At 46.2% G+C, this 57671-nt stretch carries 50 protein-coding genes, 1 other RNA gene and 1 pseudogene (1 of these 52 running past the window's edge); 31 read left to right on the forward strand and 21 right to left on the reverse strand.

What is annotated here, in order from left to right; translation table 11 throughout:
• The first annotated feature begins 1097 nt into the window (after positions 1 to 1097).
• The 7 genes from AAKU61_RS10895 to fabI all read left to right on the forward strand — a co-directional run bounded on the left by AAKU61_RS10895 (position 1098) and on the right by fabI (position 10105).
• Positions 1098 to 1745, forward strand: a complete 648-nt coding sequence (locus tag AAKU61_RS10895; protein ID WP_354332127.1) for an ABC transporter substrate-binding protein — start codon at positions 1098 to 1100, stop codon at positions 1743 to 1745.
• A complete protein-coding gene (locus tag AAKU61_RS10900) occupies positions 1742 to 2899 on the forward strand; it encodes an ABC transporter substrate-binding protein (RefSeq protein ID WP_354332129.1) in 1158 nt (385 codons plus the stop codon). The genes AAKU61_RS10895 and AAKU61_RS10900 overlap by 4 nt, the downstream gene beginning before the upstream one ends.
• Before the next feature lie 165 nt (positions 2900 to 3064).
• Positions 3065 to 4906 (forward strand): ABC transporter substrate-binding protein, encoded by a 1842-nt coding sequence (locus AAKU61_RS10905; RefSeq protein ID WP_354332131.1) that lies wholly within the window; start codon positions 3065 to 3067, stop codon positions 4904 to 4906.
• Positions 4907 to 4938: 32 nt separating this feature from the next.
• Entirely contained in the window at positions 4939 to 5877 is a 939-nt protein-coding gene (locus tag AAKU61_RS10910; RefSeq protein ID WP_354332133.1) for an ABC transporter permease, read from the forward strand.
• Positions 5878 to 5916: 39 nt separating this feature from the next.
• Positions 5917 to 7026, forward strand: coding sequence for an ABC transporter permease (locus tag AAKU61_RS10915; protein WP_354332135.1), 1110 nt, complete (start codon positions 5917 to 5919; stop codon positions 7024 to 7026).
• Positions 7027 to 7035: 9 nt separating this feature from the next.
• Positions 7036 to 8736 carry an ABC transporter ATP-binding protein gene (locus tag AAKU61_RS10920; RefSeq protein WP_354332137.1) on the forward strand — a complete coding sequence of 567 codons (1701 nt, stop codon included), beginning with the start codon at positions 7036 to 7038 and terminating at the stop codon, positions 8734 to 8736.
• A gap of 586 nt (positions 8737 to 9322) precedes the next feature.
• Positions 9323 to 10105, forward strand: a complete 783-nt coding sequence (fabI, locus tag AAKU61_RS10925) for an enoyl-ACP reductase FabI (protein WP_354332138.1) — start codon at positions 9323 to 9325, stop codon at positions 10103 to 10105.
• Between the two features lie 56 nt (positions 10106 to 10161).
• On the opposite strand, the gene AAKU61_RS10930 is transcribed toward fabI, so the two are convergent.
• The 4 genes from AAKU61_RS10930 to modA are packed head-to-tail and all read right to left on the reverse strand — an operon-like array spanning position 10162 to position 12885.
• Positions 10162 to 11028, reverse strand: a complete 867-nt coding sequence (locus tag AAKU61_RS10930; protein WP_354332140.1) for an ABC transporter ATP-binding protein — start codon at positions 11026 to 11028, stop codon at positions 10162 to 10164.
• Positions 11028 to 11714 carry a molybdate ABC transporter permease subunit gene (gene modB, locus AAKU61_RS10935; protein WP_354332142.1) on the reverse strand — a complete coding sequence of 229 codons (687 nt, stop codon included), beginning with the start codon at positions 11712 to 11714 and terminating at the stop codon, positions 11028 to 11030. Before modB ends, AAKU61_RS10930 begins: the two co-directional genes overlap by 1 nt.
• Positions 11711 to 12121, reverse strand: coding sequence for a TOBE domain-containing protein (locus tag AAKU61_RS10940; protein WP_354332144.1), 411 nt, complete (start codon positions 12119 to 12121; stop codon positions 11711 to 11713). Before AAKU61_RS10940 ends, modB begins: the two co-directional genes overlap by 4 nt.
• Positions 12118 to 12885: a molybdate ABC transporter substrate-binding protein gene (gene modA, locus AAKU61_RS10945; protein ID WP_354332146.1), complete on the reverse strand. Its 768-nt coding sequence runs from the start codon at positions 12883 to 12885 to the stop codon at positions 12118 to 12120. Before modA ends, AAKU61_RS10940 begins: the two co-directional genes overlap by 4 nt.
• A gap of 225 nt (positions 12886 to 13110) precedes the next feature.
• On the opposite strand from modA, the gene bcsZ reads away from it, so the two are divergent.
• The 5 genes from bcsZ to AAKU61_RS10970 all read left to right on the forward strand — a co-directional run bounded on the left by bcsZ (position 13111) and on the right by AAKU61_RS10970 (position 19765).
• Complete coding sequence (bcsZ, locus tag AAKU61_RS10950) at positions 13111 to 14382, forward strand: cellulose synthase complex periplasmic endoglucanase BcsZ (protein WP_354332148.1); 1272 nt, start codon at positions 13111 to 13113, stop codon at positions 14380 to 14382.
• Between the two features lie 356 nt (positions 14383 to 14738).
• A complete protein-coding gene (locus tag AAKU61_RS10955) occupies positions 14739 to 16247 on the forward strand; it encodes a DEAD/DEAH box helicase (RefSeq protein ID WP_354332150.1) in 1509 nt (502 codons plus the stop codon).
• A 583-nt stretch (positions 16248 to 16830) separates the two neighbouring features.
• The gene (selD, locus tag AAKU61_RS10960; RefSeq protein ID WP_354332152.1) at positions 16831 to 17913 is read left to right on the forward strand and encodes a selenide, water dikinase SelD; all 1083 of its coding nucleotides are present in this window, start codon (positions 16831 to 16833) and stop codon (positions 17911 to 17913) included.
• 164 nt (positions 17914 to 18077) lie between these two features.
• Positions 18078 to 19013: a transaldolase gene (tal, locus tag AAKU61_RS10965; RefSeq protein WP_354332233.1), complete on the forward strand. Its 936-nt coding sequence runs from the start codon at positions 18078 to 18080 to the stop codon at positions 19011 to 19013.
• A 116-nt stretch (positions 19014 to 19129) separates the two neighbouring features.
• Complete coding sequence (locus AAKU61_RS10970) at positions 19130 to 19765, forward strand: CatA-like O-acetyltransferase (protein WP_354332154.1); 636 nt, start codon at positions 19130 to 19132, stop codon at positions 19763 to 19765.
• Between the two features lie 306 nt (positions 19766 to 20071).
• On the opposite strand, the gene AAKU61_RS10975 is transcribed toward AAKU61_RS10970, so the two are convergent.
• From AAKU61_RS10975 to AAKU61_RS10985, 3 genes are all read right to left on the reverse strand, one after another.
• Positions 20072 to 20668, reverse strand: coding sequence for a HupE/UreJ family protein (locus AAKU61_RS10975; RefSeq protein WP_354332156.1), 597 nt, complete (start codon positions 20666 to 20668; stop codon positions 20072 to 20074).
• Positions 20669 to 20818: 150 nt separating this feature from the next.
• Entirely contained in the window at positions 20819 to 21253 is a 435-nt protein-coding gene (rnhA, locus tag AAKU61_RS10980; RefSeq protein ID WP_354332158.1) for a ribonuclease HI, read from the reverse strand.
• Entirely contained in the window at positions 21246 to 22055 is an 810-nt protein-coding gene (locus AAKU61_RS10985) for a class I SAM-dependent methyltransferase (RefSeq protein ID WP_354332160.1), read from the reverse strand. Before AAKU61_RS10985 ends, rnhA begins: the two co-directional genes overlap by 8 nt.
• 85 nt (positions 22056 to 22140) lie before the next feature.
• Between AAKU61_RS10985 and gloB the strand changes: the two genes are divergently transcribed.
• From gloB to AAKU61_RS11000, 3 genes are all read left to right on the forward strand, one after another.
• On the forward strand, positions 22141 to 22905 hold the full coding sequence (gene gloB / locus AAKU61_RS10990) for a hydroxyacylglutathione hydrolase (protein ID WP_354332162.1): 765 nt from the start codon (positions 22141 to 22143) through the stop codon (positions 22903 to 22905).
• A gap of 97 nt (positions 22906 to 23002) precedes the next feature.
• Complete coding sequence (gene earP, locus AAKU61_RS10995; protein WP_354332164.1) at positions 23003 to 24280, forward strand: elongation factor P maturation arginine rhamnosyltransferase EarP; 1278 nt, start codon at positions 23003 to 23005, stop codon at positions 24278 to 24280.
• Positions 24281 to 24464: 184 nt separating this feature from the next.
• Positions 24465 to 25040 carry an elongation factor P gene (locus AAKU61_RS11000; RefSeq protein WP_322118025.1) on the forward strand — a complete coding sequence of 192 codons (576 nt, stop codon included), beginning with the start codon at positions 24465 to 24467 and terminating at the stop codon, positions 25038 to 25040.
• 352 nt (positions 25041 to 25392) lie between these two features.
• On the opposite strand, the gene AAKU61_RS11005 is transcribed toward AAKU61_RS11000, so the two are convergent.
• A complete protein-coding gene (locus AAKU61_RS11005) occupies positions 25393 to 25941 on the reverse strand; it encodes a hypothetical protein (RefSeq protein ID WP_354332166.1) in 549 nt (182 codons plus the stop codon).
• Positions 25942 to 26458: 517 nt separating this feature from the next.
• Here AAKU61_RS11005 and AAKU61_RS11010 point away from each other — a divergent pair.
• Positions 26459 to 28087: an ABC transporter substrate-binding protein gene (locus AAKU61_RS11010; protein ID WP_354332168.1), complete on the forward strand. Its 1629-nt coding sequence runs from the start codon at positions 26459 to 26461 to the stop codon at positions 28085 to 28087.
• 129 nt (positions 28088 to 28216) lie between these two features.
• Positions 28217 to 29053 (forward strand): class II glutamine amidotransferase, encoded by an 837-nt coding sequence (locus AAKU61_RS11015; RefSeq protein ID WP_354332170.1) that lies wholly within the window; start codon positions 28217 to 28219, stop codon positions 29051 to 29053.
• A gap of 137 nt (positions 29054 to 29190) precedes the next feature.
• Here AAKU61_RS11015 and AAKU61_RS11020 read toward each other — a convergent pair whose 3' ends face one another.
• Positions 29191 to 29700, reverse strand: coding sequence for an Lrp/AsnC family transcriptional regulator (locus AAKU61_RS11020; protein WP_354332172.1), 510 nt, complete (start codon positions 29698 to 29700; stop codon positions 29191 to 29193).
• Between the two features lie 147 nt (positions 29701 to 29847).
• Between AAKU61_RS11020 and AAKU61_RS11025 the strand changes: the two genes are divergently transcribed.
• On the forward strand, positions 29848 to 30993 hold the full coding sequence (locus tag AAKU61_RS11025; protein ID WP_354332174.1) for a branched-chain amino acid ABC transporter substrate-binding protein: 1146 nt from the start codon (positions 29848 to 29850) through the stop codon (positions 30991 to 30993).
• A 199-nt stretch (positions 30994 to 31192) separates the two neighbouring features.
• On the opposite strand, the gene AAKU61_RS11030 is transcribed toward AAKU61_RS11025, so the two are convergent.
• Positions 31193 to 31504 carry a c-type cytochrome gene (locus AAKU61_RS11030; protein WP_354332176.1) on the reverse strand — a complete coding sequence of 104 codons (312 nt, stop codon included), beginning with the start codon at positions 31502 to 31504 and terminating at the stop codon, positions 31193 to 31195.
• Between the two features lie 145 nt (positions 31505 to 31649).
• Between AAKU61_RS11030 and AAKU61_RS11035 the strand changes: the two genes are divergently transcribed.
• The 3 genes from AAKU61_RS11035 to lgt all read left to right on the forward strand — a co-directional run bounded on the left by AAKU61_RS11035 (position 31650) and on the right by lgt (position 34130).
• Positions 31650 to 31874, forward strand: coding sequence for a TIGR04438 family Trp-rich protein (locus AAKU61_RS11035; protein ID WP_354332178.1), 225 nt, complete (start codon positions 31650 to 31652; stop codon positions 31872 to 31874).
• A gap of 378 nt (positions 31875 to 32252) precedes the next feature.
• Positions 32253 to 33137: a LysR family transcriptional regulator gene (locus AAKU61_RS11040; RefSeq protein WP_322121524.1), complete on the forward strand. Its 885-nt coding sequence runs from the start codon at positions 32253 to 32255 to the stop codon at positions 33135 to 33137.
• Between the two features lie 195 nt (positions 33138 to 33332).
• Positions 33333 to 34130, forward strand: coding sequence for a prolipoprotein diacylglyceryl transferase (lgt, locus tag AAKU61_RS11045; RefSeq protein ID WP_354332180.1), 798 nt, complete (start codon positions 33333 to 33335; stop codon positions 34128 to 34130).
• Between the two features lie 65 nt (positions 34131 to 34195).
• On the opposite strand, the gene AAKU61_RS11050 is transcribed toward lgt, so the two are convergent.
• The 6 genes from AAKU61_RS11050 to AAKU61_RS11075 all read right to left on the reverse strand — a co-directional run bounded on the left by AAKU61_RS11050 (position 34196) and on the right by AAKU61_RS11075 (position 42092).
• Entirely contained in the window at positions 34196 to 34648 is a 453-nt protein-coding gene (locus tag AAKU61_RS11050) for an EVE domain-containing protein (RefSeq protein WP_354332182.1), read from the reverse strand.
• Between the two features lie 409 nt (positions 34649 to 35057).
• A non-coding RNA gene (gene ssrS, locus AAKU61_RS11055) (6S RNA) lies at positions 35058 to 35236 on the reverse strand.
• A gap of 76 nt (positions 35237 to 35312) precedes the next feature.
• On the reverse strand, positions 35313 to 35624 hold the full coding sequence (locus AAKU61_RS11060; protein WP_322121523.1) for a cell division protein ZapA: 312 nt from the start codon (positions 35622 to 35624) through the stop codon (positions 35313 to 35315).
• Positions 35625 to 35632: 8 nt separating this feature from the next.
• On the reverse strand, positions 35633 to 35851 hold the full coding sequence (locus AAKU61_RS11065; RefSeq protein WP_354332183.1) for a DUF904 domain-containing protein: 219 nt from the start codon (positions 35849 to 35851) through the stop codon (positions 35633 to 35635).
• Between the two features lie 89 nt (positions 35852 to 35940).
• Complete coding sequence (locus AAKU61_RS11070) at positions 35941 to 39339, reverse strand: UvrD-helicase domain-containing protein (protein ID WP_354332185.1); 3399 nt, start codon at positions 39337 to 39339, stop codon at positions 35941 to 35943.
• Positions 39336 to 42092, reverse strand: coding sequence for a PD-(D/E)XK nuclease family protein (locus AAKU61_RS11075; protein ID WP_354332187.1), 2757 nt, complete (start codon positions 42090 to 42092; stop codon positions 39336 to 39338). The genes AAKU61_RS11070 and AAKU61_RS11075 overlap by 4 nt, the downstream gene beginning before the upstream one ends.
• A gap of 327 nt (positions 42093 to 42419) precedes the next feature.
• On the opposite strand from AAKU61_RS11075, the gene trxA reads away from it, so the two are divergent.
• From trxA to AAKU61_RS11115, 8 genes are all read left to right on the forward strand, one after another.
• Positions 42420 to 42746, forward strand: a complete 327-nt coding sequence (gene trxA, locus AAKU61_RS11080; protein ID WP_322118059.1) for a thioredoxin TrxA — start codon at positions 42420 to 42422, stop codon at positions 42744 to 42746.
• Between the two features lie 281 nt (positions 42747 to 43027).
• A complete protein-coding gene (gene rho, locus AAKU61_RS11085) occupies positions 43028 to 44290 on the forward strand; it encodes a transcription termination factor Rho (RefSeq protein ID WP_354332189.1) in 1263 nt (420 codons plus the stop codon).
• A gap of 874 nt (positions 44291 to 45164) precedes the next feature.
• Complete coding sequence (locus AAKU61_RS11090) at positions 45165 to 45710, forward strand: GspH/FimT family pseudopilin (RefSeq protein WP_354332191.1); 546 nt, start codon at positions 45165 to 45167, stop codon at positions 45708 to 45710.
• Positions 45707 to 46255 (forward strand): type IV pilus modification protein PilV, encoded by a 549-nt coding sequence (gene pilV, locus AAKU61_RS11095; protein ID WP_354332193.1) that lies wholly within the window; start codon positions 45707 to 45709, stop codon positions 46253 to 46255. Before AAKU61_RS11090 ends, pilV begins: the two co-directional genes overlap by 4 nt.
• An 8-nt stretch (positions 46256 to 46263) precedes the next feature.
• Positions 46264 to 47349 carry a PilW family protein gene (locus AAKU61_RS11100; protein WP_354332195.1) on the forward strand — a complete coding sequence of 362 codons (1086 nt, stop codon included), beginning with the start codon at positions 46264 to 46266 and terminating at the stop codon, positions 47347 to 47349.
• On the forward strand, positions 47346 to 47864 hold the full coding sequence (locus AAKU61_RS11105) for a pilus assembly PilX family protein (protein ID WP_354332196.1): 519 nt from the start codon (positions 47346 to 47348) through the stop codon (positions 47862 to 47864). The genes AAKU61_RS11100 and AAKU61_RS11105 overlap by 4 nt, the downstream gene beginning before the upstream one ends.
• 32 nt (positions 47865 to 47896) lie before the next feature.
• Positions 47897 to 51463: a pilus assembly protein gene (locus AAKU61_RS11110; protein ID WP_354332198.1), complete on the forward strand. Its 3567-nt coding sequence runs from the start codon at positions 47897 to 47899 to the stop codon at positions 51461 to 51463.
• Positions 51464 to 51525: 62 nt separating this feature from the next.
• A complete protein-coding gene (locus tag AAKU61_RS11115) occupies positions 51526 to 51918 on the forward strand; it encodes a type IV pilin protein (RefSeq protein ID WP_503012601.1) in 393 nt (130 codons plus the stop codon).
• 495 nt (positions 51919 to 52413) lie between these two features.
• Here the strand turns inward: AAKU61_RS11115 and AAKU61_RS11120 are convergent, their stop codons facing one another.
• The 4 genes from AAKU61_RS11120 to AAKU61_RS11135 form a co-directional block, all read right to left on the reverse strand.
• Complete coding sequence (locus AAKU61_RS11120; protein ID WP_354332202.1) at positions 52414 to 52632, reverse strand: hypothetical protein; 219 nt, start codon at positions 52630 to 52632, stop codon at positions 52414 to 52416.
• Complete coding sequence (locus AAKU61_RS11125; RefSeq protein WP_354332204.1) at positions 52629 to 52919, reverse strand: hypothetical protein; 291 nt, start codon at positions 52917 to 52919, stop codon at positions 52629 to 52631. Before AAKU61_RS11125 ends, AAKU61_RS11120 begins: the two co-directional genes overlap by 4 nt.
• Before the next feature lie 182 nt (positions 52920 to 53101).
• A complete protein-coding gene (locus AAKU61_RS11130) occupies positions 53102 to 53488 on the reverse strand; it encodes an OsmC family protein (RefSeq protein WP_354332206.1) in 387 nt (128 codons plus the stop codon).
• A 368-nt stretch (positions 53489 to 53856) separates the two neighbouring features.
• A complete protein-coding gene (locus AAKU61_RS11135; RefSeq protein WP_354332208.1) occupies positions 53857 to 54210 on the reverse strand; it encodes a TolC family protein in 354 nt (117 codons plus the stop codon).
• Positions 54211 to 54677: 467 nt separating this feature from the next.
• Here AAKU61_RS11135 and AAKU61_RS11145 point away from each other — a divergent pair, with 467 nt between their 5' ends.
• Both AAKU61_RS11145 and AAKU61_RS11150 read left to right on the forward strand, forming a co-directional pair.
• Positions 54678 to 55835, forward strand: a complete 1158-nt coding sequence (locus AAKU61_RS11145) for a serine hydrolase domain-containing protein (protein ID WP_354332210.1) — start codon at positions 54678 to 54680, stop codon at positions 55833 to 55835.
• 74 nt (positions 55836 to 55909) lie between these two features.
• Positions 55910 to 56616 (forward strand): annotated as a pseudogene (locus AAKU61_RS11150) (IS6 family transposase).
• 282 nt (positions 56617 to 56898) lie between these two features.
• Here the strand turns inward: AAKU61_RS11150 and AAKU61_RS11155 are convergent.
• Positions 56899 to 57671, reverse strand: the 3' portion of a protein-coding gene (locus AAKU61_RS11155; RefSeq protein ID WP_354332211.1) for an efflux transporter outer membrane subunit. It continues 724 nt past the right edge of the window; 773 of the gene's 1497 nt are visible here — the last part of the coding sequence; the start codon falls outside the window, past its right edge; it ends in the stop codon at positions 56899 to 56901.

The following is a 57671-nucleotide window of genomic DNA, read 5'->3' on the forward strand; positions in this document are numbered from 1 at the left end:
GGCATACACGAGCAATATGTGAAATGCGATTACCAGCCCTATCCCGAACACCTTCTTGCCCGGCTCTTGCTGGTGATTTGAAAAATCCATACCTAACATCCTCCGAATACCGCAACATATTATTTGTTGCTAATCGACCCAAGTAGATGAATAAACATCAATCTAAAAGAACCATAAAAAAATACAATTTACGCAGTCCTGACAGAACAATATTACTTAATTTTATGCAGCATATTTTTACTAAAAAAATGCATTATATGATCAAGCAACCGTTTGCGTACCCTTTCTTTCATCTTATTTTAAGCAAATAGAACAAAACAAACCTCCAGGAAATTGTTACGCTTTTCCTTTATTTAGATTTAAATGCTTAGCAAAATACGCGCCATATCAAATCTAATCAGCTATTGATTCATAAGAAAGCATTTACGGCTTATCAATATGTAAAAAAAGCTGTGTTTTTACCTAAAAAGTGAAAATGAAAGAATCAAAAAATTTCTGATGGCGCATGGAACCACTTCTAAGCTTGGCCTGTCAATACTCGATTTTTTTGATTTCCCTAAAAAACAACAGGCCACTTTTCATAGCTAAATCTCGACTTTAGCTATGCATTTAATTTGTGCTGTGCAGCAAAAATTTGGTGCGTAGATAGTAGAATTTTAATAGAAGTCGTTTTTATTTTGCTGTGCACAAACAATCAGAATAAAATTTTTTTTCTCGCTTAAAACACTCGATAATCAGTTGTATATTGCGCGCGCTCAAATATTCATTTTGGTGCAGAACAACATCAAAACTTAGTCAACGGCTCTCTAATGTGATGTGTTTTTAATATTTCTGTTTAAATCGCGCTTTTTTAGTGCGGAAAAATAAGATAAATATTTTTACAGCATGTGTCACATCGCCGTGACTTACGCTATGGTTACGGCTTTTTTAGGTTCTAAGTATTGATGCTCCTCCATCACGTCTATTACATAACACCTCAAAATAGCGTACGAAGTATCAGGATCGCAGCATCAAAGCCGGCATATTAGAGCCATGTTCATAATAAATGCCCGTTGCAGTAAAAGAGCCACAACCAATTAATCAAGAGGTGTTGCAAGATGCTGTATCAATTCAAATCAAAACTGCATGTACTTGGCCTCATCGGATTAATTTCTTTGAGCTACGCAACCGGGGTTACACCAGCATCAGCGAGCAACCCAGCAGATCCCAATAAAATTGTGCGGCAAGCTTTCGAGGGTGCAGATGATGGTTTTGATATGGCAAAAACACAAAATCATTATTCTGGTTGGGTAGCTGATGCGATTTTTGAACCACTACTTGGTTATGACTATTTGGCACGTCCAGCTAAGTTAGTACCGAAGACGGTTGAGGCAATGCCGGAGGTAAGTGATGAGGGTAAGGTATTTATCTTCAAAATCATTCCTGGTATTTGCTTCTCACCGGATGAGGCGTTCAAAGGTAAAAAGCATGAGTTAATTGCGCAAGACTATGTCTACAGCTTTAAACGCATACTTGATCCAGCTAATCGGTCGCCTCACGCCAGTTTCATTGATGGCAAAATTGTGGGCATGGATGAAGTTCAGGCGAGAGCGAAGAAAACTAACAAATTTGACTACGACATGCCAGTTGCCGGACTAAGGGCAATTGATAAATACACGTTGCGCATTGAACTGAAAAAAACTGACTATAACTTCTTATATGTAGTCGCCTACTCGGGCCTTGGTGCGGTGTGGCAAGGGAAGTGATTGAAAGTTATGGCAATCAAACTGGCATGCATCCAGTCGGTACCGGTCCTTATATGCTGGAGAAATATCTGCCGCGTAGCAAAATATTTCTGAGCGCAAACCCTGAATACCGCGGTTATGTCTGGGACTTCAAATCCTCTGGTTCAGACTGGGACGATCAAATAGTCAAAGTCATGAAGGGTAAGAAGATGCCGCAAGTCGGCAAAGTGGAAATCAGCATCATCGAAGAAGAACAATCGCGCTGGCTAGCATTCCAGGATAAGCAAATCGATGTCGACAAAATGCCGCAAATCGCTGCACCGGTTGTACTGGATGGCGATAAATTAAAAGCGTCTTTTATCGAAGAAGGCGTGAAGATGGAGCGCGTCGCTGACGCAGGCACGACATTCAGTTTCTTCAACATGCGTGATCCCATAGTTGGTGGTTATACCAAAGAAAAAATTGCCCTTCGGCGTGCGATTGCGATGGCATATAGCAACACAGACGAGATTGCGCAAATGCGTTTGGGACAGGCGATCAAAGCTGAAAGCCTGATTCCACCCGATGTCGTGGGCTTTGATCCCAAATACCGCAGCAGCCTGACTTACGATATTCCCTTAGCAAATAAACTATTAGACCATTTCGGCTATAAACGCGGTGCTGACGGCTTCCGCACGATGCCCGATGGCTCACCATTAGTCATTAAAAAAACGATGGAGCCAGCTAATATTTATAAAGTACAGGCCGAGATATTTAAACGCGGGATGGATCAACTCGGCATTCACATGGATTTTTCGGTCAGCAATTTTGCAGACAATTTAAAAGCAGCTAGTGCTTGCAAACTCGTGATGTGGAGCGGCGCGTGGCTCGCTGACTATCCTGATGGCGAAAACTTCCTTCAATTACTGTACGGACCAAAATCTGGTCAAGGCAATCACGCTTGCTATGAGTCACCGGCCTACGATGCACTCTATACAAAAGCGATCTCATTACCGCCGAGTGAAGAACGCAATAAATTGTATTCACAAATGAGTCGTCAAATGGAGGCTGACACGCCGTGGATTATGCATTCCATCAGGGTGCGGAGCTATTTAATTAGACCTTGGATACAAGGATTTAAAAAACATCCTATCGTCCATTCAGATTGGATGTACCTTGACGTTGCACCACATTAAGTACGAATTGTTAATCAAGTTAAACACAATCATAGTTAATATGCTGGCAGGCAAAAAGATATATGCCGCCCATATATGAAACCTATATATGAAACCTATATTTATGTCAGAAAACTGTTGTATCAAATGTCCTAATCGGTCACTTAAGCAGGAGACCCAGTAATAATGAAATCCCAGTCAGTTATGCACACTTTCTTTAAAAAGTATCAACGCCATCTCAGAAAAATAGCGCTCGCTGCCAGCCTCATTTCCATCGGCTCATCACAACTAGCCGTCGCCGCTACTAATCCTGCAGATCCTGACAAAGTGTTGAAATGGGTATTCAATGTAGCTGAAACTGGCTTCGACCCTGGCGCGGCAAAAGACTTGTACTCAAACGGTGTCAACTACGTCATCTTTGAAACTCTGTACTCCTATGACTACCTGGCAAGCCCGGTCAAACTGATCCCCCGCGCAGCGGAGAGCATGCCAGAGGTTTCTGCCGACGCAAAAACCTACACCATCAAATTAAAAAAAGGGATTTACTTTACGCCTGATGATGCCTTCAATGGCAAAAGACGTGAATTGACCATGGCGGATTACATCTACACGCTAAAGCGATTGATGGACCCCAAATTATCTTCACCTCACTCCTGGTTATTATCGGGGAAAATTGTTGGATTAGATGAATTGGCCGAGCAAGCCAAAAAAACCAACAAGTTTAATTACGATACAAAAATCGCTGGTCTGGAATTGGTAGACAAATACACTCTACGCATTCACCTTACCCGCCCGGACTTCAATCTTGGTTTGATCTTGGCACACAACCCGACCGGGGCGGTCGCGCGGGAAGTAATAGAAAAATATCAGGACTTACAAGGTCAAGTTATGGGCCACCCCGTTGGCACCGGCCCCTATATGGTGGCATTGGATGAATGGGTACGTGGCTCCAAAATCATTTTGTTAGCCAATCCAGATTATCGTGGCGATGTTTGGGACTTCAAAGGCGGAGCTAGTCCTGAGGATCAAAAAATCATGGCGGCGATGAAGGGCAAGCGCATGCCGCAGATTGGACGCATAGAAATTAATGTCATGATAGAAGATCAGTCGCGCTGGTTAGCTTTCCAAGGCGGTGAAATCGACATCTTTGAACTCGAGGGTCCTCTGGCACCTCAGGCACTAGACAACGGCAAATTAAAACCTGCATTAGTCAAAAAGGGCGTCCAGTTATCACGCATCCCAGATCCGGAAACCAGTATTTATTACTGGAATATGCAAGACCCGGTTTGGGGCGGATTAAGTAAAGAAAAAATTGCCTTACGCCGCTCGGTAGCACTTGCACATAATATTCAGGAAGAAATCGACATCGTTTACAACGGCAATGCGGTCAAGCTTGATTACCCGATTCCACCTGGCGTTGTTGGATATGATGCCAACTATAAAAATAGCATTCAATATAACGTCGCCGCAGCCAATGCTTTACTAGATAAATTTGGCTACAAAAAAGGTCCGGATGGATTCCGTACCCTGCCCGACGGTAAGCCACTAGAAATCCGCTACACAGCCCGCTCCGGAGCAGTCGGCAAATTACAAACCGAGGTCTGGAAAAAAACCTACGACTCGATTGGCATCAAAATGAAAGAGGACTTAGTCCAGTTCTCTGAGATGCTAAAAGCGGAAAAAACCTGCCAGCTTCAAACTCGCAACTCGCCATGGATTGCTGACTACCCCGACGGTGATAATTTCATGCAACTGTATTACGGCCCGAATATTGGTAGCACCAATAATGGCTGCGTCAAACTGCCTGAATACGATAAATTATATGAAGAATCTCAGAAACTCCCTCCCGGAGAGGAACGCGATGCACTTTATCACAAGATGGCACGCATCATGGAAGTCAATACCGCACAAATGATGGGTTTCGCACGCTATAGAAATATGCTGGCACAAGCACGCGTTATCGGCTACAAAAAGCATCCCATCATTTATGGCGAGTGGATGTTTTTCGATGTCGAAAAAAGTAAATAAATAAGCTCCCTTAGATCGTTAGAAAGTATTCCATGACAGCCTATATCCTGCGTCGCTTATGGCAAATGGCTCCCACTATGCTGGGAGTGATTTTGCTGGTGTTTTTCTTATTCAATTGGGTGGGCGGCGATCCCGCCTACATCCTCGCAGGCAAAATGTCGAACGCCGCACAGATCGCCAACATCCGTACTCAGCTTGGGATAGACCAGCCCTACTACGTACAACTGGGTATTTTCATTAAGCAAATTGTGACCTTTAATTTTGGTACCAGTTGGAGTACCGGTGAAGCGATCTCATCCATCATTACTACGCGCCTAGGACCATCGCTGACGGTATTAGTACCATTAACTATTCTCGAAACGCTGTTTGCGATTGCGCTGGCACTGGGCATTGCATTCAAACGCGGCAGTCTCACAGACCGCAGTGTGATGGTGGCATGTACCGTTGGCATGTCGATCAGTATTCTGGTCTACATCATTGTTGGTCAATACTTTTTTGCTTATAAGCTAGGACTGTTTCCTGTGCAGGGTTGGGGCAATAGCTTTGCAGAAAATCTCTTCAAGTATTCCGCACTTCCAATCTTGATAGGACTGGCAGTCAGCGTCGCGCCAAGCTTGCGTCTATTCCGCACTTTTGTGCTGGACGAAGTTAACCAGGACTATGTGCGCACAGCACGCGCCAAAGGTGTATCCGAGAGCCGGATTAAATGGGTGCATGTGTTACGCAACGCCTCTATTCCCATCATTACTCATGTGATGTCAAATTTGCCTGCCCTACTTGTCGGCTCATTTTTGATTGAACGCTTTTTCTCCATCCCCGGCATAGGCCGCGAGGTGATTGCTGCCGTAGATAGTAGCGACTTCCCGCTAATCAAAGCAGTAACGGTGTACGTCGCCGCAGCCACGATGTTATTTAATTTGTTAGCCGATCTGTTGTATCAAGCGGTTGATCCACGAGTTCAGTTGAAATAAGGCCAAAAGAGAATGTCGACGTCAATATCAACAAATTCAATGAATTCAAAAAACTCAACTGATCAAACAGTTTCTCCAGGTTTGTGGGCCTTAGCATGGCGTCGCTTACGAGCAGACAAAATCGCCATGATTGCCATGTCCGTTGTGGCAGCTTTTTTAGTCGTGCTGGTGCTCTCCGCCAGTGGCTTAATCGCCTCTGACTGGGAGCAAGAAATCGCGATGAGCTATGCACCGCCCGGTTTTATCGGCGCTGATGCCGTGAAAACTGAAGCAGCAAAAGCCGAAGCACCACCACCAGAAAACCCGCTTGATCCGTTAGCGGATGTTTTGCGCGAACTGCGTAAAACGCCGGGCAATCAACAACCGCCTAGCGTCAATGAATACGGTGTTCCCGATCCTCTGGCAACAGAGATGAAAGAAATTTATACCGAGCTGGCGAAAAAAGGCAAAGCGGTCGTCGCAGAACGGGTACCAACCCTCCCCTTTGGTGCAGATAAATGGGGTCATGACATCATTAAGAAAACGATTAAGGGAGCAGAAACTTCGATTGTGGTGGGTCTGGTAGCGGCTTTTCTGGCGACTTTGCTAGGGACCTTATTCGGTGCTATCTCCGGTTATTTTGGTGGTCGTGTGGACGATCTGTTTAACTGGTTCTATAGCATCTTTACCTCTATCCCTTACTTGCTATTGATCTTGTCGGTCGCCGCCGTGTTGCAACAAAAAGGTGTGACGACCATCATTTTGATTCTGGCATTTACCGGCTGGACTGGACCTTTCCGTCTGATCCGGGCTGAATACATGAAGCATAAAAATCGTGAATACGTCTGGGCAGCAGACGCGATTGGCGCATCACATTTCCGTAAAATGTTTATTCATATCTTCCCGAATGTCAGTCATGTGGCTCTGGTGCAAGTATCTATTCTGGTAGTCGGATTTATTAAGTCTGAAGTGATTTTGAGTTTCCTCGGTTTTGGTGTCCCGGTCGGTGTGGTGTCATGGGGCAGTATGCTCAATGAAGCACAAAACGAACTAATCTTGGGTAAATGGTGGCAGCTAGTGGCTGCGACCGCAGCCATGGCGGTGCTGGTAACAGCCTTCTCGCTGTTCACCGATGCCTTGCGCGATGCGCTCGACCCTAAGCTGAAATAAGGACAGACCATGAGCCAAGAATCATTATTAAAAGTTGAAAATCTGCGCGTCTCTTTCCGTATCAATAAAAAAGAAAGCGTAGAAACTGTCAAAGGGATTTCTTTCGATATTCCGCGCAACTCTACCGTCGCTCTGGTCGGTGAGTCTGGTAGCGGCAAATCCGTCAGCTCACTGGCAATCATGGGGTTGCTACCACCCGATACCTCCAGTATTGCGAAAGAGAGCAAGATCACATTTGAAGGCCGCAGCCTGCTTGATTTAAGCCTCGCAGAACGTCGCCAATTATGTGGCAAAGACATCTCCATGATTTTTCAGGAGCCCATGACCTCGTTGAATCCAGTGTTTACGGTCGGCTTCCAGATCGGCGAAGTCTTGCAACTACATATGGGGATGAACGCCAAGCAAGCGCGAGCAAGATCCATCGCCTTATTGGAAGAAGTCGGCATCCCCGACCCTGCTAATAAAATTGACGCTTACCCTAGCCAGATGTCCGGCGGGCAGCAACAGCGCGTGATGATCGCGATGGCAATTGCCTGCGAACCTAAATTGCTGATCGCGGACGAGCCGACAACCGCGCTCGACGTCACGATACAAAAACAAATCATCGATCTGATCGAGGCATTACGGGTAAAGCACAATATGTCCGTGCTGTTTATTACCCATGATCTGGCATTGGTTGGCGAGATTGCCGATAAAGTGATCGTCATGCGCAGCGGCGAAATCCGCGAAGCTGGCGATGTCAAACAGATATTCCAAGCACCAAAGGATACCTATACCCAGGCGCTGCTGCATTGCCGCCCATCCCTAGATTCGCGTCCATGGCGCTTACCGGTGATTGCAGATTTTATGAGCAATATCGAGAAAACGGGCAGCATCGTTATAGAACATAAAGAGCGGCCGCGTGGATTAAACGGCGACGAAGATATCGTGCTCGATGTACGCGGTTTGGGTAAAAGTTTTTACACCCGAGAAGGCTTCTTCGGCAAAAAAGAATTTCGGGCAGTAGAAGATGTTTCCTTCAAACTGGCGCGCGGAAAAACTCTGGGTGTCGTCGGCGAATCCGGTTCTGGCAAGACAACGGTGGGCCTCACGTTGATGCGCTTGCACCAGGCAACGGCTGGTCAGGCAATCTTTGAAGGCAAGGATATTTTATCCATGTCTAACAAAGATTTTATGCAGTACAAGCGCCGTATCCAGATCATTTTCCAAAACCCTTATGCGTCGCTCAATCCACGCTTCACGGTTGGACAAATTTTGATGGAGCCCATGCAAATCCATAGCATAGGTGCCAATGATAGTGAACGCGCAAAAATGGCCTATACCTTGCTGGAAAAAGTCGGCCTGCCAGCAATCGCCTTCCATCGCTATCCACACGAGTTTTCCGGCGGACAACGCCAGCGTATTGCCATCGCGCGCTGCCTGACGATGAAGCCAGAAATACTCATCTGCGACGAATCGGTATCCGCTCTAGATGTCTCAGTGCAGGCACAAGTACTGAACCTGCTGCAAGATTTGCAGGAAGAATTTGGCCTGTCATATATCTTTATCTCCCATGATCTGGCCGTCGTGAAGTACATTGCAGATCAGGTAATGGTAATGAATAAGGGCAAAGTCGTGGAGCTGGCAAATTCAGATGAGCTATATCGCAATCCGACGCAGGCTTATACCAAGACCTTGCTGAATGCGATCCCGCGCGGCTTACACGCTTAGTTTGCAGACTTGTGTACAAACTAAATTGAGCGCTTCGGCAATCTGCTTGCATCGGACTTAGGGGGAAAGTAGGAACTTGCGTAAAACGGACAATTGTTTTTAGCACCTCATTTGTTTTGCACAAGTTTTATTGAAGAAATTAAAGATACTCCCCCTATTTTTTATAAAATATGCCCTATTGTCCAATAATTCTATGGATAATTAAATATACTAATAGGGAGTATCAATATTTACCTGTATATAAGCTGATGAATACCACCTCAGATTCACTGCTGTGGGAGCTAACGCCAATTTTGGGCAGATACAGGAGTGAAAAAATTTGCCGACTAGACGACTACCATCTACAATTCCGTCCTGTTGAGGAGTTACTCTAATTTGTTCGCAGTTGCATGCGAGTAAAACGAAGGCAATCTCAACGCTGAACACCCAAGGAGTTTTTTAAAACCTATTGATCGAGATCGATTACTAACTGATACTCGATATGGATTTTAGAAGTTCCCATAACCTTAGTCCAATAAATATGCGCCTCCACAATCCATTTTGGCCTGTAAGCCGCAGAAACAATGGACTACCCCATGGAGTTAATATGGCATTTCTGCAAGGCAAAAAAATCCTGATCACTGGTTTGCTCTCAAACCGCTCTATTGCTTATGGCATCGCCAAAGCTTGTCATCGTGAAGGCGCAGAGCTGGCTTTTACTTATCAAGGTGAGCGTTTCAAAGACAGGATTACCGAATTTGCGAAAGAGTTTGATAGCGCGCTGGTATTTGATTGCGACGTTGGCAGCGACGAGCAAATCAATGCAGTATTTTCAGATTTAAGCAAATCATGGGATGGTCTAGATGGTCTGGTGCACGCAATTGGCTTTGCCCCGCGCGAAGCAATTGCAGGTGATTTTTTAGATGGTTTGTCGCGTGAGTCATTCAAAATCGCCCACGATATTTCCGCCTACAGTTTTCCTGCACTAGCCAAAGCCGCATTACCGATGCTGCGTAAAGATGCTGCCCTGCTGACCTTGTCTTACCTTGGTGCGATCAAAGCGATTCCTAACTACAACACCATGGGTTTAGCTAAAGCATCGTTGGAAGCATCGGTACGTTATCTGGCGGAATCGATGGGCAAGCGCGGCGTCCGCGTGAATGGTATCTCTGCCGGTCCGATCAAAACTTTAGCCGCCAGCGGTATTAAAGATTTCAGTAAATTATTAGGATTTGTGGCGGAACATTCACCCCTGCGCCGTAATGTGACCATCGACGACGTGGGCAATACCGCAGCCTTCTTGCTATCCGATCTGTCGGCTGGCATTACTGGCGAAATTACGTATGTTGACGGTGGCTTTTCGCATGTAATGGGCATCACCACTGAATAAGCATTCCAGCTAAAAACAAGGGAGCAAAGGCACAGTCAATGCGCCTGCTCCCTTTTTTATTTGAAAATGAGTGGACTGAATGCCTTGGTCGAAATAAAGATCGTATCACCGGTCTTCAAACCATCTACCTCATCTTGTGAGGCAATGATTTCGACAATGTCCTGACCAACCAGCAGCGACAAAACAAACACTACTTCTTCTTTGCGTATCGCCAATACCTGAGCGCGCAAATTCAATTGTCCCGGCACCCGCTGCTGTAAAAATACTTGCGCTGGCGAGCCTGATTGCTTTACCGTCCCCTGCTCTATCACGTGTACTTGTTGTGCCAATTTAAATACTTCGCCCATGTCATGGCTGACCAAAATGGTCGTCAAGCCCGACTGATGATGCAGGGTCGCAAGCTCATCCTGCAATTGAGCGCGCATATCAACATCTAAGGCGGATAAAGGCTCATCTAGTAATAATAGTTTGGGCTTTCTCGCTAAGGCACGCGCCAGGGCAACGCGTTGCTTCTGGCCGCCAGACAAAATACCAGGTAATCTATCCTGTAATTCTGTCAAACCGGTCATCGCTAATAACTGATCAACCCAGGCTGCTTGCTGCGTCGTTACAGCATAAGCAACATTAGCACGCACACTCAGATTGGGAAATAAAGCATAGTCCTGGAAAACAAAACCAATCTCCCGCTGCTGCGGTAGCAGACATATTTTTTTACTCGAGTCAAACCAAGTTACGCCGTCCACAATCAGGCTACCGCTATCGGGCACAGTCAGTCCCGCCAGCATCCGCAATAAGGTAGTTTTGCCCGCCCCGGATACGCCGAACAGACTGACTAAATCACCGCGCTTGATGTCGATATTTACATCCAGCTGCATGTGACCATTAGCGCTGTGCAACTGCTTTTGTAGGTTGATGTTAATCATCACAGCATCTTCAACATTCTTTTGTTATTGACATAGACGAGTAACAAAATCGCAAAGCTAATGACGAATAAAATCATCGCGTAGAAATGTGCCGCTGCATAATTTAAGCTTTCAACCTCATCATAAATAGCGATGGAGGCAACCTTGGTCAAACCAGGAATATTCCCGCCTATCATTAAGACCACACCAAACTCACCTACGGTATGAGCAAAGCTTAAAACGATGCCGGACAGCAGCGCTGAACGACAATTCGGTAACAAAACACGAAACAGACTATACAGATCAGACTTACCCAAAGTACGCGATGCTTCGATCAGCGATATAGGTAAGTTTTGTAAGCCAGACTGCAAAGGATGCACCATAAATGGCAAGCTAAAAATCACCGAACCAACAACTAAGCCAGCGAAACTAAATACCAGTTTCCACCCTAGCGCGATTTCCAGCCAATGACCAAATGCATTCTGCGGACTAAACGCCAGCAACAAATAAAATCCCAATACCGAGGGCGGCAAGACCAAGGGCATACTAACCAAGGTTTCTAATACGGGTTTAAAACGGTTAGGGGTGTACGCCAACCAAAACGCTAGCGGAATGCCGATTACCAGCAAAATACAAGTCGTCAATCCTGCCAGTCGAAAAGTCAACCAGAGCGGTTGCAAATCTGGCATAGATTCAAACCAATTCATAAAACATCCCCGACGAATAAACTCATCTCGTTTGATTTAACCAGACCCTCGACCTGATCACCGACTGCGAATGCCAAACTGCGCGCCGATCTTGTTGTGATCACTGAGCTTAGCTCAAAGCCATCCATATTTATCAAGACACGCGTCAACAACTGGCCATACTCGATAGCGGTAATGGTAGAGGCCATACGGTTACGCAAACTGATCTGGCCTGATAAATTTTTCGCTAAAGCGACTTCGGTTTCTTTAAATAGCAAGCTCACAACTTGCCCGGTTTTCCATGCCTCAAGGTGATCTGTAGCACCCAATAAGGTCGCAGTAAACTGATGTGCGCCAACCTGCACATCGACTATCGCAACGCTGCCATATGCTTCAATAGCGATGATCTGCCCGGGAAGTTTATTCATGGAAGCAAATAACCATAACGTTCAAAAATGGCGCGTGCTTTGGCGGAATAGATAAAATCAAAAAATTGTTGCGATACTTTTGCATGATTGTCTTTGCCGTATTTAAGAATTACCGCACCTTGCGCGATCGGCTGATAACTTGCGCTGGGCACGTCTATCCATTTGCCCTGGCCTTTCATTTCTGGCGACAGCACTACCGACTTGGCCGTAAATCCAATGTCAGCGGCACGCGACTGTATATATTGGTTGGTCTGCGAAATACTCTCGCCAAATACCAACTTGGGCTGCAAAGACGTAGTCAGTTTGTAATATTGCAGCGTATTCATCGTCTCACGACCATAGGGTGCAGTCTTAGGATTGGCCACCGCAATTTTATCAATCGCTTTACTGCTTAACAGCGCTTGCCAATCACCCAGATCGACATCCTTCATCGTCCATAAGACTAAGGCTCCGTTGGCATACACTTTAGGTGGCACAACGCTAAAACCTGCTTTATATAATTTCTCAGGAAACTCCATATCGGCAGATAAAAACACATCAAACGGCGCACCATTCATGATCTGCGTGACGAACTTACCGGAAGAATTAAAAGTGCCCTGAACATCGTGTCCTGTTTCTTTTTTAAATTCAGATTTCAAATCATCAAAGACGTACTGCACATTGGCAGCAACTGCAACTGTAATCGTATCGGCGTTAGCGACCTGTGCGACCGAGCTGGTGAGGGTAAAAAATATCGCCGTAAAAAAGCTAGGGAAGATTTTCATTTTCAGACTCTTTCAATATAAACTAGGTATAACTTACGAAAAAATATCCCAACAAGACTTAGCAGCGAAGACAGTACTTTAGTTCGGCTAGACTTTGCATTGCAGCTGGGAAAATTTTGCGTAAGCCGATTTGCGTAAGTCGTTTTACGTAAGTTCGACTAGAGGTTAAATGCCAACAAATGCATACGCATGCTACCAGACCAAGCAATTTCCTGAAACAAGACTATGACTGCCGTACCAGCCCCTCAATTTGGCACGAAGAGCGCCAAGCCCAATCAAGCATTGGTCGTACCACACAACACTTGTGAAAAAATTTTTGCTCGCTTGCTACGATTGCTATTCGCTATTAGCAGTTTTAGTTTATTGGTTTTATTCATTTCATTCTTGCCAAAGACAGCAATCGCCGCCAGTAATTGTGAAAAAAACTCGACTGAGTTTAGAAATTGGCCAGCTTGGGAGACGTTCAAGAAGAATTTTATTAATGAAGGCGGACGGGTCGTTGATGCCAGCACACCGCGCTTTCATAGTTCCTCCGAAGGGCAAGCTTATGGACTATTTTTTGCCCTGGTCGCTAATGATAAGAAGAGCTTTGATTTCTTATTAAGATGGACAGAAGCAAACCTGGCCGGCGGCGATCTTACCGCGCGTTTACCGGCCTGGTATTGGGGTAAAAAAGACGATGGTAGTTGGGGTGTAATTGATCAGAATTCTGCATCAGATGCCGATCTCTGGCTCGCCTATACCTTGGGTCAAGCAGGCACTCTCTGGAATGACAAACGATACACGGCATTATCAACATTAATCGGTAAACGTATTCTGCGAGAAGAAACCGCAGACCTGCCAAAGCTAGGACTGAGTCTATTGCCAGCACCATCGGGGTTTACGCCGACAACAAGCAGCTGGAAGCTCAACCCTAGCTACACACCAATCCAAGTCATGCGCTGGTTTGCCAATAATGGTCAGGATGAACGCTGGGAAAAGTTATTGCATTCCTCGGCGCAAATCATTATCGGTGCGTCACCCAAAGGTTATAGCCCGGACTGGATTATTTATGACAGCGCGAAAGGATATGTTATCGATAGCCAAGGTCAGGAAAAAGGTAACGGCGGCTACAATGCGATCCGTGTCTATTTATGGGCAGGTATGTTGCCAGAGAAGGAATCATATAAAAAAGCGCTTCTTACAGCGCTCAAACCTATGGCAAGCCTGGTGGAGAACAAAGCGTTTCCGCCAGAATTTATTAACGTGAGCACCGGAGAAATCAACAAACCCGGCTCCACCGGATTCTCGGCTGCGATGCTACCGTTTTTAAAAACTATCGGTTATAAAAAAGCATGGGAAGAACAAAACCTGAGGATTTCTGCTTTACTCATAAAGCCAGACGCCTATTACGACCAAGTGCTTGCGATGTATGCACTTGGCTGGCAAGAGCAGCGTTATCAATTTCACGCAAATGGCAATTTAATGCCGCAATGGAAATCCAGCTGCGGAAAATAATACGGTTAATCTGACAAATTGGATTTATTCATTGCCTTCAATCACAAATCCGTGCTTTTTCTACAGAAATACTGTATTATCGCGTTTTTGCACTGCAGCACAAGTTTCAGTGTACTAAATATTAATTTGCAGCACCGCAAACCCTGCACATTTGTGACATCACAAATGATGCGATGTAAAAGCCCTCCCGCCCTGCATGTCCAGTACGACCTTTTGGACATCATCCCGGCGCAAAGCTTTTTGTGCCGAAATTTCATCGTTTCCTTCTTGGTATTCTTTGTTCATTTCGTTTGGTTAGCGTTGCTTTTTTACGCGCATTGTATTTGCACTGCGCTGATTTTTAACGAAAGATTAGAATGACTTTTGAAGCATTAGGCCTACACACGTCCGTTATCCGCGCCCTGACTGACGCTGGTTATACAAAACCTACAAGCGTTCAGGAACAAGCTGTTCCTGCTGCGATTAGTGGTCGTGATTTGTTGGTATCTTCACAAACTGGTTCAGGCAAAACTGCCGCCTTCATGTTGCCAGCCTTGCACAAGTTTGCAAGTGCAGCAGAAACCGACTTAGAAGCGGCCGGCAAAACGCCAAACCAAGCGCAACAATCAGCACGTGCACGCGGTGATCGCCCGCGCTTTGTTGCTGCAAAACCAAAAATGTTGGTACTGACACCGACACGTGAATTGGCTCTGCAAGTAACGACAGCAACTGACAAATACTGCGCCTATATGAAGCGCGTTAAAGCAGTGTCGATTTTGGGTGGCATGCCTTATCCAAAGCAGATGCAATTATTATCCCGCAACCCAGAAATTCTGGTCGCTACTCCAGGTCGTCTGATCGACCATATGGAATCCGGCAAAATTGATTTCTCCGAATTAGAAATTTTGGTATTAGACGAAGCCGATCGCATGTTGGATATGGGCTTTATTGACGACATCGAAAAAATCGTTGCAGCAACACCAGCAACACGTCAAACCATGTTGTTCTCTGCAACATTGGATGGCGTAGTCGGTAACATGGCACGCCGTATCACTAAAGATCCTATGGTCATTCAGATCGCTGGCTCTGCAAGTAAGCATGAGAACATCAAGCAAAAAGTCCACTTTGTTGATGACATGTCTCACAAAAATCGTTTGCTCGACCATTTGTTGCGTGACGAAACGGTTGATCAGGCTGTTATCTTTACTGCGACTAAACGTGATGCAGATACCATTGCTGATCGTTTAAACATCGCCGGTTTTGCTGCTGCCGCTTTGCATGGCGACATGCATCAAGGTGCACGTAACCGCACATTAGATTCTCTGCGTCGTGGACAAGTCCGCGTATTGGTGGCAACTGACGTTGCTGCTCGCGGTATTGACGTTCCAGCGATTACACATGTATTCAACTACGACTTGCCTAAGTTCCCGGAAGATTACGTCCATCGTATTGGCCGTACTGGCCGCGCTGGTCGCAATGGTGTTGCAATTTCTCTGGTAAATCATGCTGAAGGTATCAACGTTAAGCGTATCGAACGTTTCACTAAGCAATTGATTCCTGTCGAAATTATCGAAGGCTTTGAGCCTAAGAAAACAGCATCTACATCGCATAGTGCTGCACGCAAGCCAAGCGGCTGGCGTCCAGGCGACAGCCGTGGCAACAGCAGTGGTGGTGGCTATCGCGGCAATAACGCTGGCTCTGGCAACAGCAGCAGCGCGAACGGCAATCGTAGCGAAGGTAGTGGTTATGGCGCGAACAAACCAGCACAACGCACATTCAGCAAACCAGCTGGCAGCACCAGCGGCGCGCCACGCAGCGAAGGTGGTTACAAAGGTAATCGTACTGGCGATACTGGCAATGCACGTCGCTCATTTGGCGATCGTTAATACTGGTAAATGTATCGGCAAATATTTGTCGGCAGCGAACAAAAGCGACCCTTGTGGTCGCTTTTTTTATGGACATCAAAAGTAAACGTAAAAAAGTAATCTCGCCCGTCTCAGAGTATCCGCTGAGACTCAAAAATAATATACTCCCCTACCAAAATCCATAAATACTGCCTACTGTCCAATTACTATATGGACGATTAAAATATACATCCCCATAGTATATTTAATACCAAAAATAATTGCGGCATATCGACTGACGCACACCTCATCAAAAAAAACTCATAAACTGCTCCTACTACAAGCTTGATAACATCAATACACTATAAGATTTACGCAAAGTTATCCCGGCAAAGGCGCAGCGACGAAGGCAGTAGTTTAATGTATAGCTAGGTGCCGCAACACAGCTAGGACGTTTTTGCGTAGTCCTACCTTGCCAGGTGCTTCAACGATGCTCTGCAAGCACTTATAGTGAGTATCACTGTACAGCTTTGGACAGAGGCTGTGCATCTCGTTTAGTATGGTGCCTGTAATTCAACTTTGTCATCACTGATAAAACCTACGCGATTCTCATTACTCAATTTATATGACATCAACAGTATTATCCGAGGCACCAGCATCCCCGATACGGCTTACCTCTTTTTCACATGGTGGCGGTTGCGGCTGCAAAATCGCGCCAGGCGTCTTGTCTGAGATTTTAAAAAAATCGACTGGCTTCCCCGTGCCGGCTGCCCTGATGGTGGGCATAGAAACCGCCGATGACGCTGCCGTGTATAAACTCAATGACGAGCAAGCACTCATAGCCACCACGGATTTTTTCATGCCGATCGTGGACGATCCATATGACTTTGGTCGCATCGCTGCCACCAACGCTATCTCCGACGTGTATGCGATGGGCGGCACTCCGATTATGGCGCTGGCGCTGGTTGGCATGCCTATCAATCAATTGCCAATTGAGGTCATCGGCAAAATCATTGCGGGTGGAGAATCCATTTGTGCTGAGGCAGGTATCCCGATTGCGGGCGGTCACACGATTGATTCAGTCGAACCGATTTATGGTTTAGTCGTACTCGGTTTAGTGCATCCCTCCAAAGTCAAACGTAATGCCGATGCCAAAGTCGGCGACAAACTCATTCTCGGCAAACCGCTGGGTGTGGGCATTTTGTCAGCAGCGCTCAAAAAGCAAGCACTAGACGAGGCAGGTTATGCCAGCATGATTGCCAATACCACCAAGCTCAACCGGCCTGGCATGGCATTAGCAAATATGAGTGCAGTACACGCAGTCACCGATGTCACAGGTTTTGGTTTGCTTGGACACCTGTTAGAAGTCTGTCGTGGCGCGAATGTGTCCGCCCAATTGACGATGTCGCACATACCGCTTCTACCAGATGTGCAGCAATTGGCAGAGGCCGGATTTATCACGGGTGCCTCCGCTCGCAACTGGGATGCTTACGGACATGATGTTGTGTTGGCGGAGGGTATCAGCCCAGTTCAACAGGCGCTGCTCAGCGATCCGCAAACCTCGGGAGGCTTATTAGTTTCCTGCTCGGCCGATGCGGTGGAGGATGTATTGGCTTTATTTAAAGCAGACAATTTTTTTGATGCTGCCGTCATCGGTGATATCGTTGCAAAATCTGGTGATGCAGCAAATGTCCTGGTTGGCTTATAGGAAGTATCTCGGTTTTTTATTAATCTTAGGACTTACGCAAAACCACCCCAGCTGCGTTATAGCTCCTAGCTGTACCAAAGTACTATCTTCGTCGCTACGCCTTGCTGGGACAATTTTGCGTAAGTCCTAAATCTTAATTTTTCAGAGCTTTAAAATAAATCATGATGAATCAGCTAGAACAACTTAAAAAGTACACAACTGTAGTTGCCGACACAGGCGATTTTCAGTCCATGAAAGCCTATGCGCCACAAGATGCGACGACCAATCCGTCGCTGATACTAAAAGCCGTCCAGAAAGCAGAATATCGTCCCTTGTTAGAAAAAATTGTCAGTGCACATACTGGCAAAGCAAGCGATGACATCATCGATCATTTGCTCGTCGCTTTCGGTTTAGAAATTTTGAACATCGTCCCGGGCCGAGTCTCTACTGAAACAGACGCACGCTTATCTTTTGATACAGAAGCCACGGTTGCCAAAGGGCGCAAACTCATTGGTTTATACGAAGCAGCAGGCATTACCCGCGAACGTATTTTGATCAAAATTGCCTCCACATGGGAAGGCATACGTGCAGCAGAGATTCTGGAAAAAGAAGGTATCCGCTGCAACATGACTTTGCTATTCTGCTTGCCGCAAGCAGTTGCATGTGCCGAGGCTGGTGCGCAATTGATCTCCCCGTTTGTGGGGCGCATCTACGACTGGTATAAAAAGCAAACAGGACAAGAAATTTTCGGCGCCGATGATCCTGGCGTCCTGTCAGTAAAAAAGATTTATACCTACTATCGCAAGTTTGGCTATGACACAGAAATTATGGGCGCCAGCTTCCGGAATACATCGCAAATACTGGAGTTAGCCGGTTGTGATTTACTGACGATCAGTCCAGATCTGCTGCAAAAATTAGCCGATACGACCAGCACGATCAGCGCAAAATTAAACAAAGAAACGGCATTAGCTTCTGATCTGCAAAAAATCAGTCTGAATGAAAAAACTTTCCGTTTCCAGTTAAATGAAGATGCGATGGCAACCGAAAAATTATCCGAAGGTATACGCGCCTTCTGCGCAGACACAGTAAAGCTGGAACAGATCATTGCTGAAATAGCTTGAAAAAACAGCTTAAAAATATGACTGTTTAAAGTAAATGGGGCAAACACTGCCCTATTTTTTCGTCTCAGTTTTTGACTATTTTCTGACTAAATTAAATGTAGTGAACGGAAGAAGGCATGAATAAAATCATAGAATTATCCACCTGGAACAGGCGAGAACACTTTGAGTTTTTTTCAAAACTAGATGAGCCTTTTCATGGGTTGGTAGCAAACATCGATTGTTCTCTCGCCTATCAACATTGCAAAGAGCAACAGCAATCTTTTTTTCTTTTCTACCTGCACAGCATATTACAAGCAGTTAACCAAACCGAGGCAATGCGCTACAGGATTGAGTCGGGCAAGGTGATTGATTATTCGATCATCCACGCCAATGCTACGATTGATCGTGCGGATCACACTTTTGGTTTTTGTCAGATCAATTTTGATACCGACTTCAGCAAGTTTACGCTTGGTGCAAAAGAGTCTATGCAAAAAATTAAAGAGACGAGTGGCTTGTGTTTGAGTGAAGATACCAACCGTAACGACGTGATACATTTTTCAGCCATGCCGTGGATCAGTTTTACAGGGTTGACACATGCCCGCCATCTGGATGGTAAGGACAGCGTCCCCAAAATTTCAGTTGGAAAGTGCTTTCAACAAGATGGCAAACTCATGATGCCTGTTGCGACTTTTGTGCATCATGGCCTGGTCGATGGCTATCATGTGCATCAGTTTTTACAAGGGCTGGAGCATTTGTTTAATACTGAGTATTAAACCGAATTTGCGCTAAGTTTGAAATAAACTGAGATTTTCTATTAGGATTTGAGTTGATGACGGATGTATTTTTCGAGGCAGTTTTGGTCTGAGTTTATTGTAAATAAGACGCTCATGGCTAGCCATGAGCAGCAACAAAGAGCATCGGAAATAACCGAAAATGCGCCGTCAGCACTCAAATAGCACCTTTGGTACGCCTAATGGGAAATCTCGGTTAACTACCAGTGACGACAAAATGAAAAAGGACTATGAATTTTCATAGTCCTTTTTACCGATGTGAACCCACAGTCAATCATCTCCGGCGAATTAAACCGCCAGCATATAAGCTCCCGTCAATGCAATACCGCAGCCACCAAGCTGGATCAGTGACTTCATCCGCGCACTGTTGGCAAATAAGCCGATACTCAATCCAGTAATATGCAGTAACAAAGTCGCTAGTACAAAACCTGCACCAGCCATCGCAATCGAAGCATTGGGCGACATTTCAGCACCATGTGCATAGCCGTGTAATGCGCCAAAGACAGACACCATCGTTGCAGCCAGCCAGACCGGCATCTTGACTGCAAATGCAATCAGCAAACCTAGTATGGCAAGTGAACTCGCGATCCCCGTTTCTACCATCGGTACAGCGACACCGGATCGCGCGAGCAGCGCACCTGCGATCATCATTAACGGAAAACTCAATGGTAAAACCCAAAGCGCCGATTGCCGGTTTTGTGCAGCCCATAAGCCAATCGCTACCATTGCCAGCAAATGATCAAGACCAGAAAAGGGATGCATAAACCCTTCTACAAAGCCCATGGTGTCATGATGCACACCATCATGCGCAAATGCAGAGACGCTAATCAGGCACAATAGGCCGACAACGATCCCTCGGACTGAACTAGTTTGTGTCTTACTCACTTAGATCTCATCAATAAAAATGCACCGGGTCGGCGCAAACGAATGTGATTTTGCAGAATGCAACTATCTTACGCAAAAAACGTGCCGCTGATTTCTTGCAAATTTTTCGCTGGCCTCTCGCTAGCTTCTCGCTGATTGCGCATTGCCACTTCATCTCACAGTTTCTACGCCACGATTCGCCAGTTGATCCGCACGCTCATTACCCGGATGCCCGGCATGTCCTTTGACCCATTTCCATTCGATCTGATGAACACTGCGGGCAGCATCCAGTTGCTGCCATAAATCGACATTTTTTACAGGTGCCTTAGAAGCGGTTTTCCAGCCTTTCGCCTTCCAGCCTTGTATCCATTCCGTGATGCCTTTTAACACGTACTGACTATCTGAATGCAGCACAATCTGGCATGGTCTTTTCAGCACAGCCAAAGCTTGGATCACAGCCATCAGCTCCATCCGATTATTGGTGGTATTCCGCTCACCGCCAAATAATTCTTTCTCTTTTTCGCCTGCGATTAGTAACGCTCCCCAACCACCAAGACCAGGATTACCTTTGCAGGCACCATCTGTAAAAATTTCTATCTTATCCATTTTTTTTGCTGCGATTGGCCACCGGCACGGCATTGCCTAAGGCTGCTCGTTTGTGCTTCCATGCAGGGCCAATCAAATGCATTCCTTTAATTCGTTTAATTGCTTGTATTGCGTATACCGCGCCGAAATACGGCCACCAGCGCTGACCAGCATTCTCTATCAATCTGGCACGGTTGAGCCATTTTTCTGTGCGAAATGGAGGCGCATAACATCCGAAATCGGCATGATTGACTTCCATATTAAGTAATTTTAGCCAATCCTTCATACGCGGCACACTAATAAAATCGCCTTCTTCCGGTAAAAAATAACTTTTACCGATGCGTCCCGCTGCCTGCCTTGCACCCCATAAACTTGCGCGATTAAAGCCACAAATAATGACGCGCCCCTCTGGTATCAAAATCCGCTCTACTTCGCGCAAGACCTGATGGGGCTCGGCCACAAATTCCAGTACATGAGGTAACACCACTAAATCGATACTTTGCGAATGAAATGGTAATTCGCAAAAATCATGTGTTACAACAATAGGCGAACGGCTATTTTTCTGTTCCGCTTGAGTATTGCCTGTGATGACAACAGTATTCTCTTGGAGTGGAATTAAGACGTTATTGGTACGCCATTTATTCGGCATACGGCTGGCGCTTAGAGCATCGATTTGTGGCAAACCAATCTGCAAAGCATTGAAGCCAAAAATATCCACCGTCAAACGATCCAGCAAAGCTTGCTCCCACTGCATGATGTAAGCACCGGACGGCTGTGCTAGCCAGGTGCCTAGGTCTATAATGGAATTTTTATCTGTATTCATTGTGGAATTTATGCTTAGTGCAACTAGTACAAATGGGGCAATTGTGTCCGCCAGCGAGCTTACAAAAAACCGAGCCCTTAGTATATTGACTGTCCCGGCATTTGACGACAACTATCTATGGCTAATACACAATGGTACCTATGCAGTAGCGGTTGATCCTGGTGACGCAACGCCTATCTTGGCCGCACTGGATGAGCATAATTTACGCTTGTCAGCAATTGTGCTAACTCATCATCATCAAGATCATATCGGCGGCGTCCCGGCCTTGCTCAGACATCTATCCGTACCCGTATTCGGCCCCGCAAATGACAATATACAAGCGGTAACTCAGCACTTAAATCAAGGTAACGAAATTACGCTGCCCGGCATCAATTTAAAACTACAAGTGTTAGAGGTACCTGGACATACTTTGGGTCATATTGCTTACTTCGCCAAAGAGCAGCACTGGCTGTTTTGTGGAGATACTTTGTTTGCTGGCGGCTGCGGCCGTTTATTTGAAGGTACACCAGCACAAATGTTGACATCACTCGATCAATTAGCATCCTTACCAGATGACACTGCTGTGTATTGCGCGCACGAATATACGATGTCTAATCTACGTTTCGCCAAAGAAGTCGAGCCTGAGAATCTCGCTCTAGTTGAACGCATCCAGCGCGAGCAAGATAAGCGCGATCATGGTATTCCGACCGTCCCTAGTCAGATCGGATTAGAAAAACAAACTAATCCTTTTATGCGCATCAGAGAGGCATCTATTCAAGCGCGCCTGATCGCCGCTGGAAAAATTACTGCCGGCCAAGACGATGCCAGCAATTTTGGTGCTTTACGTGAATGGAAAAATCATTACCGATGAGAGTATTTGAAATAGTATTCAAAACAGTATTTCAAATAGCGCTTGAGAGATCGGCAAAGTAATCAAAGTTAAGCATCAAAAATCCAACCATCAAAAAATGTCTTTAGAAATCCCCTCAAAAAAACATCCTACACCAACTCTCGCATTGTTTTGTAAAGTCGTAGATAACTATGGAGACATAGGGATTTGCTGGCGCTTTGCCAAACAATTAGAACAAGAGCATGGCATCCAAGTCACTTTATGGGTCGACGATCTACGGAGTTTTCAGCGGATTTGCCCTGAGGTTGCCATTGACCTCGACCGACAAAAAATTGCGAACGTGACAGTACAACATTGGCGCGATCAAGACGGTGTATTTGTCGCCGATGAGATATCAGATATTGTGATTGAATTTTTTGCCTGTGACATACCGCCAGCGTATATTGCGGCGATGGCAGAATGCAATCCGCGTCCGGTATGGCTCAATCTGGAGGGTCTTACCGCTGAAGAATGGGTGGAAGGTTGCCATACTCTGCCGTCCCCGCATCCAAGACTGCCGCTGACCAAATATTTTTTCTTCCCGGGATTTACGAACAAAACTGGCGGTTTGCTACTAGAATCAAACTTGGAGCAACAACGTCAAGAATTTCAATCTGATCAAACTGGCATGGCAGCTTTTCTTGGCCAATTTGGCGTTACAGAGAGCGAGATGAGCTCGCTGAAAGTGTCCCTGTTTTGCTATCCGCAAGCGCCAGTGTCTGCATTGCTTAATACTTGGCAACAAAGTGACGTGGCAATGACTTGTCTGGTACCAGATGGTGTTGCTGCCGATGCGATTGCTGCGTTTATAGGACAAGAGCCAAAGGCTGGCGTATCCGCAACGCGAGGCGCATTAACTGTGCGTGTGTTGCCATTTATCCCCCAAGCTGATTACGATAAATTGCTGTGGGCATGTGATCTGAATTTTGTTCGCGGAGAAGACTCTTTCGTCCGCGCACAATGGGCGGGCAAACCTTTTATCTGGCACATCTATCCGCAAGACGAAAACTTACATCACGTTAAATTGAACGCGTTTTTGCAACGCTATGTAGGTACAGCAGCAGGTGCAGGTGCAGGTGCAGGTGCAGGTGCAGGTGCAGGTGCAGGTGCAGAAACTAATGCGGAAACTACAGCAAAAAGTTTGATTGAGTTCTTTCTAGCCTGGAATGGCGCTGCAAAAATGGAAGATAGTCACTTGTTGGCCAATAGCTGCGGAAATATCTGGCCACGATTCCGGGCTGACATACCAAAAATTGCTGAAATATCTAATCATTGGCGACAGCAATTATTAGAAAATGGGGATTTAAGCACCAATTTGCTCAAGTTTACTAAGGCGATTCAGCAAGCGGCAGTTTAGCTGTGGCTAAAATAGGTTAAAATACGCGGTTAATTTTCGACGTATTTTAAAACGACTTATCTAATTCAGTCAGATGTAGGCTTGCAAGGCTCATTATCTATCGTAGCCAATCAGTGACGACAGTAACTGACACCAGCAAGTGACAGATGATTTTTATGCAACCACCTTTTTACGTATATTCACTATGAAACCTGCAAAAGAAATTCGTGTTGGCAACATTATTATGGTCGACAGCAAGCCGATGATCGTTCTGCGTTCTGATGTCAATGGCTCCAGCCGCACGGGCTTCACCTACAAGTGGAAGATGAAGAATCTGCTGACCAACAGCCCTCAGGAAAACGTATTCCGCGGCGACGACAAATTTGACGTTGTTGTACTGGATAAAAAGCCTGTCACATATTCTTACTTCGCTGATCCTTTGTATGTATTTATGGACGCTGACTACGAGCAGTTTGAGATCGAAGAAGAAAATTTGGGCGATGCCCTGCATTACCTCAAAGATGGCATGGAATGCGAAGCAATTTTTTATGATGGCAAAGCGATTTCGGTCGAACTGCCAACAACGATCGTTCGCCAAGTTGTGTATTCAGAGCCAGCAGTTAAAGGCAACACATCAGGCAACGTATTGAAAGAAGCCAAGATTGAAAATGCGATTGAAGCGCATAGCCACAGCGTTCAAGTACCGTTGTTTGTTAGCCAGGACGATATGATTGAAATCGATACCCGGACTAACGAATACAAGCGCGTGATTCGTAACTAAGACGTAGTTAAGACATAACCAAGCTGTACTTAAGCTGCAATTAAAATATAGCAAAAAGGCGATTCATTTCGCCGCAAATAAAAAATGCCACCGGTCGTAATAGCTAGACCGGTGGCATTTTTTTCGTCTTTTTTTACCAGAAAAAAATTGATCGCTAATTAGTGAAAAAATCGTAAAAAAACATCAATAAGAATAGCTAAATAATAGATACTCCCCCTCGATTTTTATAAATATAGTCAATTGTCCAGACTTTGATTGGACGATAAAATATACTATATGAGAGTATATTCATTATCACTTTACAGCTTCATAAAAATCCGTACTGAAAATCTGAATTAAAACCGCAAGCGTTTTACTTCGCAGCGTCCGCTTTACTCATCATGATTTCAGCCTTATACGCCTCGGGCGCTACATTCTCTCCGGCGACTTTCTTCGGCTCCAGATTCACTAAAGAAAATCGATATCCGCCGTAATTAGCGTCTGCCGGCAAATTCATTGCCGCTGGTGCGGGGGTGCCAACCACCAGCAATGCTTCCGGCGTGCCGGGCTGACTGACTTTAAAACTCACTGTTGCCTGCCCTGCCCAAACACAACGCGTATTTGGCGGGCAACGACTGTCAGTAACCTCGGTCACCTCTATCGTCATGCCCTGTTTGGCAAGCTTGGTTGCTTGGCGATAGCTCAGTATGATCGTCGTTGGCGCAACCTCAGACACCGCAGAAGTGGCAGAGGTGGCGGGGGTGGCAACTGAAGCAGCTTTTTTATCGTTCATGTCGGTAGCAGGAGTAGCGCTGCAAGAAATTGTGGATAAGAGCAAACCAGCCATAGCAACGCTGATAGCTAAACCTTGCACATTAGTTTGTGAGCGAATTTTTAAGCGAGATACTATTTGAAGAGGCATTTCATATTCCTAGATATCGGCTGTATTAATCAACGCTAAAAAATAGCGGCGTATTACAAAAATGATCGGCTTACACAAAGAAGAAATTCCGTAGCGAAACTGGAGCAAAACCAAAATAAAACATGAATAAGCTACCACACTACCACAAGCCAAACGCATTGCAAATTCAACATAACTAGGTTTATCTAAGCATCAACAGGCGCAAACACATACTTCAACCCATAGTCGAAAAATGGTTATCGCAAAACATATTTGGTCTTTTACTTTATGCTGGCGACAAATTAAGATTATTTTCAAAAGAAATAGTCTCATCAGGAGTTACGAAAATAGTCAGCAGCAGTCGTGCCCACGTACATCATCAAAAATACGCCTGCATGTGCACGCATATGACGAAGAAGCACAGGCTCGCTGAGGCAGTTTAAGTAGGTCCTGATAACGATAAAAACCTCAATGCTCAGCAACGGCCAATCAACATTCTGGCACCAGCGGGCATAGTCTTAAAAAGATAGAGAACCCTATGCGTATTTTTAAACGAATCACCTCTGCATTAGCCCGAGCCATCCCGCTCAAGCAAAAAACGTACTTAGCTATTTGTACGGCCAGTTTGTTGGCCTTAACGCTGAGCTGGAGCACCCCAGGTATCGCCGCAGATTTACATTTACGTGTAGGTCTGGCGGCGGACGTAACGTCCTTCGATCCGCATTATTTAAATAGCGGCCCGAATAACGCATTCGCTTTCCATATTTTTGATGCTTTGGTCAATCTGGATAGCAATGGCCAACTGGTTCCCGGCTTGGCAACCTCATGGAAAGCGATTGACCCACTGACATGGGAATTCAAATTGCGCCATGGAGTCAAGTTCCACAACGGCACAGAACTGACTGCAGAAGACGTCATTTTCTCACTTGATCGCCCTGCCACTATCCTCAATAGCCCCGGCTCATTTACCAGTTACACCAAACAAATTGTCAGCAAACAGGCGGTTGATGCTTACACGGTACGCTTGAAGACTGCGACCCCATACGGCCCCTTGCCTTTAGATGTTAATTCGATTTTTATCGTGTCAAAAAAAGTCGCACAAAATGCCAGTACAGACGACTTTAATACAGGCAAAGCGCTGATCGGTACCGGGCCATTTAAATTCGTTAGCGCCAAGCGTGGTGATCGTATTGAACTGGTACGCAACGACAATTATTGGGGCGAAAAACCTCATTGGGATAAAGTGACTTTGCGCATACTGACCAGCGGCGCACCCCGGGTAGCAGCCCTGCTGGCGGGCGATATAGATGCAATTGAGAGCGTGCCGCCTGCCGACTTACCTAAATTAAAAACGAACGTCAAAGTTAAATTAGAACAAAAAATTTCTTGGCGCACGATTTTTTGGGCACTCGATCAACAAGCCCATGTATCTCCTGATATTACGGATAAAGCAGGCAAGCCTTTAACCACCAATCCACTACACGATATCCGCGTGCGCAGAGCAATTTCTAAAGCGATTAATCGCCAGGCCCTAAGTGACCGCGTTTTAGAAGGTTTGGCAGTCCCTGCTTCTAACATCGTAGCGCCAGGCATTTTGGGGTATGACGATACCGTTAAGGTCGAAGCTTACGACCCTGAAGGAGCAAAAAAATTACTGGCAGAAGCTGGTTATCCCAACGGTTTTAATATCACTCTGCATGGCCCGAATAATCGCTACATCAATGACGAACAAATAGTACAAACCGTGGCGCAATTTTTAAGCAAAATCGGCATACAAGCTAAAGTAGAAACGATGCCGCTGGCGGTATATTTCCCCAAAGCCTCCAAGGGCGAATTCAGCATTGCCTTGTTAGGCTGGGGCAGCGTGGCAGGTGATTTTGCTTTACGGACTTTGCTCGGAACAGCAAATCCAGAAACGGGCTGGGGCAGCTGGAACTGGGGCAAATACAGTAATCCGGCGCTAGATGATTTAATCCGTAGCTCCTTAGCATCAGTGGACGATACTAAGCGCCGTGATTTTGCTAAAAAGGCCATGGGCGTGGCTTTGCGCGATTATGCGGTTATCCCGCTCCACCATCAATATGCTACATGGGCGTTGCGAAAAGGCCTCAAATATGCAGCCAGAACAGATGAATTTACCTTTGCGCAGGAGTTCAAACCCGAGTAATTACCATTTTTTCCCCAAATAAGGAAAATTTATGTAAATAATTTACCCGTTTCTAAGCAGCAAGAGTATTTTAGGAGGTGTACCAGTTTTTTACTGCAAGCAAGACTACAAGATTCAGGATCGTAATCGATGTGCCAGCTACTTGGAATGAATTGCAATAATCCCGCCGAGATCACTTTCTCATTTGAAGGTTTCTCAGCGCGGGGCGGCCTTACCGATGAACATAAAGACGGCTGGGGCATCGCTTTTTATAACGACACTGGCTGCCGCCTGTTCACCGACCATTTATCATCGATCAGCTCACCGCTGGCAGAAATGATCAAACGTAATCCGATCAAATCCTGCAACGTCATCGCCCACATACGCAAAGCGACACAGGGCAATATCATCCTTGAAAATAATCACCCGTTTATGCGTGAGCTGTGGGGAAAATCTTGGATTTTTGCTCACAATGGCGATCTGAAAAACTTCCATCCAACGCTTAATGGCCTCAACGGTATATATCGCCCAGTTGGTGAGACGGATAGTGAGCGTGCGTTTTGTTATTTAATGGAAGGTCTGCAACAGCGCTTCCCTTATGCCAATGCAGATGATCTGCCGCCGACAGAAGCCTTGTTCGATGCAATTACCGAACTGACCAAGTACATTGCTTCGCACGGCATATTTAACTTCATGTTATCTAATGGCGATGCCTTGTTTGCCCACTGCTCCACCAATTTGCATTACGTCGTACGCGAGTATCCATTTTCCACTGCCGCACTGATTGACTGCGACAAGAGCATCGACTTCAGCAAGTTCAACAAACCAGACGACAAAATCGCCGTCATCGCCACCAAACCGCTAACATCGGACGAATCCTGGTGCGCCTTTCATCCAGGTGAATTAAAGATGTTTTTGGCAGGTCATCCAACCAAAGACACCTTAATCCCTACCGAACTATATGAAGTAGCCGAAGAGATTGCTTGATGACCCATACCAATCTTGGGGTTTGCGAAAAGCCCTATCTAATGATGAATCCAGCTGATTAAGTATTGATGTCAGCAAACTGATTCCTAGCGATACACACCAATCATCGATTTAGATATTTCCGCAGCAATCGCCAACTATTTACCTAAACGCACCGGCAACTCAAGCGCTTTTTCATCAAACGCGATCCGTGTTGCGAACTTGGCGCGCTTCATCGGAAAGCGCGAGTGGAAATGGCGCACATTACCAGACCCGGAAATCACTCTCCGTACAAACTGATAGTAAGCATCCATGTCAATCACATGAATCACCAGAAAATAATCGTATTCGCCGGAGACGAAATAACACTGCATCACCTCGGCTTCTTTGTTCATTCCAGCTTCAAATTCTTGCATGTGCTCGTCAGACTGATTGATCAGCGATACCTCTAAAAAAGCCAGCATGCCATATCCCAGTGCAAACGGATCGACCATCGCTACTTCTGCACTAATTATGCCAAGCTCACGAAGCTCTCGTATACGGCGCAGGCAGGTTGGTTGAGATATGTGTAGCTTGTCTGCCAAAACTCGGGTGGGTATCTGATTATCCTTCTGCAACAGGTTCAGAAGCTTACGATCGACCTTGTCTAGTGAGCGATATTGGGGCATATAAAAATCGTCTTATTTACGAAAAAAACAAAGAAAATAGCTTTGCTTATTAATTTTTCTGTTGTACCTTTTGCATATTCAGTTTTCTGAATAAGTCAGAGATACAGTAATGTTGTCCTACTTTTTTTAAACCTTAGGAGTATGTTCATGTCGTTCAAAACTAAAATGATTCCACTGGCTGGCGCAATTGCTTTCGCGTTTGCCGGTACTGCGGCTGCTCAAGAACAAGTTATTAAAATCGGTCACGTAGGTCCTATTTCCGGCGCGATTGCCCATCTGGGTAAAGACAATGAAAACGGCGCTAAAATGGCGATCGAAGAACTCAATGCTAAAGGCACTATGATCGCCGGCAAAAAAGTTAAATTCGAACTGCTGACAGAAGATGATGCTGCCGATCCAAAACAAGGTACAACCGTAGCACAAAAATTGGTCGATGCAAAAGTAAATGGCGTAATCGGTCACTTGAACTCTGGTACGACAATCCCGGCTTCTAAAATCTACAACGACGCTGGCATCCCGCAAATCTCCCCATCAGCAACAAATCCAAAATACACACAACAAGGCTACAAAGGCGCGTTCCGTGTAGTTGCCAATGACGGTCAATTGGGTGGCACTTTGGGTCGTTACGCCGTGCAAATTAACAAAGCTAAAAAAGTAGCTGTCATCGATGACAAAACGGCCTACGGCGAAGGTGTTGCAGCCGAGTTCATGAAGGGCGCTAAAGCCAAAGGTGCTGAAGTTGTTGTTACTGAACATACGACTGATAAATCAACTGACTTCAGCGCGATCCTGACCACAATCAAAGCGAAGAATCCAGATGTGATTTTCTTCGGCGGTATGGATGCAGTTGCAGGTCCGATGTTGCGTCAGATGAAAGCACTTGGCATTACTGCTAAGTTCATGGGCGGCGATGGTATCTGTACTACTGACTTAGTGAAACTGGCTGGTGACGGCATTGGCGAAGGTCAAGTTGTCTGCGCAGAAGCCGGCGGTGTTTTAGATGCACAGAAAAAAGTGTTGGATGACTGGAAAGCAGCTTACAAGAAGAAATTTGGTTTGGACGTTCAAATCTACGCACCGTATGTGTACGATGCTGTGATGACGATGGTTGATGCGATGCAACAAGCTAAATCAGCAGAACCAGCAAAGTACCTGCCTTTCCTGGCTAAAATCAAGCACAAAGGTATTACTGGCGACATCGAATTTGATGCTAAAGGCGATATCAAAGACGGTACATTGACTTTGTACACATACAAAGGCGGCAAGCGTGAGTTGCTGCAAGTTGTAAAATAATTTGGTGCTGTCGTGATTTACACAGACTGATTTGTCAGTCTGTATCGTAAAAGTACTGCAAACAAAAAACGCTGCAAACCTTACAGGCTTGCAGCGTTTTTATTTCTCGATCATCTTAAAAACTCAACTGATTGAACCCTGTTTGACTCAAACAGACTGAATTACACTGACTTCGATTTAGACTTAGCTCAATTCAAAATTACTTCGTCGACAAAATCCACTTAACCAAAGTACGCGCCTCGGCTTCAGATACCTGCGGGTTAGCCGGCATCGGGACTGGGCCCCACACACCACTGCCACCAGCAATGACTTTTTTGACTAAGGTATCTTCTGCCGTTTTGTCACCAGCGTATTTTTTAGCAACATCTTTATATGCAGGGCCCACAACTTTATTAGCAACAGCATGACAAGCCATGCAGTTTTTAGATTTTGCCAATTCTAGATTGGCCATTGCCGCACCAGAGACCATCGTCGCTAAAAGTGCGCTTACTGCTAACAAAGACTTGTTCATTGCTCTCTCCAAGTTAAAAAATTATCGTTTCATTTTACTGCGTTTTACTTATTTTAATGCGTTAGCACAATCAAAGAACGTGTGCGCTCAACATAAGGTTGACCATAAGCAAAATTACTCCTAAGATTTGGCAAAAGGAGTCATCATGCCCCTCATCATTGTTACCGCGTTGTTGTTTTTACTTAAATATTTAGAAGTGAGCTTCTTGAATAGCATCTCTTGGTGGTGGCTAGTCGGATTGGCGTTCTTTGCATTTTTATGGTTTGAATTTTTTGAACGCATGCTAGGCCTAGACAAACGAAAAGATCACGCTCACTTTGAAAAAATTAAAAACGACCGTATTAAACGGACCTTTGATAAAAAGAAGTGAAGCACCGGACTAAAACATCCAGTACCAGAATTTACTTTTGCGGCTAATGTGCTAAAAGTAATGACGTCGTGTAGCACTAAACGACAAACCACATTTGCATTGATTAAATAGAATACCCTTAGTGAGTATATTTTAATCGTCCAAAGGTTTACTGATTAAACCGCCATTTTCAATAAAAATAATGGGGAGTATATTAAAATTCTTAAATTGATCCGCTCCAGAACTGCATAATATAAAATCCCAAAAATTTAAACGACTTAGCTTATTTGAACTTAGCCAACGTTATCCCGCTAAGCATTTTTATCCATCGAGCCTAGCTTACTTGCGTGAAACCATCTATAGATTAGCTGATTCATGCATCGATCAGATGCGGTCCATATGAATCTGGAATTACGACAACTACGTTATTTTCTCGCGGTAGCAGAAGAAATGCATTTTGGTCGCGCTGCGGCTAAATTACACATGACGCAACCACCGCTGTCACAAACTATACAAGCGCTTGAAGCTACTCTTGGCACTGCTTTATTTACCCGCAGCACTCGTAGCATCGCGCTGACCGCTGCCGGGCTAGCACTGCTGCCAGAGGCACGCCGCATACTTCAGCAGGCACAGGGCTTGCCCGCACTAGTACAACGCGCAGCAGCTGGCGCTAGCGGTCATTTGTCGCTGGCATTTGTGTCCATCGCCGACTACAGTATCTTGCCACCCTATCTGCGAACATTCCGGCAAAGTCATGCGGCTGTGCAGATTGAACTGCGAGAGGCAACCAGTGATGTTCAATTAATCGCTCTGGAGAAAGGTGAAATCGATGCTGGCCTGATCATCCCGCCGATACCAGATCGTTTGCGTAATCTGTTAGCCTACCAAAAAGTCTTGTCCGAGCCGTTGATACTGGCAGTACCGGAAAGCTTTGCGACAAAAACACACGACGTCTCACTATTGGATTACCAGCATCTGCCTCTAATTATTTTTCCACGCAAAATTGCGCCAGCTTTACATGACTTAATACTTGGCTGCTTCCGAGAACTCGGGTTGACCCCGGCAATTAGTCAGGAAGCGATACAAATGCAAACCATCGTCGGCTTAGTCTCCGCTGGCATGGGCATCGCGCTTGTGCCACAATCTGTCTCGAATTTAAAACGTCCCGGTGTGACTTACCTAAGTCTGCCGCAAACTAGCCATGTGGTAGAAATCGGCGTGGCATGGCGTAAAGATAATACGTCTCCCGTGCTGCAGGCTTTTTTAACCGAGATTTTCCGTTAGGATTTGAGCTAATGGCAGATGCACTTTTCGAGGCAGTTTTGATGTGAGTTTGTTGTAACTAAGGCGCTCATGGCTAGCCGTGAGCAACGAAGAGCATCAAAAATGACCGGAAATGCCCCGCCAGCACTCAAATAGCACCTATAGTGCGCCTAATAAAAAATTTCGGTTCACCTTATTACAAACGAAAGAGTAGCTATGCTGATTCACCCCAACCCAGATCCAGTAGCATTCCATTTAGGACCTGTTTCTGTACACTGGTATGGACTGATGTATCTGGTCGCGTTTATACAATTTGTCTTGCTAGGCCGGGTACGCATTCGCTCACCGCATATTGCAGCTCAGGGCTGGAAAAACGAAGACATTGATGACATGCTGTTTTATGGCGTGCTCGGTGTTGTCCTGGGCGGGCGCATCGGTGAATTTCTGTTTTACCGGCCAAGTGAATTGATCAGCAATCCCTTAGAAATACTGATGGTCTGGCATGGCGGCATGTCATTCCACGGCGGCTTTATCGGCGTTTTGATTGCGATGTTCTTTTGGGCGCGCAAAGTGGGTCGACCATTGGTGAATGTATTTGATTTCATCGCGCCACTGGTGCCGCTAGGCTACGCTGCGGGGCGCATCGGCAACTTCATCAACCACGAACTACCAGGTCGGATTGCTTCAGTCGATTTACCATGGGCAATGCAATGGCCTGGTGTGGATCACTTGGTACATCCGTCGCCAATTTATCAGGCCTTAGTGGATGGATTGTTGCTGTTTGTCATTTTGTGGATATATGCCCGTAAAGCGCGGCCACCACTGGCTGTCGGAGCAATGTTTGTAATGCTGTACGGCTGCGCACGATTTTTTACCGAGTATTTCCGTACGCCGGATTGGCAAGTGGACTTAGCAGGCATGACCATTTCTGCCGGACAAATACTTTCGCTACCAATGATTATTGGCGGACTGGTGATACTGGTGTTTGCATATAGAAAATCAGCTAAAGCCTAGGTAACATTGTTACGGCATTATCGTCGGATCAATCTCTGATCGAAACGATAGTGCCGTTAAAAAGCTCAGTCCAATAACTTCATGATGACTGCCCATTCTGCGGCAGTCACTGGCGTGATCGACAAACGACTCCCCTTCTGTAATACCAGCATATCTGCCAAGGCGCCATGAGTGCGTAGCTCTGCCAGGCTTAATAAACGCGTCTTGCGCAATGCCCGGATATCCACCATCATCCAGCGCGGATTTTCTTGCGACGCCTTGGGATCAAAATAATGACTTTGCGGATTAAATTGTGTGTGATCGGGATACGCGCTGCTAGCAACTTCAGCCAGCCCAGCAATACCAGGCTCTGCGCAACTGGAGTGATAAAACAGTACTCCATCACCAAGCTTCATTGCATCACGCATAAAGTTACGTGCCTGGTAATTGCGCACGCCAAACCAGGCTATCGAGGATGCAGATAAAGCGTCATCAATGCTCACTTCATCCGGCTCGGACTTCATTAACCAATATGCCATAACAATATACTCCCCGTAAATTTTTACAAAAATGCCTTATTGTCCAATGATTACTTGGACGATTAAAATATACCTATATGAGTATATTAAATACCAAAGCATCTTAGTTGCATCCTGGCCTGACGATATCTAAGAGCCGACCAAGCGGATATTGGCACAACACGACAAGTATCACTAAAGAAAAATTAGCTTCTAAGACGTTACGCCGTTAGACAAACTCGCATCACCTTTGCTCAGTCATGCGTCGAAAAAACAAGTCTACAAACAATTAGGACTTACGCAAAATTGTCCCAGCAAGGCGCAGCGACGACAGTACATTAGTACGGCTAGTCGCCGCAACGCTTTGGGGCGGTTTTGCGTAAGTCCCAATAAAAAAGCACTCACAGCAAACGCTGTAAGTGCTCTGGAATAAGTCCCCACCAATGCCGCTATGCCGGCATCCTGAACCAGGAGGTTCAAGTTGGCCACAGTCGGTTCAACTTCGGGTTCATCGGACTAGCGACGCTCACACCTGTCGAACAATTCCCGCAGCCTGTGCACATAAATGGTTCAAGGAATATATGGCACTGGCGAACACGGTAGGGAATTTAAGTTTACTCCTATCCGCGATGTCGTACAGCTTTTTTTAACTCTTTTTGATTGATTAAACCAATACAAGCACGGTTCAAAATAGATTTTCTTGGGGTGTCAGTGCTTTGTCCAACACCTCATGCATATGATTAATTTTTTGCTTGACGTCTGCAATCGACAATCCAGACAACGGTCCCTCTGGCGATTTGGTCGATAGCAATTCTGCCGTAACACCCAAAGCTGCCATTACTGCGATTCTGTCGTTGCCTTTAATCTTGGCGGCGTCGCGGATGGTGCACATTTTCTCGTTAAGGTAAGCGACTGCAGCCAGCAGTGCTTTGTCTTCGCCTTCTTTACAGCTGAGCTTATACGCTTGTCCCATGATGCTGACATCTAGCTGGATCACATTGTCTTTCATGCGGCATCCTTATCTGAATCGTTCTCAACTGGTAGTTGCGCAAGCAAAGCTGTTACACGTTCGTGTGCTTCATCCATACGTTGATGCATCTCACCATTTTCTTCGGTCAGAGCAACGATATCGCGCCGCAGCTCAGCGTTCTCACGGCGTAAAAAATCGGTCAGCTCTGCGAGCCGTGCGACTTTTTCAGCAAGTAATTCAAATTCAGAATTCATCTCGTCACTAGGTTGGTAAAAACGTGGCAAAAACGCGGAAAGAGCGCGGGCTAAACAATACCAACTAAATTATAAATTGAAACGTCACTTTATAGCATTTCTACCAGAGCACCATCACTTAATATCAAAGCCGCTTTAATTTTTTTATCCTTATGCATATCGTGCAGCGCATCAGCGTAGGTTTGTAATTGGGTCTGGTAGTCTAGTCGTTCAGATTCTAACAAAGCCCGCTTGTAATCGAGAATCCATATTTCGTCTTTAAAAACGACCATTCGGTCCAGACGTAAAAGCTGTTGCTGGAACAAAACATCCATCTCATTGCGGGCATACACAAAATGGACAGGATTGAAGTATTTTTCCAGCGTCGCCTGACTCAATATTACCAAAGCTTGTTGTCGTATAGTGGCAGCGATATTACCCGCACAAGGCAGCCAGGCAGCAATCGCCTCCGCCTCAGGAACAACGACAGGCCATGCTTGTACCTGATTGGTCAATCGCTCTAATAAGGCATGCAGCGCAATGCCCTCCAGCTGCGCGTCACTTGGGACTGGCTCAGGCTCGGCTCGGGGCAAAGTCAGATTGGGAGGATTAAATACCTGCAAGCTAAATTCGCCTTGCGATTGCTGCACTAATGCAGCGTTGACCGGCACATTCACTTGGCCTACTTGTTGCAGCCGATCATACCAACTATCTTGAATCAAGCCGATGATGACATCCCCGCCTTCATCGATCACGGCGCTCTTCGTTTTTTTGTCGCTAGCAATACCACTGAGTATCAATAAATTTTTAGCGCGAGTGGCGGCGACATACAGCAAGTTCCAGTTCTCTTGTGCGGCTTGCGCCTCCTCTTGCGCGAACAATGCATCCCGCGCTGCACCACGCTGATCCTTGCGTCCGAAGACAGAAAAATGTCTGGCCTCGCCTTCTTGCAGTGGCCATTGGCATAATATGCCGACCTGATCTTTGGCGGATTCGCTATGGTTAGCATCGAGTACAACAACGACTGATGCCTCCAGACCTTTGGCACTATGGATGGTTAATATTCTTACTGCGTCGGCTGCATCATCTACTGCCGACTCATCAGGCGCATCGCCTTCCCCTCCATTTCTAAACACATTAAGGGCAGCAATAAACTTAGGCAAGCTAGGATAGCGCCCGGCATCCATGTTGAGCGCCAGTTCTAAAAAGGCATGAATATTCCCTATGACTTGATGTCGCTCTGCAGGGCTAGCAAGCTGCGCGTAGCGCGACAGCAATTCGCCCTGATGCAAAATCCGGTCAAGCAAATCATGTACGGGCAAATCATGTGCCGCTTGCATCCAGTCTTGCAATAACCCTGCTGCTCTGGTAAAAATTTCCTGCGCTACTACCGATGATGATGATGATGATGATGATGCACTAGCTTGCAAACGCTTCCACCAGGATGCTTCTGATCGCTGCGCTAACGTGATCAGGTCATCGTCAGTCGCAGAAAAAATCGGCGACTTCAGCACATGTGCCAACGCACGGTTATCGCCCGGCGTCATCAAAAATCCCAGCAAAGCAATCAGATCTGCAACTTCCAAGGCTTCCAGCAAACCACCTCGCCTGCTGGATACAAACGGAATACCAAGTTCACGCAGAGCATTTTCATACGCAGCCAGATGAGTACGGCGCCTGACCAATAACATGACTTCTGACCAGGGTAAGTTCCCCAGTTGCTGCCGCGCCAATAGCAGAGCTTGCGCGACCTGACGTCCCTCCTCCAGCCGGCGACTATCCTCTTCTTCAATCATTGGCGTGGTAAAGGGATTACGTAAAGTAAGGCTTAAGGATTGAGTCTCGCCGCTAATATCAGAATCTTCTTTACCTTGATTCACCGTACTAATCGATGCACTGATTAAGGGTAAACGCCACACTTCACCAATCGCTGTAGAGGCGCTGGTTTGTGCCAGATAGATTTTATTTTGGCGCATGCTGTCATTCAAGACCGACACAATCTCGGGCGCATTTCTGCGAGTCTGGTTAGTGCGTAGCAGTTGTGCGCCATGCCGCGCCAACATTTGTCTTGCAGCAGAGAACACACGTGGTTCTGCACGGCGAAAACGGTAAATTGACTGCTTAGGATCACCAACGATGAAGACCGTTGGCCGCGCCACGTCGTTACCATAGACATCTAGCCACGCTTGGACGATGCCCCACTGTAAAGGATTGGTATCCTGAAATTCGTCCAGCAAAATATGCTTGTAACGCGCATCTAGCCGGCTATGTAAATATGCTGCGTATTCCTCATTGCTTAAAAGCCTGTAGGCTTGCCATTCCAAATCGGCAAAGTCAAATACTCTCTGATCCGATTTCAAAGATTGATAGCACTCCAGATAAGCTGCACCGACTTTAAACAAGGCCTGATTAATGGTGAGTACCATTTTTTCACCGCTACGCCGACGCAACAATTTGAGCGTTTCTGCAATGACCGTACACTCATCATCAAAACTGGCAACACTATCTGGACCTAACCATTTTTCGATAGCGATGAGTAAATTTTTTGTTTTTGTATTGGATCTATTTTTGCCATCAGCACCAAAAAACTCATGGCATAAGGCATCAAATCTGTCTAAGTTCGGGCCTGCGCTCATAGCGGCTTCTATCGCAGTCGCACGCTTTTGATTGGTCGCGGTACCCTGCCCTAAACATAATGCGATTGCATTAATACGCTGACATAGTTCTTGGTCATCCCACAAGGCCAATCGCGGATCGACCTCTGCATCAGCGCCGCACATCTCGCGCAGCCAGTCCAAGGGATCCCCCTCAAGCGCATGTTGATTGGATGCCCACCATTCCGCACGTTTATCTAAAAATGCATCCAGCATTTTCTTGGTATTGAAATCACCCAACTCTTCGTACAAGAGTAATAAGGCATGACGCACATCCTGATTCTCGGCATCAGTCAGGGATTGCATCAGTTGCGCATAAGCCTCTCTTTGTAAGTCAGCAGTTGCCTCTAGCAAGCTAAAACCATGGGGCACGCCTGAGGCCAGCGGTGCTAACTGGATCAGGCGTCCAAACCAGCTATGAAAAGTGTCCATCGCTAACGCTTGCGGGCTGGATAAAATCTTATCGTAAAGACGTCGCGCTTTAGGCAAAATTGAGGGAATATCGTTTTGCTGTATCCCACGTTCTGTCAACAATTGAATAGCCGCAGTCTCATCAACTAAGGCTAACTCGCGTAACAGTGCCATCAGGCGCTCACGCATTTCTTGCGCAGCTTTGCGGGTAAAGGTAATCGCCAATAACTCACCAGGCTCAGCGCCAGCCAGCAACAGGCGCAACATACGCGCTACGAGTAACCATGTTTTGCCACTACCAGCACAAGCCTCAACTACTACTGACAATTGTGGATTACATGCGGTAGCAGTGAAGCTTACAGCGTCGCTGCCATGTCCGTTAATTTCATAGGCTTGAACATCGTCTTTTTCTGAAGAATGGGACGACGAAGGAGATAACATCATGACCATGCGCCCTTGCGGCATAGTCCACGCATTTCGCAATACTGGCAGACCAATTCTGTACCTTGTGCTGGCAATGGTGTGTTATCTCTGATTGCCTGCATATTACTTTTGATATCCACTTCCAATACATTCGTCCAGTCGCTAAAATTATCGGCAGCGGCGGCACCAATTTTGCCTTTGTCTAATTCCAACGCGACATAGCTTGCGGCAGCGATCGTCTGATTTGCCAGCAAACCATAAAAAGGTAATTGCTGATCCTCGCCTTCTTTTAATCGCTTGATTAATGCGGTTTGTGTTTTAGTTTTGTAATCCAAGACCGCATACTCACCGTGTTGGTTTTTATCAATCCTATCTATCCTGCCTCGCAAAACGATGCTCGCATCTTCACCCTGATCTGACCAGATCAAAGTTCGCTCGCGCCAATCCTCACCGATTTCAAATTGCCAGCCATCTGCCTCACGCTGATTAGCCCAGGCGACATATTCAGGTATCACTTTATTCCAGCGCACGCTATATCCCAAGGCTGCAGGACTGCGCTTTAAAATATCGTCAAAACGTTGGGTAGAAATATCCCTTAGTAATTGGACTCTGTCTTCCGGCTGATGCGCAGATAATTGATCGTGGTAAGTTTTAAGAATCGCGTGTAACCAATCGCCGTAGTCACGTTTTTCGGGCATGTCTGACAATTCATCCAGCGCATCCAGACGCAACATCCGTCGGGCAAAAAACTGATAAGGACATGCAAGCAAGCTGCTATATCCGCTGGAGGATAAGGTAGTTGGCGCTAATATAGCGGCAGCTGGACGCGGTTGTTGTAGGGTTTCTGATTGCAGATTCACAGTCGACAACATCGGATGATGTTTGAGAAGCGCCTCGCTGCCATTGCGCTCCAGCGCCAGATTCAATTGCGCCAGCCAAGGGCTCACAGGATTATGCTCACCTTGCTGCTGACCTTGCCATGACAAAACCACTTCTGGATTGGATAGCAATAACTCGGTAAAGTCTCTGAGCTGTTGTTGCTGCCTTTGCTCACGGGTCGTCAAACCACATTCGCGTCTGACTGCATTAGTGAAGAATAAAACTTCCTGTGCTTGCGATGGCAAATGTGCGGCATCTGCGCCGACCAGCAGCACCGCATCAAATCGTCGCAAGCGAGCACCGTTCAGCGGTAACATAAATACGCGCTTATCTATTCTGGCGGTAATATAAGGTGCATTTTCCAGCTGTAAATTAATAAAGGCACGCCACTCCGAAAAGGAGAACGTTGCCTCCATCTGCTGACAATCTTCCGTCAACGCTTGCAATAACTGAATAATTTGTGAGCCTGCACTGTCTGCTTGCAACTGTGGATGCATGCCTGACTCGTAAAGCATCTGTATGCTTGCCCGACTCCAATCAGAGATACTTTTACGTCCGCTGAATCCTGCTGCCTGACGCGCAAGCGCTGCGATCCATTTGCGCTCGTCGGGCTTACTATCCAGCGTGGATAAAATTGCCTCCCAGCCACCGAGAACATTAGCGCGACGCAAGGCCAGTTCGATATGCATCACCGCATCGGCCTTCGCATTCATGTCAATCACCGCATCGATCCGAGCAGCGTCTTTTGCAGATACGCCAGGCAAGCCACCAGGTAAGTAAGGCGACTTCAACAGATCCAGCAATGCCATCGTATCGGCACGTGTGGCAACCACTTCAAACCAAGCGGCAATCGCAGCAGCAGCCCGGGTCGTCGAGAGTTTCCAGCCAGTTTCATCTGCAACAAATACCTGTGCTCTTTCTAATAAGGCCCGGATACGACGAGCTACCACGCGGTCTTGTGCAATCACTGCAATGCTCTGGCGACCCGCCTGTAACCAATCAATAATAGTCTGCGCGCCTTGCTGCGCCTCGTCTTCAAGCGAACTCGCCTCACATAAGCGAATATGCGATACGTCAGCCTGATCCAGGGTAAATTGCTGCTGGCCGCTGTTAACATCTTCAAATAAATTCGGCCAGGCAGATGCGTATGGCTGCGTAATGGATTTGGCGCGCCAATCCAGCAAGATCATTAAGAGTTTTTTCTTTTTAGAATACACATCTAAAAACGCTTGCTCCAGTGCGTTCGGTGCAGTTGGGCTGATCCAGACTAAAGGTTCCTGCGCTTGCTGCGCAATACGCAGCCATTGCTGATGCGTTTGTCCGATGGCGTCATGTTCATCCAACTGACTTTGCCAAATAGTCCAGACCAGTTGCGCTTCTTCCGATAAGATTTTCTGCGTTGGCTGCGGCAACTGTGCCAAGGCAGTATGCCAGCGCTGTGTCGTTTGCTCTCTGTCATCTAGTACGGAAGCTAACAAGGCCTGCGTCAGCTCGTCCGATAAGCTTAATAAGGTCTGCGCCAGTGGCAGCAAGTCCGTATTGCGTCTGGCAGTAAATAATTTCTTCAGCCAGGCATGCTGCCTCAACCCGGCATACAAACTCATTAGACGCTCGCTCGGTGCGCTGACTCTTTTATGGGTTTGTGGCGGCAACATCTCCACCCAGGCAAACATGGTTTGTATGCGAGGTGGAATAAAATTAATCTGCAGCTCTTGTGCCAAGGCTTTTAAAAATAATTGCGCGTGTTCAAAAGTAGGTACCACAACACGCACAGCAGAATAATCATTCGCCGATGTCAGCGGCCAGACTGGTGACACTACATCAAGTACAAAGCGATGTGCAGCCTGTTGCCAGAAGTTGCCGGATGCCGCAATTAGCTCAGTGGAAGATCGCATGGAGTTTCAAGAATTTTCGTGATTTTTTAGTGAACGACGGGCTTTAGACAGGTGCATTTTATGCGACAGACTACGCAATTTCAGAGCTTGATCCCACTTTTATAAAAAATAGGTTATTATTTGACGCATAGTTTGCCACTAGACATCACTGAATCCAGTGTTGCACCGTTCAAAAGCATTGAATTTGTGCAGATCGCCTCCAGATATTAATTGTTCTACCGGAAGCGTCATCATCGATGATGTAGATCAAAGATTCTACCAGTCGATTTCAGTTATTATTTCTGTGGCGCTGTACCCCCCTTAATTTTTCCCTCGAATGAGGATTCCATGAGCGAAAACATCAAATATGTAAGCGATGCTTCCTTTGAAGCAGACGTGTTGAAATCTGACAAACCAGTTTTAGTCGATTTTTGGGCTGAATGGTGCGGTCCATGCAAAATGATCGCCCCGATTCTGGAAGAAGTAGCAAAAGAATACGATGGTAAGATCATCATTGCAAAAATGGATGTCGATGCAAATCAAGCTGTTCCAGCTAAATTTGGCATTCGTGGCATTCCTACTTTGATTTTGTTCAAAGATGGCGCTGCTGCAGCACAAAAAGTCGGCGCATTAGCAAAAGGTCAATTGACTGCATTTATCGACAGCAATATTTAAGATAGTTTAAGTTACAGAATATTCTTAGATAAGTAAGGTAGAATGCACAGCAATAAAAAGATGAGCGGCGCTAAGGCGTCGTTCATTTAGATTTAAAAACGTTTTTACAAAAACGCGCTTTAAAAAAATATTTTAAAAAAACAAATCGACAATCAATTTTTTGTTCGCTCTCAAAAAAATAATGAGAAGTTGCAAAAAATAGCAGAAATCCTAAAAACACCATCCTGTAGTTCACCTCTGTTCACTCCCCCACCTACTTATCCCATCCCGGGACACTCAACATGCACTTATCAGAATTAAAGGCGTTACACGTCTCAGCCTTGCTAGAAATGGCCATCGGTTTAGACATTGACAACGCAGCACGGATGCGCAAACAAGAACTTATGTTCGCAATCCTAAAAAAACGCGCCAAATCCGGCGAACAAATTTTTGGCGATGGCGCCTTAGAAGTATTGCCAGACGGCTTTGGCTTCTTGCGCTCGCCCGATGCCAGTTACATGGCATCTACCGACGATATTTATATCTCTCCTTCACAGATCCGACGATTCAACCTGCATACAGGCGATTCGATTGAGGGTGAAGTCCGCACACCAAAAGATGGCGAACGTTATTTCGCCCTGGTCAAAGTGGACAAGGTCAATGGCGAAGCGCCAGAAGCCTCCAAACACCGTATTCTGTTTGAAAACTTAACACCGCTGCATCCAAACAAAGTCTTGCAATTAGAACGTGATATGCGTGGTGAAGAAAACACCACTGGCCGTATCATTGATCTGATCGCCCCTATCGGCAAAGGCCAGCGCGGCTTATTAGTAGCGTCGCCTAAATCCGGTAAATCCGTCATGCTGCAACATATTGCGCATGCCATTACCACCAATCATCCAGACGTCACGATGATCGTCTTGCTGATTGACGAACGCCCGGAAGAAGTGACTGAGATGCAACGCTCCGTACGCGGTGAAGTTGTTGCATCAACATTTGATGAACCAGCCACCCGTCACGTACAAGTCGCTGAGATGGTGCTGGAAAAAGCCAAGCGCCTGGTCGAGATGAAAAAAGACGTAGTCATTCTGCTCGATTCAATCACCCGTCTGGCACGTGCTTACAATACTGTCATCCCTGCCTCCGGCAAGGTATTGACCGGTGGTGTCGATGCAAATGCGCTGCAACGTCCAAAACGCTTTTTCGGTGCTGCACGTAATGTAGAAGAAGGCGGCTCGCTGACCATCATCGCCACTGCGCTGATCGAAACCGGTAGCCGTATGGATGACGTGATCTATGAAGAATTCAAGGGTACAGGCAATATGGAAGTCCATCTGGAACGCCGCCTCGCCGAGAAGCGCGTGTACCCAGCGATCAACCTGAACAAATCCGGCACACGCCGTGAAGAGTTGCTGATCAAGCCGGACCAATTGCAAAAAATCTGGATTCTGCGCAAGCTGCTGTATAGCATGGATGAGATTGAGGCGATGGAGTTCATCCTCGACAAAATGAAGGCGACTAAAAACAACGCAGAGTTTTTTGAAATGATGCGTCGTGGCAATTAAGTCTGAATAAACGATATTCGTTTAAGACTGATAGTCAGTAGCCGATCGAGCCATCTTTTTAGATGGCTCTTTTTATTTGGGCGGTTAATTCGAAACACGAACTGAATCAATAAGAGATTTGATACTGACTCAGTTTTAGTCCCGATCTAAATTAGGCTTTTCTAGCTCTTGCCACTAGAAACTTAATTTCAACTTATTAGCTAAATAAGGTAGCGTGGATAGCGCACCCCAACGACTTTAATCGCAGGACTCTAAATACCTTGGCGCGTCCGATTTTCTCGACACTGAATTTACTGCCGCCCTGTCCTCTTACATTTCAAGCGGACACAAATTGATCAAGATATCTCCGCCATAAAATTCCATTGGCAGTTTATTTTTTGCGATTAGGCCGGGATTGTCCTGTAGGCACACCAGAGATAGTATTTGAGTTCTGACGGCACATTTTCGGTGATTTTTGAAGTTCTTCATTGCATATAGTTCGCCGCGAGCGCCTCATTCACATCAAAATTGCCTCGAAAAATGCATTCGCCATCAGCTCAAATCTTAATGAAAAATCTCGGTTAAAGCGTCATCCACGCAGCACTTTTTGAAGTTTTTCCAAGCAAAACCTATCAATAACATCTGCTTGCACCAATGTTTTTGTTTCATTTGCTTTATACAACTTGGTTGGCTTTACACCATACGAATATTTCAAAAAATCTTAAAATCGAAGCTTACAAGCGCCTCACAATCACAACCGCTTGTCAGATTAAATTAACCAACCATCTAAAAGCTGTAGCTGGCCTGTGAATATAATGTATCTTACAGAACACGCCACCGTCAGAAATTAGATTAGGTCTAAACTAGAACCGCAAAAAATTTAACAGGATTAAGAGTGAAAAAGGTAAATAATTGCTCAGGCTTTACGTTGATTGAGGTCATGATCACGATTGCTATTGTAGCGATCCTAGCTGCAATAGCGGCACCGTCATTTCAGACTATGTTGCTGAATAATCGACTATCTGCCCAGAAAAATGCTTTCATAAATGTAACTAATTTTGCCCGTTCTACTGCACTGACTAGAAATGCTAAAATTAATATTTGTCCTTTTAGTGCTTTAGGATCCGTCAACTGCGGCGCTGCCTGGAGCGCTGGGTGGATCGTTTTAACAGTACCGACATCGGGTGCACCTACGCTCCTACAAAGTTACCAAACAGGGCCTCGCGACCCAAAACTAACGGCGATTGCGTTTAATGGTGTAGTTGCATCAAATTTGATATTTGATTCACGTGGTCTGGCGACAACGCAGTCTAACTTTGTAATCTGTGACAGCCGTGGATCAAGTTACGCAAGCTCGATACAGGTTTTATTAACAGGTTTCGCACAGGCGGGACCAACTCCCGGTCAAGCTATATGGGGTGGTGCAATAACATGTCCATGAATAATAAAATTACATCCCTCAAAACGACAAAGCACGAAAGTGGCTTCTTGCTTATCGAAGTACTGGTCGCTTTTGTCGTAATAGCGTTTGGTATGTTGGGAATCGCAGGCATGATTACGATAACTCTTAAATCGAATAGCTCCAGCTATATCAAACAACAAGCGGTGCAATCAGCATACGACATTGCCGATAGAATTCGAGCTAACAGCGTGCAAGCCATAGCAGGAAGCTACAATGTTAATAATGTTACTACAGGCGCAGCCTCGGCAGTATCCCCAGCAACTCCGGCCATCGATTGTGGAAGCACAATCTGTACTGATGCACAGTTAGCAACTTACGATACATGGTACTGGCTTGCGAAAGATGTTGCACAATTACCAAATGGCAGTGGGTCAGTAGTGACTGTGCCATCTGGATCAAACACACTTGTAACAATCACCGTCCAATGGGATGATGCGCCTGCACAAAAGACACTTGGCGCAACAAGTACGCCCTCGGGGGCTTCAGCCAACTTGGCACAATTCACGATTCAAACCATTTTATGAAGAAAGCTATGCGAACACAACGCGGATTTTCTTTAGTTGAGCTCATGGTCGCTTTAGGAATTGGGCTATTCCTGGTTGCTGCGGTAGGAACAATGTACATGGCACAGTCAAGTATATCTAAAACAACCGTCTCTCAAGCCTCAGTCCAGAATGCCGAAAATGCTATTTCAGCTCTCTTAATACCCGCTATTCGTTCTGCTGGATTTACTGGATGCTCAAACTTGACTCAATTTATCGCAACCTTGAATAATGGTGGGCCTCCGCCTGTGGGATCGCTAAATTCTGCTAGCGCCCAACCCCCCATGATTATTGGCTTCGATGCATCCGGTACAGATGGAAGCGGAAGCAGTTTAACTATTTCAACGGGCAATGACGTAAACGATACTAATGCATCTGATTGGAACCCCTCATTGGATTCGACTTTAGTTGGGAGTGTTTCAGCCGGAAGCGACGTTTTGGTAATCTTGGGTGCGGTACCAGGAGCTAATCCTATTGAGGTAACAGCGGTCTCTGTGCCTGGAGTAAGTACAAGTCTTTCACTGCAAAACACGACCGGACTCAGCGCCTTTCAGTTAGCTTCAGTTACGGATTGCGGTAAAACAAATATTTTTCTAATAACTGCTGTTACACCAACCTCTGTAAGTCACAGTCAAGGTAGCGGTTCAATGACAAATACAACGGATTTTCTGCCTGTTTCTTTTGGCCTTGCCTCCCAACTAATTCCTTTGCAGCAAACGGCTTACTATGTTGCTCATGGACAGGGCGATCAAAGTACGCTTATGCAAGCGATTTATAGCAATAACGTTTGGACTTCACAGCCATTAGTGCCGGGCGTTGATTCTATGCAAGTTCTATATGGAGTAGGTTCCGCCGGAGTCGTCTCTCAATATATGCCAGCAAATAAAGTTTCGGACTGGACCACAATTCAATCTGTACGGATTGGATTTCTCATTGAAGGTCAAAAGGGATCTGCTAACACATCTAATTTGGCAGCGCAAAGCTTCTCCGTACTTGGTACGACAATCAAAGTACCGTCAGACGGCCGCTTACGCCATGTTTTTGAAATGACCATTAATCTGAGAAACGGAACATGAAAAAAATTCCTAACTTTCTATGGAGACAAACAGCTCAGCGCGGCTCGGTGCTAATTATGTCAATCATTTTAATCTTACTGCTGACAGTAATAGGGTTGGGGATGATTTCCTTAAATGGTACCCAAACAAAAATAGCAGCTAATAGTGCTGATGCGTTGATTGCGTTCCAAACTGCCGAGGGAGTTCTAAATCAAGCACAGACATTAGTATCGTCTGGCATATACACAGTGAATAACTTCAGCGAAACGTCGCCAAGCAATACCGGTCTGTACGTTGTACAACCTGGTAACGCACCTTTATGGACGACGATTGACTGGACTACCAATTCTGCAGTGGCCAGCTTTCAGGGAAGTGCAAAAACCCCAGGTGCTTATATTATAGAGTTACTCCCACCTTTCTTCTCGAAAGGAAATAACAAGAGAAAAATACTAGCGTTTCGCATCACCGCCCGTGCAGTTGGGCCAAGTGGTAACACGCCCGTTATGCTGCAAAGCGTAGTGCAAGTTCAAGAATAATTGCAATTGATAGAACGCAAAAGGGATGAATGATGAAAACGTATCAAAATAGAATAATGAAATCGCCGACTATTCGACTGGTTGCATCAATCACAGCAGTCGTCTTAGTGATTGGTTCGTTCAGCTCACTCATTTTGTCAGCACGCGCTGGCAGCTCACCGAGTCTTGCTATATCTCAAATTCCATTAACGGTATCGACGCCTGCACATCCTCAGGTTCTGATTGCATTGGGGAATTCGGAATCAATGGACGGCACCCTTAGCGGCGCGATCATGACGGGATCTGGGACTTTAGGTTCAGGATTGAGCTCACTCAGTACATCGAGTTCTCCGACAAACTATTTAGTTCCATCAGGGTTTACACCTCCCGTACAGACAGCAGACGCAACCGGAAACGCTCCTTACTCCGTGCTGAAGAATAGTGTTATATATGATAATGGAGCGAGCCGACTCAACGTAGCCAAGGCTGGTATTCAAGCGATTATCCAGAGTTATGTTCAGAATACGGATTTTGCTCTTGAGACCTACCAAACAAGTGGCACTTCGTTATACTCAACTTGGGTTTATCATATGTCCCCATTGGGGTCAGGGTTTAACTTTACAAGTACTCAGGTATCAGGGAAGCGTTATATTTCTAATCCTTGCTTAGGTTATTCGACAGCATCAACAACAGTTAAAAGTAACTGCACCTCCATTGCAGGATCTGGCTTATACACACCGTCAACAGTAGCAACGTCACTGTATATGGAAATTGGTGCGACTAGTGATGACCCTAACATCAATGACGTCCTTTACGCTCCTTCACAACCTGGCGTTTTTTTAAACTGGGGCGGCCCATCGCCAGTCACTCCGTATCCACCTTATAAATCTTTAAGTGACTATAACAACGGAAACATTTTTGTTAACTACACAAATAGTGCTCCCAGTGCAAATACTGGGACTGGACCAACAAATGCGGGCTATGTCCCGTATTCTACTCAAGTCATGTACTCAGCAAGGGGATTTGGTTATGGTGGAAGTCAATCCGCAACTACTGGTAACGTTTTAGTTCCGATGACGTCGGCAGGCGTTACGCCGACCACTGCCACAATCGCGACTGCGGTAGGAGCGTTCACACCAAATCTAGCTCCTGAAACAAACAGCTTGTCGACTAAAGAAATTAAATCTGTCGCTGGTCAGGCACCAACTGCAGGATTATTAACGACTGCAAAAAGTTATCTGGCTAGCGTCGCTGCACCAGCCAGTGGATGTCCTCCAGCACAATATGTGATTCTTATCTCAGATGGTTTGCCAACACAAGATTTAGCGGGTAAAGCATGGCCACCTTTGGGGAGCGCTGCTGCGATCGGATACGGCGTCTCCGCCACGTTCAGTGCAACCGATGGGTCGCTGTCGACAACGAACGACCAGGCTTTAACAGACACAGTTAATGCGCTAAAAGCACTTAAGAGCGCCGGTATCCAAACCTACATTATTGGATTAGGTGCAGGCGTCGACCCAAGCTCAAATCCTCAGGCAGCAGCAACATTGAAAGCAATGGCAGTTGCCGGAGGGACTGTTAATTATTACCCTGCAAGCAGTCCGACAGCCTTAGTAAATGATCTCAACAGTATTTTAATTTCAGTACAAAGTGGCACGTTATCGACTACCTCAGCAGCAGTCAACTCCACTTATCTTCAAGCTGGAAGCGTCGAATATCAGGCTAACTTCACTTCCGGCGATACTCCATACCAGGATTGGACAGGTGATCTATTTGAAAAAAATCTCGATCCAATAACTGGGGCTCCGACAGGTAATGCGATATGGTCGGCACGATCTCAACTCGATCTACAAGCGGCCGGGTCTGGCTGGCTATCTGGACGAAATATTGCTACGTGGAATCCAGCGCTGAACAATAATAGTGGCGGTGCAATACCCTTCCAATGGCTTAGTTTAGGAACCTCTCAACAGACGGCGTTACAACCATCAGATGCACTTGGGGCAACTCGATTGCAGTATTTACGAGGTAATTCAACATTAGAACAACATAATTCAGGTGGGGTATTCAGAAATAGGTCGCATATCTTAGGTGATATCGTGAACAGCCAACCTCTTTATATTGCCGGACCAAACGATGTTTACTTCACACCTAGTTATCGAGCATTTGCTGCTACAAATTCTAGTCGGATGCCGATGCTATATGTAGGTGGTAACGATGGAATGCTTCATGGATTTAACGCTGCAACGGGAGTCGAACAATTTGCTTTTATCCCTAACGCTGTTTACGCCAATCTGAAAGGTTTAACGGATCCACTTTATAATCAAAATCATAGATATTTTGTCGATGGATCTCCGCAAAGTGGTGATGTTAAATTCGCAGACGGTACCTGGCATACCCTTTTAGTTGGTGGGGAAGGTGGAGGTGGGAATAGCATTTACGCAATGGATGTGACAAGTCCTCAAACCTTAACGACAGAAGCCAGTGTGGTTAAAGCCGTTTTGTGGGAATTCTCGGATATTACTGCTACAGGGGCTTCAACAGGCGACATGGGCTACACCTATAGCGAACCACAAATTGCTCCTATTAATGCGAGTGCAGGAAGTGGCTTTGCCGTGTTTTTTGGAAATGGATATAACAGTCCGAATAATTCCTCAGTGTTATATGCGATCAACCCACAAAATGGCCAGATCATTAAAAAAATTGATTTGTGTGCAGCAATTCCAACGGCATGCAACAGTTCACTCCCTCAAGGCTTATCGACTGTTGCTGTGGGAAGCACTGATAGTTTGCTCGGCCAACCAATTACGCAAATTTACGCAGGAGATTTGCAGGGTAATTTGTGGGCAATCGATGTAGGCAGTAGTACCGTTGGAAACTGGACTGTCAGATTACTTTTCCAGGCCAAGGATAAGAGCGGAAATGTTCAACCTATTACCACGCGGCCAGTTGTTACATTACATCCCAATTATCCGAAACTATTCGGTGAATTCATCATGATTGGCACCGGACAATTGCTAACAACCAATGACTTGAGTAGCTCTCAGATTCAAAGTGTCTACGGCATTTGGGACAAGCCGAACACCAGTACGGTGCCAACTCGTTCCAATTTACAAGCGCAAACACTGAATTTAATTGCCGCCGGTGCTGCCTCTGGATTACCACAAGATGTGATCACTGCAACAAGCGTCGCAGTAGATTGGAGTACTCAGCGAGGTTGGTATGTCGACTTATTCACAGGTGGCCAAAAAGTGGTCACTACGCCACAATTATTAAATGGGGCTCTTTTACTTTCGCTTAATACACCTCCTGCAAGTAATACTTGTAACGCTGGGTTCACTTCAGCGTTCATGGAACTAAATTACGCGACTGGAGGTGCCTTCAGCACGCCTCAATTAGATATCAATGGTGATTTATCCATCGATTCAAAGGATACAGTGAATAAGCTTAATCCTGTTGGAATTGGAACCGGTACTGGTTACTTAAGCCAACCAACAACGATTTACAATAAGAAGAAAAAGGAAGTAGAAAAGCTAGCAACAAAATCGGGAGGTACCCAGCTCATTATTAAAGATAAAGATAATTCTCAAGCACGAGCTTCCTGGTGGGAGATAAAACAATGAAGACTTCTTTTACTCATACATTGCGCGCTCCAAATGAGCGTGGATTTACTTTAATTGAGTTAATGATAGTAGTTGTGATTATTGGAGTTCTGTCGGCGATTGCGTATCCATCTTACTCAGCCCACGTTCTAAAATCTCGCAGGTCAGATGCTTGGAACGCATTAACACTTCAGCAAACGTTACTAGATCGATGTTATGCGAGGAGTTTTTCTTATGCTTCTGGAGCTTGTCCTGATTTGCCAGCGACCAATTACCCTGTGACCTCGTCACAATTGTATTACTCAATTGCAATCTCGAATCAAACTGCCACTAGTTATACTTTGACTGCAACGCCAGTAGCAGGAAAGTCGCAAGTCGCCGATACCACCTGTGCGAGCTTTTCAATCGATCAATCGAATCAAAAGATTGGAAAGGACGTTGGAGGTACAGTACAGTCCATTTGTTGGGCACCTTAAGGGGGATTAATATAGCTAATCAAATCGAGTCTATATACTGGTTAGGCGTGCCCCCATATTACTCAGCTTGCCTGATGCACAAATCCAAAGCTGACTCTTATTTTCTGATGTGACGACATACATCGTCGCATATGCTTTGGGTTTTTCGATATATTTCTCAATCAGTTACCCAGCAGTGATGAATAAGAGAGAACAAAACTCTGGCAAAAAGCTAAACAAAGTCCGGCTTAGCCGGCATAGCGATTAACGTGATTGTGTCCTGACCGAATAATACTCGTAAGGTTCTATGTGGTAACAAACGCGCGGAATGCACTCCAGTCACAGCACGATATTGTTGCTAGCTTGTCTTGGTGAATATTGTATTGACGACGGCCAAAGTTTGTTCAAGCCGTTATCAATATGAAAGATAAACCGTAAATACCAACCTGAATTTAGCCAAACACAACGATCAAACTTATTTGGAATTCTGGTAGTGATTCACGGCACAAACAAACCTTATCGCAAACCCAACATAGAACAAACATGCGCATGCAAAACATGAGGTTTGAGATCTGCGCCATGCGGCAAGTCACTTATATTGATGTGATGTAGCAGTTGCGTTGCTGATGGCATTAGTTCTGCATGTGGCGCGCCGTGGGCTGGTGGAGTTGGTATATGCATGGCGACGATGACACCGTTTTCGCTGAGCACCGTGAGTTTGTCTGAGTAGATCATTGCCATGTCCCCACATCGACCAAAAAACTGGCATCGGCGTTGCTGTTATTAAAGATATCTGCGGTATAAACAGCAGCATCAAAAGCATTGTCGCCAGTACCGATGGATCGATAAAATCGTCCGTTGCCTGTCACAATCAACTCACCGTGAAAATCATCTTGCGGGTTGGCAGTGGCGATTGCCGGGCCAATATCTGTAATTCCGGTAGTGGGCCATGCGTAGCCAAACTTAACCGTCTGCCCAGCATTTACCCAAAAAAGTCCACCAACTGCGCGAAACATGGCCATCAAAGTTCTCCTCATTTAAACATCTGTGAAATACAGCAATAAAAGAAAAGCTCATCGGGGTTGAATCAAACAATAGCTCAAATGACAGATCAAACAACCCTCAGCTGATTGTAGTCTTCGATATCAAAAATGTCACGAAATTGACTTATGCATCTTCGCCTCTATTTGACTGCACGCGCATTTTATTGCAGCTTGGAATGGATGGCGGTGCCTTGACGGATCGTTTTGGTGACGGGCGTTTTTTCGCAGATATCGGCTAAGCGGCTGAGTTGCTCTGGCGCCAGGCTGTTACCAAACACGATATTGCGCTCGATGGTTTCTAGGCCTGCATCATCTCGGGAAAATCGGGCGTCCACCTTGATGCTGCCCAAAGACCAGCCTTTTTTGTCAGCATACATGCGCAAGGTGAGCGAGGTACAGGAGGCTAAAGCGGCCAACAACAATTCATACGGCGCGGGACCGGTATCCTGACCGCCATTACTTTCTGGCTCGTCGGATGTGATGCGGTGAGTACGGGCTCGGATTTCTTGTGCGTAGCCAGCGGCGTTTTGCAGATGTACGGTTGCCATGGATATTCTCCGGTGAGGTTAGGTTAGGTGAAATGCGAGGTGTAATGTCGGATTGTATGCCTTGGGGAACATCTAGCGATTTGGCGTTATAGAAAAATGATAAGACGATTCCCCTTCGCTCTGAATGGTGGTGATTTTAGCGGATTGAAGACATCAGCCCCAAACAGAATGTACTGCGCATTTTTTAACATAAAAAAAGAGGTGGAACGCGATCTGAATGGGCTTCAGGTTCGCATCTCACCTCTAACAGGGGAAACTGATTGACTCTGCCAAAAGAATATACTCATTACAGTATATTTTAACATCCAATTAATCTCTGGACGTTAAGGGTATTTTTGGCATATACCCCCCTTATTTTGATTAAATTTTTACTTAGCAGCGAGTTTTTCTGACTTATCCCAACCACCGCCGACAGCTTTATAGATGCTGACTACCGCAGTCAAATGCGCACGCTGAGTGTCGATCAAAGTCGATTGCGCTTGCAACAAATCGCGTTGAGCGCTGAGTACATCGAGATAGCTGCTGTAACCGTTTTTGTAGCGCAAGTCGGCCAGACGCAATGAATCTTTTAAAGCGGTGACGCGACGATTGCCAGCTGCGTAAATTTGCTCATTGGCAGCCGTGTTGACCAACGCATCATGCACATCGCGGAAAGCCCCTTGCACACTTTGTACGTATTGCGCCAAGGCTTGCGTTTTGCGCGCTTCGGCACCAGAGACCAACGCGCCAGCGCGGAAGATTGGTTGTGTAATGCCAGCGCCCAGATCCCCAATAAAGACGCTGGATCAAACAAATCCTTAAAACTACGCGACTCGTCGCCATAACAGGTAGTCATCTTCAGGCTTGGAAAATACTGCGCCTTGGCCTGACCGATGTCAGCATTGACAGCGGCCAGCGTTTGTTCAGCGGCGATGACGCCACGGCTGGCCAGCAGATCTTCTATGTCGCGAAAACTCAGCGCAAACCGAAAGCAGAGCCACACGACATGACTAATGATTTCTGCCGGATAGCGGAAGCCGCGATAGCGTAGGGATTTTTTCATCACGCTACTTTACAAAATTTCTCCGCCGCCCGTAAGTTGACAATACCGCATACTCATATAAAATCGACAACATCATGAATTACAGTCAACAAAAGCTGTCAACAAAATTTTTACCGCTTCTCATCCATGCACCCGAAAAGAAAACTAATGCGCCCATACCATGCACTGCCAGCCATACTGAGTTTGATATTGTCATCCCAGGTTGCCGGACAAACCGCTGCGTATGCAATTACAGATAAAAACACGGCTCTGTCGCCCGCTGTGGAAGCTGCACTGAAAGACAAGTTGCAAGCCTTATTCAGCACAGTCTGTAGCAAGGATGAATTTTCAGGTGTGTATGTCGTCGCCAGGGGCAATCATGTCATCAGCGAAGCAGCATGTGGTGAAGCCAGCAAGCGTTATCATGTGGCGAATACGATGGATACCATCTTCAATGTCGCCTCGGTCGGCAAGATGTTTACGGCGGTTGCCATAGGCCAGCTAGCGGATGCGGGGCGTTTGTCCTATGCAGACCCGGTCAGCAAATATGTGGATGCCAGCTGGTTGTCACCTGAGGTGGCGAAAAAAATCACCATAGGCCAGTTGCTGTCGCACACATCTGGGCTGGGAAATATTTTTACCAACAAGTTTATCAACGGTCCGTATATGCAGATGGCCGCCATGCGAAACCTGGCTGACTACAAGCCATTTACACGCGATGCGACACTGGAGTTTGCGCCCGGCAGCAATTATTTGTACAGCAATATGGGTATGTTTTTCCTCGGTGTCATCATAGAAAAAGTCTCGGGACAAGATTATTTTGACTATGTACGCCAGCATGTGTTTCTGGCGACAGGCATGAATAGTACCGATAACTATATCAGGGATGAGGGAACAGAAAACCTCGCCACCGGCTACATCAGCACGCGAGGTGCGACAGCCAGCAAGAAAGAAAACACCGTCCTGATACCAGTACGCGGCGGCCCTTATGGCATAGGCTATTCAAACGCACCAGACCTGCTGCGCTTTGCCGATGCACTTCAGACAGGCAAGTTGCTCAAGCCAGCCACGCGCCAGTTATTCTGGCAAGACCAGACCGCAGGCCGTGCAGACAAGGGCAGCTATGGATATGGCTTCGAATTACGCTCGGGCAAACTGGGTAAAATCGTGGGCCACAGCGGGCAGTTCCCCGGCATTTCCAGTAATCTAGATATGTATCTCGATGCTGGTTATACTGTGGTCGTGCTGTCAAATTATGAACCCGGTGTGTTGCCGCTGGCGGGGCGAATTGCGGCGGTGCTGGAGAATGCGGTGGGGCTTGAGTAGGGTACGTTACAACGCACTATTTGAACGGGTACTGTCAACTTACGGGCGGCGGGGAAATTCTGTAAAGTGCCGGGATGAAAAAATCCCTACTCTATCGCGGCTTCCGCTATCCGGCAGAAATCATTAGTCATGTCGTGTGGCTCTACTTCCGATTTGCGCTGAGTATTCGCGACATAGAAGATCTGATGGCCAGCCGTGGCATCATCGTCACGTACGAGACGATTTGTCAATGGACGTTGAGTTCGGCCAGCGCTATGCCAATGAACTTCGCCGGCGTCAACCATAGCGCGCGGACAAATGGCATCTCGACGAGGTGGTGCTAACAATTAAGGGCAAGCATCATTACCTGTGGCGTGCAGTCGATCAAAACGGTTATGTGCTCGATATCTTGATGCAGAGTCGGCGCAACCGACAGGCAGCAAAACGCTTTTTCCGCAAGCTCCTCAAAGGCTTGCGTTACGCACCACGGGGACTGATCACCGACAAGCTGAAGAGCTATGCCGCGGAGAAGACGCACATCATGCAGGGTGTCGAGTATCGACAGCACAAAGGTCTCAATAACCGGGCAGAACTCTCGCATTAACCGACGCGGCAACGAGAACGACAGATGCGCCGCTTCAAGTCATCAAGCCAAGTTCAGCGCTTTTTGTCGGCGCTGGGCTCGATTAACAATGCCTTCCGGTGTCATTGCAACTGTTTGACAGCGAAGCAGTACCGACACTTCCGTACGCAGGCATTTTCTATATGGAATGAGGTCACCAGCGTAGCAAAAAATGTCTAACCCGTGACACCGTGTTACCCGGGCAAATGCAATTTCGCCTGGAATGTACAACTCGCCGTCTCGGTTCAGCAAGTTGACAATACCGGAAAATTCAATCCCAGCGTAAAAATAAAAAAAAGAGATGGAATGTCGTCTGAATGGGTTCCAGACAACACCTCACATCTCCAAGGGAAGCTTAATGACATAAAATATACTCACCACTGTATATTTTAATGTCCATTAAATATATGGACATTAAGGGTATTTTTACCATATACCCCCAATTTTTTACAAATTACGTATTTACTTAGCAGCGAGTTTTTCTGACTTATCCCAACCACCGCCGACAGCTTTATAGATGCTGACTACCGCAGTCAAATGCGCACGCTGAGTGTCGATCAAAGTCGATTGCGCTTGCAACAAATCGCGTTGTGCGCTGAGTACATCGAGATAGCTGCTGTAACCGTTTTTGTAGCGCAAGTCGGCCAGACGCAATGAATCTTTTAAAGCGGTGACGCGACGATTGCCAGCTGCGTAAATTTGCTCATTGGCAGCCGTGTTGACCAACGCATCATGCACATCGCGGAAAGCTCCTTGCACACTTTGTACATATTGCGCCAAGGCTTGCGTTTTGCGCGCTTCGGCACCGGACACCAGTGCACCAATCGCACCGGCGCGGAAGATCGGTTGCGCAATATTCGCTCCGATATTCCACAGCAAAGAAGCTGGATTAAATAAATCTTTAAAGCCACGCGACTCGTCGCCATAGCCAGTGGTCAGCTTCAGGCTTGGGAAATACTGCGCCTTGGCTTGACCGATATCAGCGTTGGCAGCAACCAGTGTTTGTTCAGCAGCGATGATGTCTGGCCTGCGGTTAAGCAGATCCGATGGCAAGTCGGCTGGCACTGTCGCTTGCTGATAGAGACTATCAATACTCTTGCCACGTGCAATTACCGGATTGGCAATCGCCGTTGGGGAGCGCCCTAACAGCACAGCCATGGCAGACTCTGTGACTGCCAGCGATTGCTTCGCTTGCAGCAAGCTAATTTCTGTCGCGGCGGTATCAGATTCTGCCT

Origin of the sequence: Undibacterium sp. GrIS 1.2 (assembly GCF_040544435.1) — a bacterium.
Classification (GTDB): Bacteria; Pseudomonadota; Gammaproteobacteria; order Burkholderiales; family Burkholderiaceae_D; genus Undibacterium.

Bases quoted from the DNA above. Each gene is read 5' to 3' on its own strand.
- AAKU61_RS10895 (WP_354332127.1), top strand. From the start codon at position 1,098: ATGCTGTATCAATTCAAATCAAAACTGCATGTACTTGGCCTCATCGGA.
- AAKU61_RS10905 (WP_354332131.1), top strand. From the start codon at position 3,065: ATGAAATCCCAGTCAGTTATGCACACTTTCTTTAAAAAGTATCAACGC.
- AAKU61_RS10910 (WP_354332133.1), top strand. From the start codon at position 4,939: ATGACAGCCTATATCCTGCGTCGCTTATGGCAAATGGCTCCCACTATG.
- AAKU61_RS10915 (WP_354332135.1), top strand. From the start codon at position 5,917: ATGAATTCAAAAAACTCAACTGATCAAACAGTTTCTCCAGGTTTGTGG.
- AAKU61_RS10920 (WP_354332137.1), top strand. From the start codon at position 7,036: ATGAGCCAAGAATCATTATTAAAAGTTGAAAATCTGCGCGTCTCTTTC.
- fabI (WP_354332138.1), top strand. From the start codon at position 9,323: ATGGCATTTCTGCAAGGCAAAAAAATCCTGATCACTGGTTTGCTCTCA.
- AAKU61_RS10930 (WP_354332140.1), bottom strand. From the start codon at position 11,028: ATGATTAACATCAACCTACAAAAGCAGTTGCACAGCGCTAATGGTCAC.
- modB (WP_354332142.1), bottom strand. From the start codon at position 11,714: ATGAATTGGTTTGAATCTATGCCAGATTTGCAACCGCTCTGGTTGACT.
- AAKU61_RS10940 (WP_354332144.1), bottom strand. From the start codon at position 12,121: ATGAATAAACTTCCCGGGCAGATCATCGCTATTGAAGCATATGGCAGC.
- modA (WP_354332146.1), bottom strand. From the start codon at position 12,885: ATGAAAATCTTCCCTAGCTTTTTTACGGCGATATTTTTTACCCTCACC.
- bcsZ (WP_354332148.1), top strand. From the start codon at position 13,111: ATGACTGCCGTACCAGCCCCTCAATTTGGCACGAAGAGCGCCAAGCCC.
- AAKU61_RS10955 (WP_354332150.1), top strand. From the start codon at position 14,739: ATGACTTTTGAAGCATTAGGCCTACACACGTCCGTTATCCGCGCCCTG.
- selD (WP_354332152.1), top strand. From the start codon at position 16,831: ATGACATCAACAGTATTATCCGAGGCACCAGCATCCCCGATACGGCTT.
- tal (WP_354332233.1), top strand. From the start codon at position 18,078: ATGAATCAGCTAGAACAACTTAAAAAGTACACAACTGTAGTTGCCGAC.
- AAKU61_RS10970 (WP_354332154.1), top strand. From the start codon at position 19,130: ATGAATAAAATCATAGAATTATCCACCTGGAACAGGCGAGAACACTTT.
- rnhA (WP_354332158.1), bottom strand. From the start codon at position 21,253: ATGGATAAGATAGAAATTTTTACAGATGGTGCCTGCAAAGGTAATCCT.
- AAKU61_RS10985 (WP_354332160.1), bottom strand. From the start codon at position 22,055: ATGAATACAGATAAAAATTCCATTATAGACCTAGGCACCTGGCTAGCA.
- earP (WP_354332164.1), top strand. From the start codon at position 23,003: ATGTCTTTAGAAATCCCCTCAAAAAAACATCCTACACCAACTCTCGCA.
- AAKU61_RS11000 (WP_322118025.1), top strand. From the start codon at position 24,465: ATGAAACCTGCAAAAGAAATTCGTGTTGGCAACATTATTATGGTCGAC.
- AAKU61_RS11005 (WP_354332166.1), bottom strand. From the start codon at position 25,941: ATGCCTCTTCAAATAGTATCTCGCTTAAAAATTCGCTCACAAACTAAT.
- AAKU61_RS11010 (WP_354332168.1), top strand. From the start codon at position 26,459: ATGCGTATTTTTAAACGAATCACCTCTGCATTAGCCCGAGCCATCCCG.
- AAKU61_RS11015 (WP_354332170.1), top strand. From the start codon at position 28,217: ATGTGCCAGCTACTTGGAATGAATTGCAATAATCCCGCCGAGATCACT.
- AAKU61_RS11020 (WP_354332172.1), bottom strand. From the start codon at position 29,700: ATGCCCCAATATCGCTCACTAGACAAGGTCGATCGTAAGCTTCTGAAC.
- AAKU61_RS11025 (WP_354332174.1), top strand. From the start codon at position 29,848: ATGTCGTTCAAAACTAAAATGATTCCACTGGCTGGCGCAATTGCTTTC.
- AAKU61_RS11030 (WP_354332176.1), bottom strand. From the start codon at position 31,504: ATGAACAAGTCTTTGTTAGCAGTAAGCGCACTTTTAGCGACGATGGTC.
- AAKU61_RS11035 (WP_354332178.1), top strand. From the start codon at position 31,650: ATGCCCCTCATCATTGTTACCGCGTTGTTGTTTTTACTTAAATATTTA.
- AAKU61_RS11040 (WP_322121524.1), top strand. From the start codon at position 32,253: ATGAATCTGGAATTACGACAACTACGTTATTTTCTCGCGGTAGCAGAA.
- lgt (WP_354332180.1), top strand. From the start codon at position 33,333: ATGCTGATTCACCCCAACCCAGATCCAGTAGCATTCCATTTAGGACCT.
- AAKU61_RS11050 (WP_354332182.1), bottom strand. From the start codon at position 34,648: ATGGCATATTGGTTAATGAAGTCCGAGCCGGATGAAGTGAGCATTGAT.
- AAKU61_RS11065 (WP_354332183.1), bottom strand. From the start codon at position 35,851: ATGAATTCTGAATTTGAATTACTTGCTGAAAAAGTCGCACGGCTCGCA.
- AAKU61_RS11070 (WP_354332185.1), bottom strand. From the start codon at position 39,339: ATGATGTTATCTCCTTCGTCGTCCCATTCTTCAGAAAAAGACGATGTT.
- AAKU61_RS11075 (WP_354332187.1), bottom strand. From the start codon at position 42,092: ATGCGATCTTCCACTGAGCTAATTGCGGCATCCGGCAACTTCTGGCAA.
- trxA (WP_322118059.1), top strand. From the start codon at position 42,420: ATGAGCGAAAACATCAAATATGTAAGCGATGCTTCCTTTGAAGCAGAC.
- rho (WP_354332189.1), top strand. From the start codon at position 43,028: ATGCACTTATCAGAATTAAAGGCGTTACACGTCTCAGCCTTGCTAGAA.
- pilV (WP_354332193.1), top strand. From the start codon at position 45,707: ATGAATAATAAAATTACATCCCTCAAAACGACAAAGCACGAAAGTGGC.
- AAKU61_RS11100 (WP_354332195.1), top strand. From the start codon at position 46,264: ATGCGAACACAACGCGGATTTTCTTTAGTTGAGCTCATGGTCGCTTTA.
- AAKU61_RS11105 (WP_354332196.1), top strand. From the start codon at position 47,346: ATGAAAAAAATTCCTAACTTTCTATGGAGACAAACAGCTCAGCGCGGC.
- AAKU61_RS11110 (WP_354332198.1), top strand. From the start codon at position 47,897: ATGAAAACGTATCAAAATAGAATAATGAAATCGCCGACTATTCGACTG.
- AAKU61_RS11115 (WP_503012601.1), top strand. From the start codon at position 51,526: ATGATAGTAGTTGTGATTATTGGAGTTCTGTCGGCGATTGCGTATCCA.
- AAKU61_RS11120 (WP_354332202.1), bottom strand. From the start codon at position 52,632: ATGATCTACTCAGACAAACTCACGGTGCTCAGCGAAAACGGTGTCATC.
- AAKU61_RS11125 (WP_354332204.1), bottom strand. From the start codon at position 52,919: ATGGCCATGTTTCGCGCAGTTGGTGGACTTTTTTGGGTAAATGCTGGG.
- AAKU61_RS11130 (WP_354332206.1), bottom strand. From the start codon at position 53,488: ATGGCAACCGTACATCTGCAAAACGCCGCTGGCTACGCACAAGAAATC.
- AAKU61_RS11145 (WP_354332210.1), top strand. From the start codon at position 54,678: ATGCGCCCATACCATGCACTGCCAGCCATACTGAGTTTGATATTGTCA.